This is a genomic window from Kitasatospora indigofera (assembly GCF_014655955.1).
GTDB lineage: Bacteria > Actinomycetota > Actinomycetes > Streptomycetales > Streptomycetaceae > Kitasatospora > Kitasatospora indigofera.
Map to the genome: position 1 here is coordinate 1 of NZ_BNBO01000058.1, position 56,732 is coordinate 56,732.

Below are 56,732 nucleotides of genomic sequence, written 5' to 3' on the forward strand. Positions count from 1 at the left end.
CAAGAGCGCCCTCATCACCCTCGTCGAACACGCCCTCCTCGCCCGCCTCCGCTGAGCGGCGAGCAGGGCCCGGACGCGACGCGGCCCACGGACCTGTCCGGTCCGTGGGCCACTTTCCGATCGTCCGCCGGGCGCGGGCCGCGGCCCGGCCCCGCGGGCACGGCTCACTCCTGCGGGTCGAGCCCCGCGCGGATCAGGCCGTAGGTGTAGGCGTCCTCAAGTGCCCGCCAGGAGGCGGCGATCACGTTGTCCGCGACCCCCACCGTGGACCAGGTCGTGGTGCCGTCGGTCGACTCGATCAGCACCCGGGTCTTGGAGCCGGTGCCGTGCTGGCCCTCCAGGATCCGCACCTTGTAGTCCACCAGCTCCATCTTGGCGAGCTGCGGGTAGATCCCTTCGAGCGCCGCGCGCAGGGCCCGGTCCAGCGCGTCGACCGGGCCGTTGCCCTCGCCGGTCGCGATCCGGCGCTCGCCCTTGGCCCAGAGCTTCACGGTGGCCTCGTTGCCGGCGCTCTCGCCCCCGCCGTTGCCGTTGCCGGCCTGCTGCTCGCTGATCGTCCGCCAGGACTCCAGGGTGAAGAAGCGCTCCCGGCCGCCGCGCACCTCGTCGCGCAGCAGCAGCTCGAAGGAGGCGTCCGCGGCCTCGTAGGTGTAGCCGAGGTTCTCCTGCTCCTTGACCTTGGCCACCACCCGGCCGACCAGGTCACGGTCGGCGGAGAGGTCGTAGCCCAGCTCCTTGCCCTTCAGCTCGACCGAGGCCCGGCCGGCCATGTCGGAGACCAGCATCCGCATGGTGTTGCCGACCCGCTCGGGGTCGATGTGCTGGTAGAGGTCCGGGTCCACCTTGATCGCGGAGGCGTGCAGACCGGCCTTGTGCGCGAAGGCCGAGACGCCGACGTACGGCTGGTGGGTGGAGGGCGCCAGGTTGACCACCTCGGCGATGGCGTGCGAGATCCGGGTCATCTCGGCGAGCCGGCCCTCCGGCAGCACCTTCATGCCGTACTTGATCTCCAGCGCGCCGACCACCGGGAAGAGGTTGGCGTTGCCGACCCGCTCGCCGTAGCCGTTGGCGGTGCACTGCACGTGGGTGGCGCCGGCGTCCACCGCGGCCAGCGAGTTGGCGACCGCGCAGCCGGTGTCGTCCTGGGCGTGGATGCCGAGCCGCGCCCCGGTTGTGGCCAGCACGTCGGCGACGATCTCGTGCACCCCGGCCGGCAGCATCCCGCCGTTGGTGTCGCAGAGCACCACCACGTCGGCGCCGGCCTCGTGCGCGGCGCGCACCACGGCGAGCGCGTAGTCGCGGTTGGCCTTGTAGCCGTCGAAGAAGTGCTCGCAGTCGATGAACACCCGGCGGCCCTGCGAGCGCAGGTAGGACACGCTGTCCCGGACCATCGCCAGGTTCTCGTCCAGCGTGGTGCGCAGGGCCAGCTCGACGTGCCGGTCGTGCGACTTGGCGACCAGGGTGATGACCGGCGCGCCCGAGTTGACCAGGGCGGCCAGCTGCGGGTCGTCGGCGGCGCTGCCGCCGGCCCGGCGGGTGGCGCCGAAGGCGACCAGCTGCGCGTGCTGGAGGTCCAGCTCGGCGGCGGCGCGGGCGAAGAACTCGGTGTCCCGGGGGTTGGCACCGGGCCAGCCGCCCTCGATGAACCCGACGCCGAACTCGTCCAGGTACCGGGCGATGTTCAGCTTGTCGGCCACCGTGAGGTTGATGCCCTCGCGCTGCGCGCCGTCGCGCAGGGTGGTGTCGAAGACGTGGAAGCTGTCGTTGGAATCGCTGCTGGCCTCGGTCATGGCCCTGGTCTCTCCGTTCGGGCTGGGCCCCTCCCGCCCGGAGCCGGGCGGGAGGGGAACTGCTGTTGCCGGATGTCTGGCTCCACTGTCCACCATGCCCGCGCACCACCCGGAGGACCGGACGGCCCCTGGTGGGGGCCCCGGGAGCTCCGGATCCTGTCCCGCGGGCCGGGGGTGGGGCCTGCGGGGCAAAACAAAAGACCCCTCGCGGGTGCGAGAGGTCTGCGCGCGGGTCTGACACCAGGTCGCTCCGCGAAGGGGTACTGCGGAGCGGTCACTGTGGACCGGCGCGCCTGCTGCTAATAATGAGCGCGAGCGAGGACACGTTCGCAGTCTGGCACAGCATCCAGGATGCGGCTGCGGTGTCTCGCCATCCGGGACGGACTCTTCGCCGGCTCAGTGCAGCCGGTCGGTCCGCAGGGCGAGCCCGAAGGGTTCCGGCAGCTCCAGCGGCTCCCCGACCGGGACGGGCGATCTGCCGGACGATCCGGCCGATCGCGGTCTCGTGGTCACCGTCGGGCGGTGGGGTCACGACGATCTCCCCCTCGACGAGCTCGGCCTCGAACCCCTCGGGGGTGTCCAGGCCCGGAAAGGCGTCGAGGAGGTCGTCGTCCAGGCTCTGCCAGGCCTCGGGGAACTCGTGCGACAACGCGGTCGTGACCCCTCCGTCCCGGTCCGCACGGCTCAACGAACGGAACGCTTCGAGGTCACCCGGCCGGGCGCCCCGCCGTGGCGGGGCGCCCGGCACGAGGATCAGACGATCTTGTGCAGCCAGCCGTGGGTGTCCGGCGCCTGGCCGCCCTGGACGGCGAGCAGCGCCTTGCGCAGTTCCAGGGTGATCGGGCCGGGCTCGCCGGCGCCGACCGTCCAGTCGGCGCGGGCCGACTTGACCGAGCCGACCGGGGTGATGACCGCGGCGGTGCCGCAGGCGAAGACCTCGGTCAGGGTGCCGTCGGCGTTGCCCTGCTTCCACTCGTCGGTGGAGATCCGGCGCTCCTCGACGGCGTAGCCGAGGTCGGCGGCCATCGCGAGCAGCGAGTCACGGGTGATGCCGGGGAGCAGCGCGCCGGAGAGCTCGGGGGTGACGATCTTCGCGTCCTCGCCCTCGCCGAAGACGAAGTACAGGTTCATCCCGCCCATCTCCTCGATCCACCGGTGCTCGGCGGCGTCGAGCCAGACGACCTGGTCGCAGCCCTTCTCGGCGGCCTGGGCCTGGGCGATCAGCGAGGCGGCGTAGTTGCCGGCGCACTTGGCGGTGCCGGTGCCGCCGGGGGCCGCCCGGACGTACTCCTCGGAGAGCCAGACGGAGACGGGCTTGACGCCGCCGGGGAAGTAGGCGCCGGCCGGCGAGGCGATGATCATGAAGAGGTACTCGTTCGCGGGCCGGACACCCAGGCCGACCTCGGTGGCGAACATGAACGGCCGCAGGTACAGGCTCTGCTCGGGCTCGTTCGGGACCCACGCCTGGTCCTGCTGGACGAGCAGCTCGACGGCCTCGACGAAGGCCTCGACCGGCAGCTCGGGCATCGCGAGCCGGCGGGCGGAGGCCTGGAAGCGCTCGGCGTTGGCGGTCGGACGGAAGGTGGCGATGGAGCCGTCGGCCTGGCGGTACGCCTTGAGGCCCTCGAAGATCGCCTGCCCGTAGTGCAGCGTCATGTTCGCCGGGTCGATCTCCAGCGGCGCGTAAGGCGTCAGCTGGGCGTCGTGCCAGCCCCGGCCCTCGGTCCAGCGGATGGTGACCATGTGGTCGGTGAAGACCCGGCCGAAACCGGGACTGGCCAGCCGGGCCGCCCGCTCCGCGTCGGCCAGCGGGTGGGCGGAGGGCTTGAGGTCGAACGTGATGGGCGCCTGGGTGGGCGTACTCATGGCTGTCTGTCCTTCACCGTGGGGTTGGTCCGGGCCCTGCCCGTCGGTGATTCGGACTGATCGAACACACGACGGCACGGCCCACTGTTGATGGTCGCATCTAGAGGGCCGTGCCGAACAGCTGGCATGCAGCTGGCGAGGTGCTCCGGCCCGTCAGCCGGATACTCGGGCGACGAGCGCGTCGCCGACCTGCGAGGTGGAGCGGACGCCGGCGCGCTCGGCCAGGTCGGCGGCCACGGCGGCCTCGACCTTGGCCGCCTCGGCGGTGAAGCCGAGGTGCTCCAGCAGCATGGCGACGGACAGCACGGTGGCGGTCGGGTCGGCCTTGCCCTGGCCGGCGATGTCCGGCGCCGAGCCGTGCACGGGCTCGAACATCGACGGGAAGTCGCCGGACGGGTTGATGTTGCCGCTCGCCGCCAGGCCGATGCCGCCGGTGACGGCGGCGGCCAGGTCGGTGAGGATGTCGCCGAACAGGTTGTCGGTGACGATCACGTCGAAGCGCTCGGGCTGGGTGACGAAGAAGATCGTCGCCGCGTCGACGTGCAGGTAGTCGGTGGTGACCTCGGGGAACTCCTGGCCGACCTGCTGGAAGATCCGGGTCCACAGGTGGCCGGCGTGCACCAGCACGTTGTTCTTGTGGACCAGGGTCAGCTTCTTGCGCGGGCGGGCGTCGGCACGGCGGTAGGCGTCGCGCACCACGCGCTCGATGCCGTACGCGGTGTTGAGGCTGACCTCGGTGGCCACCTCGTGCTCGGTGCCGGTGCGCAGCGTGCCGCCGTTGCCGACGTACGGGCCCTCGGTGCCCTCACGGACGACGACGAAGTCGATCTCCGGCTCGCCGGCCAGCGGCGACTTCACACCGGGGAAGAGCTTGCCCGGGCGGAGGTTGATGTGGTGGTCGAAGGCGAAGCGCAGCTTCAGCAGCAGCCCGCGCTCCAGGACGCCGGACGGGACGCTCGGGTCGCCGATGGCGCCGAGCAGGATCGCGTCGTGGCCCTTGAGCTCCTCCAGCACGCTGTCCGGGAGGGTCTCCCCGGTGCGGTGGTAGCGGCGGGCGCCGAGGTCGTACTCGGTCGCCTCCACCTTGACGTCCGCGGGGAGGGCGGCACCCAGGACCTTGAGGCCTTCGGCCACCACTTCCTGGCCGATGCCGTCACCGGGGATCACTGCGAGACGAAGGCTGCGAGACATGTAGGGGACCCTACTCCGGCGTCCACGGGCTGACACCTGATGTCCACTATCCGGACGCGCCGTGTCGCCCGCACAGGTGGGCGGCCCGTCAGCCGAGTTCGACGTCCACCGGGAACGGCCGGTCCAGCTTCAGCACCTTGTGGTGGATCCCCGCCACGCCGTACCCGCCGGTGGCCGGGTCGAGCTCGTACACATAGACCACGGGGCGGCCCTCGTCGCTCTCCACCCGCCAGAAGTGCGGGATGCCGGCGGCGGCGTACTTGCGGGGCTTGGTGTCGCGGTCCCGCTCCATGGACTCCTCCGAGACCACCTCGACGGCCAGCAGGACATCGGCGGCGAGACAGAAGGTCTGCCTCGGCCCGGTGTCCGATCGCGCGTCCACCACGAGGAGATCGGGCTCGGGCCGGTTCCGCGCATTCAGTTTCACCGTCATCTCCCGCCACACCTCCCACTCCTCGGGGGCCGCCGCCACCAGTGCGCGCTCCAGGGCGCGGATCGTCCTCATGTGGAACTTCGTCTGAGGACTCACGAACACCAGGCTCCCGTCGATCAGCTGCGTGTGCGGCGGGAGGTCCGGCAGCCGGTCGAGGTCGTCGGCGGTCCAGCCGCCGGCCGGCGGGCGGATCCAGTCGGGGTACGGTTCGGCGCTCATGATTGCTCCCACACGGCGAGTCTGGCGGGTGTTCTCAGGCTACTGGGCAGGTGCCCGGAAGAAGCCACTCCGACGAGGGAGCGCATGGCCCGGCCGCGCGCGCCCGCCACCTATGCTCGATCCGATCAGGCCTGGACATTCCTCGCAGAACGGACCACGGCGCGTTGAGCGAGACCCTCACCCCTCGCCGCCGGGAGGCCGCCGCGGCCGGGGTCGCCGCCGTGCTGGCGGCGGGCGCGTACTGCCTGGCGACGGCCGCCCGCGGGACCTACCCGCTCGGGCCGCACGCCCCCGCCGGCGCCGCCCTGGCGGACATCGCCGTCCCGTTCCACGCCCACCTGTGGGACCTGCTGCACGGCAACACCACCGGCGACCTGCTGTTCAACTGGGGCAGCGGCTACGGCACGCCGTTCCTGCCCGACCTCGCCGCCTACCTGCTCAACCCCTTCTCCTGGCTGGTCGGGCTCTTCCCCCGCTCGTCCGTCGGCACGGCCGTGTTCCTGGTCACCGTACTGAGCATCGCCGCCGCCGCCGCGCTGATGACCCACGCCCTGGGCCGGCTGCACCACGGGCCGCCCTGGCTGCGGGCGCTGCTCGCGGTCGGGTACGCGCTCTGCGCCTGGGTGCTGGACGACGGCGCGGCGAACCCGGGGTGGATGTGGGGGCCGGTGGCGCTGCCGCTGCTGCTGCTGGCGGCCGACTGGTGCCTGCACGAGCGGCGCTGGGCGGCCGGCGCCCTCTGCGTGGCGGCCGCCTGGACCGGCAGCCTGCACACCGCGGTGGCGGCCACCCTCACCGCCGGACTGGTGCTGCTGGTCCGCCTGGTGGTCACCGCCCCGCTGCTGCCGGGGTCCACGCTGCGGGCCTGGGTCCGGGTGACCGGACGGGCGGTGACCATGACGGCGGCCGGGGCGCTGGTCTCCTCGCCGGTGCTGTTCGTCGCCGTCACCGCCGCGCAGGACGCCCGGCCCGGGCCGCTCAGCGCCACCGACGGCTCCCCCGGCCTGCTCGCCCAGCTCGCCCGGCTGCTGCCCGGCGGGCAGGCCGTACCGCCGCTGCCGGACGTCGCGGTCGGGATGCTCGGGCTGCTGCTAGCGGCGAGCCTGCCGTTCAACCCCCGGGTGCGGGCCAGGGAGCGGATCGCCTGGTGCGTGCTGCCCGCACTGGCGGCGCTGATCCTGCTCCGGCGGCCCGAGGTGCTGCGCTGGCACGGCCTGGCACTGCCGGTGGCGGGCCCGTACCGGGCGGCGTTCGTGGTCAGCGGACTGCTGGTGCTGGCCGCCTGGGTCTCGCTCTCGCACCGGCCCGGGCCGCTCGCGCTGCTCGGCGGGGCCGGGCTGGTGCTGCTGCTCGCGGTGCTCGCCCACGGCCAGGACGCGCTGCGCACCCCGGACTGGCTGCGGGCGGCGGCCGGCGGCGCGGCCGCGCTGGCCGCCCTGTGGGCGCTGGAGCTGCTGCACGACCGGTCCCGGGCGAGCGGGCTGGTCACGCTGGCGCTCGCCGCCGGGGTGCTGGGCGGCGCCGTCTGGTCGGCGTACACGGCGGGCGGCCCGGCCGTGCGCGAGGTGGCCACCGCGCCGGCCGGGGCCGCCCACCGGGCGCTGCGGGCGGCCGAGGACTGGCCGGCCGGCCGCGCCGACCCCGGCCCGCACGCGTTCACCGCCAACGACCCGCTGCTGCTGGGCGGCCAGGGCGGCGGGTACGCCTCCGACCAGCTGCCGGCCGCCCTCGCACAGACCCTGCACGACCTGGGCGCGGGCTGGACCCACTCCGGCCGGCAGACCCTGAGCCCGGACGACCCGGTCGGCCGGGCGCTGTTCGGCGTCCGGACGTACCTGGTGGACGGCCCGGCCCCGGACGGTTTCACGGTGGCCCACGCGCCGGCCCCGCCACTGGTCACGGTGCGCCCGCCCGGCCCGGGCGACACCGGCTCGGTCTGGACCCGGCGGGAGACCGTGCTGGGCGGGCCGCTCTACGAGGTACCGGTGCCGGTGCCGGCCGGCGGGCCGCCCGCCGTACCCCACGGCAGCAGCGGCTGGTCGGTGCCGGCCACCCCGCCGGGCCAGGCCGGCACCGTCCTGGCGGCGAGCTGCCCGCCGGGCAGTACGGCCTACTTCCAGCCGCTCTGGTTCCACGGCACGGTGTCCGGGCTCGGCGCCACCTTCACCAGCGACGGCGAGCAACCGTACACGGCGGAGGGGGTGCGGCTGCTCGGACCGGTGCCGGCCGACGGCCGGGTGGAGGTGCTGCTGCGGACCTCCGCCGCCGGGCAGGTCCCGGCCAGGCCGCTGGGCTGCCTGCGGGCCGGCGCCCTGGAGGCGACGCTGGCGCGGCTGGCGGCGGGCGGCGGCGCGGTGGTGACGGCGGGCGGGCACAGCGTGAGCGCGGTGCTCCCGGCCGGTCCGGCGGGCACCGCCGTGCTGTCGGTGCCGGCCGTCCGGGGCTGGTCCTGCTCGGCGGGCGGCGGCCCGTACACCGCGCCGCAGTCCGTGGTCGGGCTGATCGGCGTACCGCTGAAGCCCGGGGACTCCCGGCTCACCTGCTCGTTCCGGCAGCCGGGGCTGGCGCCCGGGCTGGTGGTGGGGCTGGCCTCGGCCGGGGTGATCGCCCTGGTGGCGGCGACCCACTGGCCGCGCCGCCGGCCGGCCAGGTCGGCCCGGGCGACCCGGCGGGCCGGGGCCGCCGCGGCCGGCGGCAGGGGCGACGGCGGGAGCGACGGCGGGGGCGACGGCGGGAGCAGCGGCGGGAGCGACGGCGCGGCCAGTGGGTCGCCGCCGGCCTGAGGCGCCGCCTTCCGCCGGTGCCGGGCCCGGAGCCAGGAGCACGGGCGGAAGGGGCACCGGCGGAAGGGGCACCGGCGGAAGGGGCACCGGCGGAAGGCAGCGGCTCAGCCGAGGCCGATGATCTGCGCCCGCCGCCCGTCCGTGTTGAGGTGGTGGACCAGCAGCAGCCTGGTCCGGTCACCGGCCGCCCGGCGCACCTCCAGCACCGCGCCGGGCCGCTCGGGCGCCAGCGCGGCGGCCGGGCCGCCGATCCCGCTGCGGACGTCCAGCGCCGGGTGCAGCACGTCGAGGACGGCGGTCGGCCGGACGTCGTCCAGCCCGATCGAGGAGTACGCCTGCGCCGGGTCGGGCAGTCCGGGCGCGGCGAGGCCGGTCCAGAGCCCGTAGTGGATCTGCGAGGCGCCCTCGCGGAGTCCGGGCAGCACCGACAGCCGGACCGGCAGCACGACGGTGTCGCTGTCCAGCAGGTCGGTGTCGGTGTCGCCCCAGCGGGCGTTCAGCGGCTGGACGTCCAGCTCCTTGCCGGTCCGCGCGTCGAGCGCCCGGGCCACCAGGACGTCGCTGCCGCGCAGCCGGTCGGCGGAGACCAGGACGTCGGTGGTGCCGTCCCCGTCGGCGTCGATCGAGGCCCGGACGGCGTGCACGCCGACCGGGGTGACGGCGGGCGCCCAGAAGTTCGCGGCCAGGTAGAGCATGCCCTGGCCGAGCTGCTCGGCCGGGCCGGCCGCCACGGCCGGCGCGTCGGTGGCGGCGCCGGCCGCCCGCAGGTCGGCCGACCGGTCGCCCGGGCGGTCGACGCAGATCCCGTCGGCCGGGCAGTCCGGCCAGCGCTCGCCCTCGCCGGCCAGGGCGAAGGCGCTGACCAGGCCGCCGGTGGCGGCGGGTGCGGCGGTGCCGCCCAGGGTCAGCAGGGTGCCGGTCCGCGGCAGCCGGGCCTGGACCTCGGCGCTGAGGCCGGAGGCGGCCCGGGGCGCGGCGAACAGCGGCACCCGCAGCTCCGGCGGGCCGTCCGGGCCGGCCCCGGGCGCGTCGTCGGGGGTGAGCAGCAGCAGGCCGGAGAGTTCGCCCCGGTAGCTGCGGGCGTGCCCGGCCTGGGCGGTGTCGACGGTCGGGTCCGGGACCCGGCCCAGCTGCCCGGGGACGCGGAGGGTGACGGTGACCCGGGCGGTGCCGCCCGCCGGGACGGTGATCCGCCCGGGCGCCAGGCCGAAGGAGGCACCGGGCAGTTCGGTGGCGGCCCGGTAGCCGGTCCGGTAGGCCAGCGGCGCGGCGGAGACGTTGCGGACCTCGACCTCGCGGGTCAGCTCCAGCGGGCCGCCGACCGGCACCGGGCCGAAGGAGACCCCGACCGCGCCCTCGACGGCGCCCTCCCCCGCCGCGTAGGCGACGGCGGGCGTGCGGACGGCCAGGTCGACCCGGGCCCGCCCGGCGCCGGTGCGCTCCGGCCCGTACACCGGGCCGCTGTGCTCGTCGCCGGACCAGGTGTCGGTCGCGGTGTTCATCAGCGCGGCCTTGACCTGCTCGACGGTCAGGCCGGGGTGCGCCGAGCGGACCAGCGCGGCGAGGCCCGCCACGTGCGGGGCCGCCATCGAGGTGCCGCCCTCGCGCATGCCGCCGGAGCCGCTGCCGGCCTTCGCCGACCAGATGGTCTCGCCGGGCGCCGCCACGTCGGGCTTCACCACCCCGGGGACGCCGATGCCGCGCGAGGTGAAGTCGGTGAGGGTGTCGGTGCGCTGCGGCTGCTCCTGGCCGACCACGCCGTGCAGGGTGTTGCCGGGGGTGGCGAGCTGGACGGTGACGGGGCCCTCGGCGGTGGCGGCGCGCAGCCGCTCGCCGTCGGCGCGGGCGAGCAGCACGGCCGGGATCCGGTCGTTCCCGGCGATCTCGGCGAGGTGGTCGTCGACGGCGGCGAACAGCGTGCCGATGGCGCCCGCGTCGGCCGCGTGGTCGGCCCGCGGGCCGGAGCCGCAGGCCCGCTCGGAGTCCTTGGTCTGCCAGCTGAGCACCGCGATCCGCCCGGCCAGCCGGGCCCGGTCGGTCTCGTCGAAGGCGGTGCAGCCGTCCGACTGGTCGACGGGCAGGGCGAGTTCGCCGCTGACCTCCTTGGCCGCCCAGTCCTGGTAGCGGGAGCTCCAGTGCGCCGGGACGACGCCGGCCAGGCGGTCGGGGGCGAGCACCCGCAGGCCGTCCGCGTCGCTGTGCGGGTCGACCGAGGCGGCCACGGTGAGGGCGCGGGGGGCGGTGCCGGGGCTGCCGCCGATGCCGTAGACGTCGCCCTCGTTGCCGGCCGAGGCGACCACCACGGTGCCGAGCGCGGAGAGGCGGTCGGCGGCGATCGAGTCGGCGTCGTCGGTGTTGCCGAAGCGGCTGCCGAGCGAGAGGTTGACCACGTCCAGGCGGTCGGTGAGGTCGCCGTCGCCGTCCGGGTCGGCGGCCAGGTCGAGGGCCTGGGTGAGCTGGTCGGTGGAGCCGTCGCAGCCGAACACCCGGATCGCGTACAGCTCGGCGCCGGGGGCGGCGCCCGGGCCGACCCGGAAGCCGGCCGGGTCCAGGCCGGGGCGGTAGGGGCCGGTGTAGGTGCGGCCGTCGGCGCTCACGCCGAGGCCGGCCGCGGTGCCGGCCACATGGGTGCCGTGGCCGTTGAGGGCGCAGTCGATCGGGTTGTCGTCCGGGTGCGGCTGCGGCTGGAACGTCGGCGAGGAGGGGTCGGGGTCGTAGTCGTCGCCGACCAGGTCCTTGCCGCCGGTGACCTTGTGGTTGGGGAAGAGTCCGGCGGGGGCCGGCGCGGCGCCGTCCACGGCCCGGAACGCCTCCTCGGTGCCGGGGCCGCCGAAGTCGGCGTGGGTGTAGTCGATGCCGCTGTCGATGATGCCGATCCGCACGCCCTGGCCGGTGTCGGGACGGTCGGCGTCGCCGGAGCCGCCGGGCACGCCGGCCCAGACCGACGGCGCGCCGGTGAGCGGGACGGAGTGGGCGTTGACGCGCTCCTTGCGGGCGACGGGGTGGGCGGCCCGGACACCGGGCAGCGCGCGCAGGGCGGGCAGCCGGCCGGCCGGCGCGGTGACGGCCAGGCCGGTGAGCAGGGCCTCGGTGCGGTAGAGCTCGCGGGCCTCGGGGACGGCGGCGCGGACGTCGGCGGCCAGCCGGTCCAGGGCCCGGACGGCCTCGCGGCGCTGGCCCGCCCCGGCCCGGGCGGCCTCCTGGCGGACCGCCTCCGGGGAGCGCAGGGCGCGCCTGGCCCCGGCGGCGGCGCGCTGCCAGGCGGGGGCGGCGGCTTCGGTGCCGAGTTCCAGCAGGACGGTGACCTGCCCGGCGGACGGCTGCCCGGCGGCCCGGGCCGGCGCGCTGCCGGTGGGTGCGCCGACGGGCGCGCCGCCGGCGGACACGGTGCCGGCCAGGGCCGCCGGGTGGGCGCCGAGGGCGGCCACCGGCCCCGCCATCAGGGCCAGGGCGACGCCCAGTCTGCTGAGCGGGCGGCGGACGGATTGCTTGAGCACTGGGCCCTCTCCCCCGGCGGGGGTCTGATCCGCACGCGTGCCGCTGACGTCCGCCCCGTGCGGACGTCGATCTCCCCTCCGGAGGCCTCAAATTACGATCATCGCGCCGGGGAGTGCGAGCAACCTCCCTCGTACGGGGGTCACTTGCACTCTCCGGAGTGACAAGGCGTCAGGCCATCCGGGTGAGCGGGAGCGGGCCGGGGCTACCCCAGGTGGCCGGTCTCGCCGCCGTTGTCGCGGCGGTCGAGGGCCCGCTGCAGGGCGGCGGCGACCTGGGGGTCGGGCTCGACCCGGCGCCGGCGGCGGGTGGCCGGGCGGGTGGGCGCCTGGGCGGCGCGGTGGTCACGGTGGGTGAGCAGGTCTGCGGTGGGGGGCATACCGGACTCCTCGGTTCAGTGCACGTGGAAGTGCTGAGGGTGGGGAGGGTTGGTACGCCGAGCAGGGGTCGCCTGCCGTAGCGCGTACGGCACACACGGGCCCACGCGCCCTGACCGGAAGGTAGGAGCCAGGGGTGGCTGACCGTATGGCTCTTTCACGGTACGACGCCCCACCCGTCGCTGTCTGCACAACTACTTGGATTTCCTACTATCTGAGACGGCACTCGCCCCGGCCGGGGGTACGGCCCCGGACCGGCCGGGCCGCCCGGCCCGGGCGCGGCCCGGGTACGGGCGGGCGACGGCCCCCGAGCGGGCCCGCGGACGGCCCGCGGACGGCCCGGGAACGGCCGCGGCCCTCCCGTCACGAGGACGGGAGGGCCGCGGCGAGCCGCCGGCCGGAGGGCCGGCGCCGGGGTCAGCGCAGGTCGACCGAGCGGGCGAACTTGGCGCCGATCTCGGCCGCGATCGCCGACAGGACCTCCTGCGGGATCTGGCTGTCGACGGTGATCGAGGCGAGCGCGCCCTCACCGTCACGGGCGACCTGCATGCCCGCGATGTTGATGCCCGCGTCACCGAGGTGGCGGCCGAGGATGCCGACCACGCCGGGGCGGTCCTCGTACTTGAAGAAGGCCATGTGGTCGGTGAGCGCCACGTCCACGTCGAAGGCGTCCACGCCGACGATCTTCTGGATCTGCTTCGGGCCGGACAGCGTGCCCGAGATGGCGATCTCGCCGCCGCCGGAGAGCGTGCCGCGCACGGTGATGACGTTGCGGTGCTCGGGGCTCTCGCTGCTGGTCGTCAGGCGGACCTCGACGCCGCGCTCCTGCGCGAACAGCGGGGCGTTGACGTAGCTGACCGTCTCGGCCACGACGTCCTCGAACACGCCCTTGAGCGCGGAGAGTTCGAGCACCTTGACGTCGTGCTGGGTGATCTCGCCGCGGACCTCGACGTCCAGCCGGACGGCGACCTCGCCGGCCAGCGCGGTGAAGATCCGGCCGAGCTTCTCGGCGAGCGGCAGGCCCGGGCGCACGTCCTCGGCGATCACGCCGCCCTGGACGTTGACCGCGTCCGGCACCAGCTCGCCGGCCAGCGCCAGGCGGACCGACTTGGCCACCGCGATGCCGGCCTTCTCCTGCGCCTCGTCGGTGGAGGCGCCCAGGTGCGGGGTGGCGACCACGTTGTCGAAGGCGAAGAGCGGGGAGTCGGTGCAGGGCTCCTTGGCGTACACGTCCAGGCCGGCGCCGGCCACCCGGCCGTCGCGCAGGGCGCTGGCGAGCGCGGCCTCGTCCACGATGCCGCCGCGGGCCGCGTTGACGATGCGCACGGTCGGCTTGACCTTGTGCAGCGCCTCGTCGCCGATCAGGCCGATGGTCTCGGGGGTCTTCGGGAGGTGGACGGTGATGAAGTCCGACACCTCCAGCAGCTCCTCCAGGGTCAGCAGCTTGACGCCCATCTGGGCCGCGCGGGCGGCCTGGATGTAGGGGTCGTACGCGACGATCTTCATGCCGAAGGCGGACATCCGCTGGGCGACCAGCACGCCGATCCGGCCGAGGCCGACGACGCCGAGCACCTTCTCGGAGAGCTCGACGCCGGTGTACTTGTTGCGCTTCCACTCGCCCTGCTTGAGAGCGGCGTTGGCGGGCGCGATGTGCCGGGCGCTGGCGATCAGCAGGCCGCAGGCCAGCTCGGCCGCGGTCACGATGTTGGAGGTCGGCGCGTTGACGACCATCACGCCGGCCTTGGTGGCGGCGGAGACGTCGACGTTGTCGAGGCCGACGCCGGCCCGGGCGACCACCTTCAGCTTCTTCGCCGCGGCGAGCGCCTCGGCGTCCACCTTGGTGGCGCTGCGGATCAGGATCGCGTCCACGTCGGCGATGGCGGTCAGCAGCTCGGTACGGTCCGCACCGTTGCAGTGGCGGATCTCGAAGTCCGGACCGAGGGCGTCAACGGTGGCGGGCGACAGCTCTTCGGCGATCAGTACGACGGCGTTTTTGGAAGTCACAGTGCTCACGACAGTGTGTCCTTAACTGTCCGGTTCTCCCCGGTCCATGGCACGAAGGTGGCGTGACCAGCGGGGGAAGGTGGCATGCCGCGTAGATAGACGCACGACGCTGTGGGCCTGACGCGCACTCGGAAGTGTATCGACGGGCGGGGGGCCGGGCTGCGCCCGTACGGCGAAATCACCCGCACGGGATCAACCAGATGTACAGACGGGGCAGGCCTGGCCCAGGCCTGCCCCGGCGCAGCTGTGCGTCGCGCCCGGCGCGCGCCCCCGTGGGGTGTGCGCCGGGCGCGACAGGAGGCTTACGCCTCTTCCTTGACCCAGCTCATGAGCTTGCGGAGCTTCTTGCCGGTGGTCTCCAGCAGGTGCTCGGAGTCGGCGTTCTTGTACTCGTTGTACTTCGGCAGGCCGGCCTTGTACTCGGCGATCCAGGTGTTGGCGAAGGTGCCGTCCTGGATCTCGGCGAGGACCTTCTTCATCTCGGCCTTGGTGTCGGCGGTGATGATGCGCGGGCCGGTGACGTAGTCGCCCCACTCGGCGGTCTCCGAGATGGACCAGCGCATCTTCTCCAGGCCGCCCTCGTACATGAGGTCGACGATGAGCTTCAGCTCGTGCAGGCACTCGAAGTAGGCGATCTCCGGCTGGTAGCCGGCCTCGACCAGGGTCTCGAAACCGGCCTTGACCAGGGCGGCGGTGCCACCGCAGAGGACGGCCTGCTCACCGAACAGGTCGGTCTCGGTCTCCTCGGTGAAGGTGGTCTTGATGACGCCGGCCTTGGTGGCGCCGATGCCCTTGGCGTACGAGAGCGCCAGGTCGAAGGCCTTGCCGGTGGCGTCCTGCTCGACGGCGACGATCGCGGGGACGCCGCGGCCCTCGACGTACTGGCGGCGGACCAGGTGGCCCGGGCCCTTCGGGGCGACCATGCAGACGTCGACGTCGGCCGGCGGGGTGATGAAGCCGAAGCGGATGTTGAGGCCGTGGCCGAAGAAGAGGGCGTCGCCCGCCTTCAGGTTCGGCTCGATGGCCTCCTTGTACACGTCGCCCTGGATGGGGTCCGGCACCAGGATCATGATGACGTCGGCCTCGGCCGCCGCCTCGGACGGCGACACGACGCGCAGGCCGGCCTCCTCCGCCTTGGCGCGGGACTTCGAGCCCTCCAGGAGGCCGACACGGACGTCCACGCCCGAGTCGCGCAGCGACAGCGCGTGGGCGTGGCCCTGGCTGCCGTAGCCGATGACCGCGACCTTGCGGCCCTGGATGATGGACAGGTCGGCGTCGTCTTCGTAGAACAGCTCGGCCACGGGGGCACATCTCCTTGCGTGATGGTGATGCCGGGTGGTGCGGTACCCACGGTACGTGGACCCGGCGGGGGTGTGGGGCGTTGCTTCAGGTGGTGAGACGGGTCGCGTCGCCGGGGCGACCGCCCGTCACTACGCGCTGCGGTCGAGGGCGCGCAGCGAGCGGTCGGTGATCGAACGGGCGCCGCGCCCGATGGCCACCAGGCCGGACTGCACGAGCTCCTTGATGCCGAAGGGCTCCAGCATCCGGAGCATCGCCTCCAGCTTGTCGGAGCTGCCGGTGGCCTCGATGGTCACCGCATCGGGTGACACGTCGACCGTCTTGGCGCGGAACAGCTGGACGATCTCGACGATCTGCGACCGGGTGTCGTTGTCGGCGCGGACCTTCACCAGGACCAGTTCCCGCTGGATCGCAGCGGCCTGGTCGAGTTCGACGATCTTTATCACGTTGACCAGCTTGTTGAGCTGCTTGGTGACCTGCTCCAGCGGGAGGTCCTCGACGTTGACCACGATGGTCATCCGGGAGATGTCCGGGTGCTCGGTCGGGCCGACCGCGAGGGAGTCGATGTTGAATCCCCGACGGGAGAACAGGGCGGCGATGCGGGCGAGCACGCCGGGCTTGTTCTCGACCAGGACGGAGAGGGTGTGCTTGGACATTTCGTAGCTCTCTCTGGTTCTGGTGGTCGGGGGTCAGTCGAGGTCGTCGCCGAAGTCCGGGCGCACGTCCCGGGCGGCGAGGATCTCGTCGTTGCTGGTGCCGGCCGCGACCATCGGCCAGACCATGGCGTCCTGGTGCACGATGAAGTCGATCACGACCGGGCGGTCGTTGATCTCCATCGCCTGCTTGATCACCGCGTCCAGGTCCTCCGGGCGCTCGCAGCGCAGGCCGACGCAGCCCATCGCCTCGGAGAGCAGCACGAAGTCCGGGATCCGGGTGCCCTGGGCCGGTGCGGCGATGCCGTCGTGCTCCGGGCCCGCGTGCAGGACGGTGTTGGAGTAGCGCTGGTTGTAGAAGAGGGTCTGCCACTGGCGGACCATGCCCAGCGAGCCGTTGTTGATGACGGCGACCTTGATCGGGATGTTGTTCAGCGCGCAGGTGACCAGCTCCTGGTTGGTCATCTGGAAGCAGCCGTCGCCGTCGATGGCCCAGACCGTGGCCTCGGGCCGGCCGGCCTTGGCGCCCATCGCGGCCGGGACCGCGTACCCCATGGTGCCCGCGCCGCCGGAGTTCAGCCAGGTGGCCGGCTTCTCGTAGCTGATGAACTGCGAGGCCCACATCTGGTGCTGCCCGACGCCCGCCGCGTAGATCGCGTCGGAGCCGACCAGCTGCCCGATCCGCTCGATGACCTGCTGCGGGGCGAGCCCGCCGGCCGGAGCGGGCTCGTAGCCCAGCGGGTAGGTGGTCTTCCACTCGTTGAGCTTGACCCACCAGTCGGTGTAGTCGGCCTTGTGGCCGGCGTCGAACTCGGCCTGGACGGCGACGATGAGGTCGGCCAGCACCTCGCGGGCGTCGCCGACGATCGGCACGTCCGCCGGGCGGTTCTTGCCGATCTCGGCCGGGTCGATGTCGGCGTGGACGACCTTGGCGTACGGCGCGAAGCTGTCCAGCTTGCCGGTGACCCGGTCGTCGAAGCGGGCGCCGAGGGTGAAGAGCAGGTCCGACTTCTGCAGCGCGGTGACGGCCGGGACGCTGCCGTGCATGCCGGGCATGCCCAGGTGCTGCGGGTGGCTGTCGGGGAACGCGCCCAGCGCCATCAGGGTGGTGACGACCGGGGCGCCGGTCAGTTCGGCGAGGATCCGCAGCTCGGCCGTGGCGTTCGCCTTGAGCACGCCGCCGCCGACGTACAGCACCGGCTTCTTCGCGCCCACCAGCATCTTCGCGGCCTCGCGGATCTGCTTGGCGTGCGGCTTGGTCACCGGGCGGTAGCCGGGCAGCGAGGTCTCCACCGGCCAGCGGAAGGTGGTGGTGGCCTGCAGCGCGTCCTTGGCGATGTCGACCAGGACCGGGCCGGGGCGGCCGGTGGCGGCGATGTGGAAGGCCTCGGCGATCACCCGGGGGATCTCGGCCGGGTCGGTCACCAGGAAGTTGTGCTTGGTGATCGGCATCGTGATGCCGCAGATGTCCGCCTCCTGGAAGGCGTCGGTGCCGATCGCCTTGGAGGCGACCTGGCCGGTGATCGCGACCAGCGGGACGGAGTCCATGTAGGCGTCGGCGATCGGGGTGACCAGGTTGGTCGCGCCGGGGCCCGAGGTCGCCATGCAGACGCCGACCCGGCCGGTGGCCTGCGCGTAGCCGGTGGCGGCGTGCCCGGCGCCCTGCTCGTGGCGGACCAGGATGTGACGGACCTTCTGCGAGTCCATCAGCGGGTCGTACGCCGGAAGGATGGCCCCGCCCGGGATCCCGAAGACGGTGTCCGCGCCCACGGCCTCCAGCGAGCGGATGAGCGACTGCGCGCCGGTCATGGTCTCGACGACGTGCTGGGGACCCGGCGCGTGGGCGGCCGGGGTGTCCCCACGGCGGGGGGATGCGGCGTGCTCAGTCATCTGCCTGTCTCTTCTCGGGTTCTGCCGGCCCCGGTGGTGTGCCCTCCCAGAGGAGAGGGATGCCTGGGTGGGCCGGTCGCCGGCTCTGCCTCAATCGTCCGCCTCTTCCCGTCGGAACGGGAGGTGCGGACCTCATGGTCAGTGGTCTTGCGGTGTTCCAACAGCTGTGCTGCACCAGGTGTCCGTGCAACAAAAAACCCCTCGTGCCCAGGGCATGCGAGGGGTGGCGCGTCGGTCTGTCACGAGCGGGGCGTATCAGCCCGCTCAGCCGACGCGCCCGCCAAGTACGAGAATTCGGGTGCGCATGGCAACGACCTTCCTCCCGGGCGGTGTCGAGTGTCAAGCGGGTGGGACGGCGGTCTCACCATGCGGACCATGTCCCGGACCGCCCACCGAGCGGCGTTCCGGCAGGTCGGAGGCCACATGGTGATGTACGACACGCCCCGGCCCGGACTCCGTCCGGCCACCCGAACGGGCCTCTGCGGCGAGGTAGGCCCGGCGGGCCGACAGTGCCCCCATCGGTCTGGGCAGCGGGTAGACCCGCCGCCCCAGCGCCCGGCGCAGCCGCTGCTCGTCCATCGGCTGCGCGAAGGCCGTGCCCTGCCCCTGCCGGCAGCCCAGCTCCTGCAGCACCACCACCTGGCGCGGCAGGTCCACCCCCTCGGCGGCGGTGACCAGGCCGAGGTCCCGGCCGAGCCGCAGGGCGTGGCCGGCCAGCGCCCGGCTGAGCGCCGAGTCGGCGAGGTCCTGGACCAGCGTCCGGTCCAGCTTCAGCGAGTCGAACGGGAGCCGGGCGAAGGCACCCAGCGAGCCGCCGCCGGCGCCGAAGCCCGCGATCGCGGTGGACACGCCGAGCCGGCGCAGCGCGGTCAGCCGCCGGCCCAGCTCGTCCGCCGTCGCGTCCGGGCCGGTCCTGGCCACCTCGATGACCAGCTGCGCGGCCGGCAGGCCGGTGTCCCGCAGCGCCGACGCGATGGTCTCGTACATCCCCGGGGCGCAGATCCGCTCGGCGGAGAGCCGCACCGACACCGGGACGGCCGCCCCCCGGGGGCGCGCCTGGGCGGCCCCGCGCAGGGCGGCGGCCGCCACCACCTCCTGGACCAGCCAGCGGGAGAACCGGGTGGCGCCGTCGCCCTGCTCGGCGCTGCGCAGGAACTCGGCCGGGGTGAGCAGCAGGCCCTGCGCCGAACGCCAGCGGGCCTGCGCCTCGACCGCGGCGACCGCGCCGGTGGTGAGGTCCACCACCGGCTGGTGGAGCAGGGTGAAGCCGCCCTCCCGGACGGCGACCCGCAGCCGCTCCTCCAGCTCGCTGCGGCGCTCCAGGTCGGCCCGCATGCCCGGGGAGTACAGCACCACCCGGCCCTTGCCCTCGGACTTGGCCCGGTACATCGCCAGGTCGGCGTTGCGCATCAGCTCGTCGGTGGCGGCCTTCGGGTCCGCGACGGCGGCCCGGGACGGCGCCGCGAAGGCGATCCCGATGCTGGCCGCGACGCCCAGTTCGGCGCCGCCGATCCAGTAGGGCTCGGAGAGCGCCGAGCGCAGCCGCTCGGCCAGCTCCTGCACCTGGACCCGGCCCAGCCGCCCGCAGACCAGGGCGGCGAACTCGTCCCCGCCGAAGCGGGCCACCGTGTCGCCGGAGCGCACCACGCTCTGCAGCCGCCGGGCGGCCTGCACCAGGAGTTCGTCGCCGACCTGGTGGCCGGCGGTGTCGTTGACCGCCTTGAAGCCGTCCAGGTCGAGGAAGAGCACCGCGACGGCGGCGCCGTCCTGCGGCCGCTCCCCGCGCGGCCGGCCCTCCGCCCGCTCGCCCCCCGCCCGCTCGCCGAGCGCGGCCCGCACCCGCTGGGCGAACAGGGCCCGGTTGGGCAGGTCGGTGAGCGGGTCGTGGAAGGCGTTGTGCTGCAGCTGGGCCTGGAGTATCACCCGCTCGGTGACGTCCCTGCTGTTCAGGATCAGGCCCTCGCGGTAGCGGTTGACGGTGGACTCCACGTGCAGCCACTCGCCGCTGCCCGAGCGGATCCGGCACTCGACCCGGGCCGAGGGCTCGGGGGAGCCGGGGGTGCGGTGGGCCGTGTGCTGGCACTTCACCAGCAGCCGGCGGACCTCCAGCAGGACCCGGTCCACGTCGTCGGGGTGCACCAGGTTGAGCAGGTTCCCGCCGACCAGCTCGGCCGGGTCGCGGTTGTAGACCCGCAGCGCCGCCGGGCTGACGTAGGAGAGCACGCCGTTCGCCCCGGCGATCATGATGACGTCGCTGGAGCCCTGCACCAGGGAGCGGAAGTGCGCCTCCTTCTGGGCGAGTTCCTGCGCCAGCGAGAGGTTGTCCAGCAGCATCACGCCCTGACGCAGGATCAGCGCCAGCCCGACGGTGCAGGCCGCCGAGGCGACCACCCGGTCCAGCGCGTGGCCGCCGAGGGCGTTGTACAGGATGCCCGCCGTGCAGACCGCCGCGGCGACGTACGGGGTGAGCGCGCTGAAGGTGGTCGAGACCCGGCGCAGCGGGGCGCCGGCCGCCGACGGGTGCTCGCGGCTCGGCCGGCGCCGGCGCGGCGACCACGGGGCCCAGGCCAGCAGCAGGCTGCCGGCGAACCAGCCGGCGTCCAGGAGCTCGCCGGAGTGGTAGCTGCTGCGCAGCTCGGGCGAGGTGAACAGGGCGTCGCAGACCACGGTGAGGGCCAGGCCGACCATCGCGGTGTGCACGGCCGCCCGGTTGCCGTCCCGGCTGCGGAACCGCAGCCCGACCACCAGGCTGACCAGCAGGATGTCCAGCACCGGGTAGGCCAGGCCGAGGGCGAGGCGCAGCGGGTCGCCGGTCTCGCCCTCGGCGGTGCGTCCGAGCGCCAGGCTCCAGCTGAGCGTGAACAGCGAGCCGGCCACCAGCCAGCCGTCCAGCACCAGGTAGATCCAGCCGGCGGCGGTGCGGGGGCGCTGGGCGAGCACCAGCAGGCCGGTGATGGCGAGCGGGGCGAAGAGCAGGAAGGCGTACTCGGCGAGCGAGTCCTCGGGGAGGGTGGTGCCCAGCACCACCTCGTACCAGCCCCAGGTGCCGTTCCCGAAGGCCACCATGGCGGAGGAGAGGCCGAACAGCAGCCAGGCCTGCCGCAGGTGGCCGCCGACGGTGCAGCCGTGCACCAGGCAGGAGAGGGTGGCGGCGAGGGCGGCGGCGGCGAGGCCGAAGTCGCCCATGAAGAGGGCGAGTCCGGGCGAGCCCCAGCCGACGGCGGCGCCCAGGGCGTACGCCAGGCAGAGTGCCACCAGCAGGGCACCGGGCAGCCGCGGGTGGCGGAGCAGGCCGGAGAGCAGGCCGCGGAGCAGGGCCCGGTGGGGCTCGGCGGCCGGGCGCGGCCCGGGGATGTGGCCGGCCGGCGGGTACGTGCCGGGCTGCTCGGCCGGACGCTGGGCCGGCTGCGCTGCCGGGTGCTCGCCCGGATGCTCGGCCGGACAGGCGTCAGGACCGGCGGTGGCGGGGGGAGGGCCGTCCTCGGGGGCGTCGGAGCCGGCCGGCCCGGGCAGCACCGCATCGGTGGAGCTCACTGGACATCTCCCCCTCCGGCCCGGGGCCTGGCGGCACCCGGGCGTGGGCCGCGCCGCCGACCGGTGTGGCCATGGACCACCCGCCGCGCACAGTGACCTGGTACCCCGTCAGGGCGGTGGCCCAGGGTGCCGGCGGCCCTGGGACCGCCGCGCCGCACCGATGTTCCCACCCGGGACACTACACCACTTCCGTCACTCAATGACACGCACACTCCACTTAGAGTAATGGTCAAAGCGTGGGGAAACAGGCCTACTCCGGGCGGATCCACCCCATTCGGCGGCGGCGCCCGCCCGGGGGCTCACGCGGCGCGCACGGGAGCACGACGGCGGTGACGCGGCGCTCCCGGCGGCCGTCAGCGCGCCGCCGGGCTGAGCGTGTCGGGGAAGAGCCGCAGCCGGTGGGCCATCGCCGCGGCCTCGCCCCGGCCGGTCACGGCCAGCTTCGCCAGGATGTTGGACACGTGCACGCTCGCGGTCTTGGGGGAGATGAACAGCTCCTCGGCGATCTGCCGGTTGGTCCGGCCGAGTGCGAGCAGCCGGAGCACGTCCCGCTCACGGGGGGTGAGGCCGAGCGCCTCGGCGGTGGCCGACGCGCCCGGCGACGGCGCGCCGCCGGGCGTGTCGTCCGCGGCCGGGGCGGCCGCGCCGCCCGCCGCCCGGTGCGCCGGGCCGTCGATCGCGGCCCGGTCCAGGCCGGCCCGGTCCGCGAGGTGGCCGATCTCGCCGAGCAGGTAGTGGTCCTCCCGTCGGCGGGCCAGCCCGGCGGCCTCCCCGAGCAGGGCGGCGGCCGCGTCCCGGTGCCCGGCCGCGGCCTCCGCCCCGGCCGCCCGGAGCAGGGCCAGCGCCAGCGGGTAGGGCAGGCCCGTCTCCCGCAGCGGACCGAGCGCCGCCGCCCAGTGCGCGGGCGTGTCGGCGCCCAGCGCCCGGGCGAGTTCGGCGTCCAGCAGCCGGGCCCAGCCGGTGTGCAGCGGCACCTTGGGGGTCAGCCCTGCGGCGGCCGCGGCGATCCGGTCCAGGACCGCCGGACGCTCCTGGTCCGCCGCCGGCAGGCCGCGCGAGTCGGCCTCGGCACCGGCCGCCAGCGCCAGCAGCGGGAGCAGCAGCGCCTCTCCCCCGGCCGGGAGTTCACCGTCCAGCACCGAGAGCAGCTCGGCCCTGGCGGTCAGCGGCTGCCCGGTGCGGGTGGCGACCTCGACCGCCAGCACGGCGATCGGCAGGGTGTGCTGGAGCTGGCCGAGCCGGTGCGAGGCACGGGCCTGGGCGAGCAGCCCGGCGGCGGCCCGGACGTCGCCGCGCATCAGGGCCAGCTCGGCGCGCAGCCGGTCGAGGAACTCCGCGTGGGTGCCGCTCGGGCGGCCGGTCTCGGAGGCCTCCAGCAGCTCGGCGGCCTCCCGCGGGCGCCCGACGGCGATCAGCGCCTCGGCCAGGTTGCCGGTGAGGATGGCGCCGGTGTTGCGCAGCAGCCCGGTGCCGCCGGCCGCCTCCAGGCCCTCGCGGGCGTACTCGGCCGCCTCGTGCGAACGGCCCTGCGAGTGCAGCAGGCTGGCCAGGTTGTTGAGCCCGCGCAGCAGCAGGTCGGGGGAGGCACCGGCCGTCCTGGTGGCGGCGACCGCCTCGGTGAGCAGCGCGACGGCCGCCTCCGGGTCCTTGCCGAGCTCGCTGCGCATGGTGCCCAGCGTCATCAGCGCGTGCTGCTCGACGTCGCAGGCCCCGACCTGGCGGGCGATCTCCACCGCCCGCTCGGCCAGCTCGATGTGCGCCTCGGTGGGGTTGCTGAGCATCCCGGCGGCCGCGTCCAGGGCCAGGACCTCGGCCTGGACGGCGGACGGCGGCAGGCCCTCGACCAGCCGGCGGGCGTACGCGAGCTCCTCCTCGTGGCCGGGCCGGTTGAGGTGGCCGAGCATCCGGGAGCGGTACATCCGGAACCAGGCGGCGCGGGCCGGGCCGGCCTTCTCGTCCACCAGGTGCAACGCCCGCTTGGCCAGGCTGAGGCCGCGGTCGCGGTCCCCGCTGCGGCGGGCCGCGACCACCGCCTCGGCCAGCACGTCGACCAGTTGGAGCTGCTCGCAGGTGTCGTCGTGGGTGCCGGGGGCGCAGCCGCACGGGGGGTAGCTCTCGGCCCAGTCGTAGGGGCGCAGGGTGTTCTGCAGCACCTCGGCGGAGACCTGGTCCCAGAGTTCCAGGGCGCGCTCCAGCATGCGCAGCTGCTCGGCGAAGGCGTTGCGGCGGCGGGCCGCCCGGGCGGCGTCCAGGGCGCTCGGCAGGGCCCGGGCACTGTCGTGCGCGTGGTACCAGTAGTTGGCGAGCCGGGCCGGCCGGACGTCGGGGCCGACCAGCGCGGGCTGCTCCTCCAGCGCGGCGGCGTAGCGGCGGTTGATCCGGTGGCGCTCGCCGGGCAGCAGGTCGTCGGAGACCGCCTCGCGGACCAGCGCGTGGCGGAACCGGTAGCCGTCGCCGTCGGTGTCCGGGCGCAGGATGTTGGCGCCGACGGCGGTGCGCAGTGCCTCGATCAGCGCCTCCTCGCCGTCGTCCAGCACCGCGGCGAGCAGTGCGTGCTCGACGTAGGAGCCGCCCTCGGCGGCGATCCTGACCACCCGTTGGGCGTCCTCCGGCAGGGCCTCCACCCGGACCAGCAGGATGTCCCGCAGGGAGTCGGTGAGCCCGGCCGAACAGCCGCTCTGGAAGGAGGTGGCGAGTTCCTCGACGAAGAAGGGGTTGCCCTCGGAGCGGCGGTGGATGCGGTCGACCAGTTCGCGGTCGGGGGCGGCGGTGCCGAGGATGCCGGCCAGCTGCTCGGCCACCTCGCCGCGGACGAACCGCTCCAGCTCCAGGCGCTGGACGGTGCGCAGCCGTTCGAGTTCGACCAGGAAGGGCCGCAGCGGGTGGCGGCGGTGCAGGTCGTCGGTGCGGTAGGTGGCGACGATCAGGACCCGGCTGCGGTGCAGGGTGCGCAGCAGGTAGGCGAGCAGTTCCCGGGTCGAGCGGTCGGACCAGTGCAGGTCCTCCACGGCGAGGACTAGGGTGCGGTCGGCGCCGAGCCGTTCGAAGAGGCGCGCGGTGTGCTCGAAGAGGTGGGCCCGGCCGTGCTCGTCGTTGGGTCCGCCGTCGGGTTCGCCGAAGTCGGGGAAGAGCCGGGCGAGATGGCCCTCCATCCCGGCGGCGGCGGCCTCCAGTTCGGGGCCGAGCGAGCGGTGCAGCCGGCGCAGCGCGGTGACCAGCGGGGCGTACGGCAGGCCCTCGGCGCCGATCTCGGGGCAGCTGCCGAGGGTGGTGACCACGGTGCCGGGGCGGCCCGGGCCGGCGTCGCAGGCCTGGTCGAGGAACTCCTCCAGCAGCCGGGTCTTGCCGACGCCGGCCTCGCCGCCGATCAGCACGGCCTGCGGGCGGCCCTCGCCGGCCCGGCGCAGCGCGTCCGTCAGGGTGGTGATCTCGGGGTCACGGCCGACGAAGACGGGACTCACCGATATCTGCTGCATGGGCCAGAGCATGCCATAGGGCCCGGGGCCCGGCCGAGTCGTTATTGCGGTCGCCGGACGGCCCGAGGGGGAGGCGCCGGCGGCGTCCTCCCCCTCGTCCTGCGCGGTGGCACCCGTGGTGTGCCGGTCCGTCAGCATCCTTCGGCGCGGGCCGGGCGGGCCGGGCGGACGACCCGGGGCTCGGTCTGCGGCCGGGCGGCGGCGGTGCGGCGGACCGCGCCGGCCAGCCGGCCGAGCAGGCCGTCGGGCCGGCCCGCCCCGCCGGTCCGGGCGGCCCGTACCAGGCGCTCGTGCTCGGCCCTGGCCTGGAGTTCCTGGGTCCGCTGCTGGATGAGCTCGTACTCGATCATGGTGTTCCCCTCGGCTTCGGACGCTTCTTCGTCCTGGGAAGAGCCTCCTCCCCCAGGGGGGTGCACCACATCGGCAGCCTGCCGCATCTTCCGGCCCCGCGGGGCCTTAGCCGGCCGCGCCCGGACACGGCGGGAGCCCGTACGCACCCGTGGGGACGGGGTACGTACGGGCTCCGGGGCCTTACCTGGGGCCGCCCGGGGCCGCACCGGCGACGGCGCGGCCTAAGGGGTCCTTAGGGAGGGTGCCTACTGCGCCTCCACGCCGAGGCGCTCCAGGATGAGGTCCTTCACGCGGGCCGCGTCGGCCTGGCCGCGGGTGGCCTTCATGACCGCGCCGACCAGCGCGCCGACCGCGGCGACCTTGCCGTCGCGGATCTTGTCGGCGATGGCGGCGTTGCCGGCGATGGCCTGGTCGACGGCCGCGCCGAGCGCGGAGTCGTCCGAGACGACGGCCAGGCCGCGGGCGGCGACGACCTCGTCCGGCTCGCCCTCGCCGGCCAGCACGGCCTCGATGACCTGGCGGGCCAGCTTGTCGTTGAGCTTGCCCTCGGCGACCAGCGCGGTGACCCGGGCCACCTGCGCCGGGGTGATCGGCTGCTCGGCGAGGTCGGTGCCGGTCTCGTTGGCGCGGCGGGCCAGCTCGCCCATCCACCACTTGCGGGCCTGGTCGGCGGGGGCGCCGGCGGCGATGGTGTCCAGGATCGGCTGGACGGCGCCGGCGTTCAGCACCGACTGCATGTCCTTGTCCGACAGGCCCCACTCGCCCTGCAGGCGGGCCCGGCGGACCCGGGGCAGCTCGGGCAGTCCGGCGCGCAGCTCCTCGACCCACGCGCGGGCCGGCGCGATCGGCACCAGGTCCGGCTCGGGGAAGTACCGGTAGTCCTCGGCGTTGTCCTTGATCCGGCCGGCCGTGGTGGAGCCGTCCTCCTCGTGGAAGTGCCGGGTCTCCTGGACGATGGTGCCGCCGTCGGTGAGGACGGTGGCGTGCCGCATGATCTCGAAGCGGGCGGCCCGCTCGACGCTGCGCAGAGAGTTGACGTTCTTGGTCTCCGAGCGGGTGCCGAACTTCTCGGTGCCGTTCGGGCGCAGCGACAGGTTCACGTCGCAGCGCATCTGGCCCTTGTCCATCCGGGCCTCGGAGACGCCGAGCGCCTTGATCAGCTCGCGCAGCTCGGCGACGTACGCCTTGGCGACCTCGGGGGCGCGGGCGCCGGCGCCCTCGATCGGCTTGGTGACGATCTCGATCAGCGGGATGCCGGCCCGGTTGTAGTCGAGCAGCGAGTGCGAGGCGCCGTGGATGCGGCCGGTCGCGCCGCCGATGTGCGAGGACTTGCCGGTGTCCTCCTCCATGTGGGCGCGCTCGATCTCGACCCGGAAGATCTCGCCGTCCTCCAGCTGCACGTCGAGGTAGCCGTTGAAGGCGATCGGCTCGTCGTACTGCGAGGTCTGGAAGTTCTTCGGCATGTCCGGGTAGAAGTAGTTCTTCCGGGCGAACCGGCACCACTCGGCGATCTCGCAGTTCAGGGCGAGGCCGATCTTGACGGCGGACTCCACGCCGACCGCGTTGACCACCGGCAGCGAACCGGGCAGGCCGAGGCAGGTCGGGCAGACCTGGCTGTTCGGCTCGGCGCCCAGCTCGGTCGAGCACCCGCAGAACATCTTCGTCTTGGTGCCCAGCTCGACGTGGACCTCAAGGCCCATCACCGGGTCGTAGGAGGCGAGTGCGTCGTCGTAGGAGACCAGGTTACTGACGCTCACAGCGTCCCCTTCACTAAAAAAGTCTTCGGAGGTACGGGTCCGGCCCCCGGTGTCGGGGGCCGGACCCGGGCGGGCCTCTCAGCCCAGCAGTACGTCGTCGTCGCCGAGCTGCTTCAGCTCGCGGATCAGCAGCGCGGCGCCGGTGACCAGGGCCAGGGCGCCGACCACGGCGTTGATCAGCTTCAGGTTGTCGTGCTCGTCCTGGGCCTTCCGGACGTCCTTCGCGATCGAGATCGCCCCGAACGCGGTCGTCCCGAGGGAGAGCCAGAGACCGGGCTTCGAGTGCTTGAACCCCTTGGCCTTCGCGATGCTGCTCACAGTGCCGGTGCCTCCTCCAGCAGGGTGTGCCCCCACTTGTCGTTGAGTGCGGCCTCGACGGCGCCGCCCACGCGGTACAGGCGGTCGTCCGCCATCGCGGGTGCGATGATCTGCAGGCCGACCGGGAGATTGTCCTCCGGCGCGAGCCCGCAGGGCAGCGACATGGCCGCGTTGCCCGCCAGGTTGGACGGAATCGTGCACAGGTCGGCCAGGTACATCGCCAGCGGGTCGTCGGCGCGCTCGCCGATCGGGAAGGCCGTGGTCGGGGTGGTCGGGGAGACCAGCACGTCCACGCCGGCGAAGGCGGCGTCGAAGTCCCGCGAGATGAGCGTGCGGACCTTCTGGGCCGAGCCGTAGTAGGCGTCGTAGTAGCCCGAGGAGAGCGCGTAGGTGCCGAGGATGATGCGGCGCTTCACCTCGGGGCCGAAGCCGGCCTCGCGGGTGAGGGCGGTGACGTCCTCGGCCGAGCGGGTGCCGTCGTCGCCGACCCGCAGGCCGTAGCGCATGGCGTCGAAGCGGGCCAGGTTGGAGGAGGCCTCGCTCGGCGCGATCAGGTAGTACGCCGGCATCGCCAGGGTGAAGGACGGGCAGGAGACCTCGACGACCTCGGCGCCCAGCTCGCGCAGCAGCTCCACCGACTCGTTGAAGCGCTGCATCACGCCGGCCTGGTAGCCCTCGCCGGCGAACTCCTTGACCACGCCGATCCGCATGCCGCGCACGTCGCGCAGCTTCGCGGCCTCGACCACGGCCGGCACCGGCGCGTTGATCGAGGTGGAGTCCAGCGGGTCGTACCCGGCGATGGCCTCGTGCAGCAGCGCGGTGTCGAGCACCGTGCGGGCGCAGGGGCCGCCCTGGTCCAGCGAGGAGGAGAAGGCGATCAGGCCGTAGCGGGAGACCGAGCCGTAGGTCGGCTTGACGCCGACGGTGCCGGTGACGGCGCCGGGCTGGCGGATCGAGCCGCCGGTGTCGGTGCCGATCGCCAGCGGCGCCTCGAAGGCGGCCAGCGCCGCGGCCGAGCCGCCGCCGGAGCCGCCGGGGATGCGGGAGAGGTCCCACGGGTTGCCGGTCGGGCCGTAGGCGCTGTTCTCGGTGGAGGACCCCATGGCGAACTCGTCCATGTTGGTCTTGCCGAGGATGACGATGCCGGCGTCCTTCAGACGGCCGGTCAGCGTCGCGTCGTACGGCGGCACCCAGCCTTCGAGGATCTTGGAGCCGGCCGTGGTCGGGACGCCCTTGGTGGTGAAGACGTCCTTGAGCGCGAGCGGGACGCCGGCCAGCGGGCCGAGCTCCTCGCCCTTGGCGCGCTTCGCGTCGACCGCGCGGGCCGCGCTCAGCGCGCCCTCGCTGTCGACGTGCAGGAAGGCGTTGACCCGCTTGTCGACGGCGTCGATCCGGTCCAGGTGCGCCTGGGCCACCTCGACGGCGCTGACGTCGCCCTGGGCGATCGCCGTGGCGGTCTCGGCGGCGGTGTAACGGATGAGGTCGGTCATGGGTGTTAGTCCTCCCCCAGGATCTGCGGCACGCGGAATCGCTGCTCCTCGGCGGCCGGCGCGCCGGCCAGGGCCTCGTCCGGGGTGAGCGACGGCCGCACCTCGTCCGCGCGCATGACGTTGGTCAGCGGCAGCGGGTGGGAGGTCGGCGGGACGTCCTGTCCGGCGACCTCGGAAACGCGGGCGACCGCGCCGATGATCACGTCGAGCTGCTCGGCGAAGTGGTCCAGCTCTTCGGCCTGCAACTCAAGACGCGACAGCCGGGCGAGGTGGGCGACCTCCTCGCGCGTGATGCCAGGCATGCAGCGATCCTCAAGGTGAGTTCTGGTGGAGCCGGAGCCGTGTCGACACGGCACCCGGCCGGACGGGGCCCGGCGGCACCGCCGCCCGACCTGACCGTCCTGGTGGTCTGTGGGCCCCATCCTATGGGGCGCCGCCCGGCCACCGCCCACGCCGCAGGCGTCAGGCCCGTTTCGCCGGGGGCGGGACGGCCGCGGCGATCTCCGCCTGCACCGCCGGGACGGGCTGGCCGACCTGCTGCCAGCTCCTCGGCGGCAGCGCCGAGGACAGGCCCGCGGCGAGCCCGGAGGCGAGGCCGGCGCCCAGTTGCGGGGGCAGCGCCGGCAGCGGCGCGGGCAGCGCGGCGGGCGGCGCCATCCGTTCGACCGGCGGCGCGCCGGTGCGGTGCACCCGCAGCCAGGCGGTGGCCTGCTCGGCCGGCAGCGCCGCCGACACCAGCCAGCCCTGGACGGCGTCCACCCCCATCGAGTGCAGCCGCTCCCAGGTCTCGTCGTCCTCGACGCCCTCGGCGACGACGGTCAGCCCCAGCGAGTGGGCCAGTTCGACGGAGCAGCGCACCACCGCCGCGTCGTGGTCGTCGGCGACCATCCGGGAGACGAAGGAGCGGTCTATCTTCAGCTCGCCGACCGGCAGGCTGCGCAGCCTGACCAGCGAGGAGTACCCGGTGCCGAAGTCGTCCAACGACATCCCGACGCCGTACTCGCGCAGTTCGGCGAGGGTCTCGGCGGCCAGCCGGGAGTCGTCCAGCAGCAGCCGCTCGGTGATCTCCAGCTGCAGGGCGTGGGCGGGCACGCCGTGCCGGACCAGGTGCCCGGCGACCCGCTGGGCGAAGCCCGGGTTGAGCACGTCGCGCGGCGAGACGTTGACGGCGACCTGGACCTGGAGCCCCTGCCCGCGCCAGAGGGCCAGCTGGCCGACCGCCGACTCCAGCACGTAGTCGGTCAGGCGGGGCATCAGCCCGCTGGACTCGGCCAGCCCGACGAACTCGTCCGGCGAGACCCGGCCCTGGCCCGGCCGCTCCCAGCGCAGCAGCGCCTCCAGGCCGACCACCCGGCCGTCGAAGGCCACCTTCGGCTGGTAGTGCAGCTGCACCTCCCGGGTCTCCAGGGCGCGGCGCAGATCGCCCAGGAGTCCGATCCGGTACGGCGTGTCGGCGTCCTGGGTCTCGTCGTAGCACTCCACGCCGCTGCGGCCGCGCTGGGCGTGGCCCATCGCCACGTCGGCCCGGCGCAGCAGCGACTCGGCGTCCTGCGCGTGCTCGGGGTAGACGCAGACGCCGGCGCTGGCCTCCAGCACCAGCAGCAGGCCGTCCAGGCGGATCGGCGCGGCCAGCTCGGCGATCAGCGTCTTGGCGACCCGCTCCAGGGTGTCCGGGCAGCCGATGCCGGGCATCAGGACGGCGAACTCGTCGCCGCCCATCCGGGCCACCACCGGCCTGCTGCTGCCGCGCTCGGGCGGCGAGAGGGCGGCGAAGGCGTCGTCCACGGACTCGCCGCCCAGGCCGCTCGGGGCGCCGGGGCGCAGCGCCCGGTGCAGCCGGCGGGCGATGTGCACCAGCAGCCGGTCCCCGGCGGTGTGCCCGAGGGTGTCGTTGAGCGAGCGGAACCGGTCGAGGTCCAGCAGGATCAGCCCGACGCTGTAGTCGTCGCCGTGGTCGGCGATCGCCTCCTGGGTGGCGAGCAGTAACGCCTGGCGGTTGGGCAGGTCCGTCAGCGGGTCGGTGAGCTGGTCCCGCGCGCGGTCCCGGGCGATCCGCCAGGCCGCCACCAGCACGGCCAGCGGCACCGCGAAGAGCGGCAGCAGCTCGGGCTCGTAGCGGTAGACCAGGACGGCCAGCGGGATCAGCGGCGCCGCCCCGGCCAGCAGCACGCCGAGCAGCAGGACCGCACCCGCCACCCCCTGCGGCGGGCGTGTGGGCGCACCGCCGGTCGTACGATCCATAAGCCCTGTCCTCCGTCGGGCCCGCCCCGTTTCAGGCCGCCTTACGGTGAGGCACCTTGCCGGTGCCGGCAGCTGCCGGGCATGGAGCGACCCCGCGGAGACCGGCTCAGCCGGTGCCCCCACCCCTGCTGACACTCTGTCGGGCACCAGGGTAAGCCGGGGCCCACCGGAAGGGCAGACTTTCGGGCAACCGGGAATGCCGCACAGATGTGCGCAAGCGCACAGTGACAGAATGCCCGCCGCCACCGCTGCCGGGCGAATGTGACGCCCTTTCAGGTGGGCGGCGGGCGCCGGCGGTCACTCCGCGGCGGGCTGCCCGGTCCCTTCGCCGGCCGCCCCGGCCGGCTCCCCCGCCGGATCCGTGGCTTCCTCCGTGCCCGCCTCCCCCTCGGGGGCGGCCGCCTCGGCCCTGCGCCGGGCAGCCGGCTTGGCCGCGGGCTCGGGGGCCTCCACCTGCTCCGGCAGGCCCAGGTGGGCGCGGGCCGCCTGCGGGCCGCTCTCCAGCAGGACGGCGAACCCGGCGTCGTCGAGCACCGGCAGGCCCAGCTGGACGGCCTTGTCGTACTTGGAGCCCGGGTTGTCGCCGGCCACCACGAAGTCGGTCTTCTTCGACACCGAGCCGGTGACCTTGGCACCGCGCGAGGTCAGCGCCTCCTTGGCGCCGTCGCGCGTGTGGCCGGCCAGCGTGCCGGTGACCACCAGCGTCAGGCCCTCCAGCGGGCGCGGGCCCTGCTCCTCGGCGGCGGCCTCGGTGAAGACCACCCCGGCGGCCCGCCACTTCTCCAGGATCTCCCGGTGCCAGTCCTCCTCGTACCACTCGCGGATGGCGCGGGCGATGGTCGGGCCGACGCCCTCGGCGGCGGCCAGCTCCTCCTCGGTGGCGGCGAAGATCCGGTCCAGGTCGCGGAACTCGGCGGCCAGCGCCTGGGCGGCGACCGGGCCGACGTGCCGGATCGACAGGCCGTTGACGTACCGCCAGAGCGGGCGGTCCTTGGCCTTGTCGAGGTTCTCCAGCAGCAGGGCGGCCGACTTCTTCGGCTCGCCCTTCAGGTTGGCGAAGAAGGTCATGACCTTCTCCTCGCCCGTCCTGTCGTCCAGCTTGGGCATGCCGGACTTCTGGTCGCGGACCTTCACCTTGATCGGCAGGAGCTGCTCCAGGGTCAGGCCGAAGATGTCGCCCTCGTTGCCGACCGGCGCCTCGGCGGGCTCCAGCGGCTGGGTGAGCGCCGTCGCGGCGACGTACCCGAGGCCGTCGATGTCCAGCGACTCGCGGCCGCCCAGGTAGGCGATCCGCTCCCGGACCTGGGCCGGGCAGAACCGGGCGTTGGGGCAGCGCAGGTCGATGTCGCCCTCGGACATCGGGCGCAGTTCGGTGCCGCACTCGTGGCAGTGCGAGGGCATCACGAACTCCTGCTCGGTGCCGTCGCGGAGGTCCTCGACCGGGCCGAGGATCTCGGGGATGACGTCCCCCGCCTTGCGCAGCACCACGGTGTCGCCGAGCAGCACGCCCTTGGCCTTCACCACCTGCTGGTTGTGCAGCGTCGCGTACTGCACCATCGAGCCGGCCACCTCCACCGGCTCGGCGAGCACCGCGAACGGGGTGGCCCGGCCGGTGCGGCCGATGCCGACCTGGATCCGGGCCAGCTTGGCGGTGACCTCCTCCGGCGGGTACTTCCAGGCGATCGCCCAGCGCGGCGACTTGGAGGTGGAGCCGAGCCGGCCCTGCAGGGCGATCTCGTCCACCTTGACGACCACGCCGTCGATCTCGTGCTCGACCGAGTGCCGCTGCTCGCCGTACTGGCCGATGAACGCCCGGACCTCCTCCAGCGTCCCGACCACCCGGTTGTGCCGGGCGGTGGGCAGGCCCCAGCCCTCCAGCAGCCGGTAGGCGTGCGACTGGCAGTCGATGTCGAAGCCCACCCGGGCGCCGATGCCGTGCACCACCATGTGCAGCGGCCGCGAGGCGGTGACCAGCGGGTCCTTCTGGCGCAGCGATCCGGCGGCGGCGTTGCGCGGGTTGGCGAACAGCTTCACCAGGGCGTGCGGGCGCCGGCCCTCCTTGGCGCGCTCCTCGTTCTCCAGCCGGCGGCGCTCGTTCTCCGCCGCGAAGGAGGCGTTGAGCTCGGCGAAGGCCTCGGTCGGCAGGTACACCTCGCCGCGGATCTCGACCAGCTCGGGGATGTCCTCGCCGGCGAGCTGGTGCGGGATCTCCTTGATGGTGCGGACGTTGGCGGTGATGTCCTCGCCGACCCGGCCGGTGCCGCGGGTGGCGGCCAGCACCAGCCGGCCGTGCTCGTAGGTGAGGTTGACGGCCAGGCCGTCGACCTTGAGCTCGCACAGGTAGTGGTAGTCGAGGCCGTCCAGCTCGCGGGCCACCCGCTCGGCCCAGCCGGACAGTTCCTCGTCGTCCATCGCGTTGTCCAGGCTGAGCAGCCGCTCCCGGTGCTCGACCTTGGTGAAGCCCTCGGCGGCGCCGCCGCCGACCTTCTGCGAGGGCGAGTCCGGGGTGACCAGCGCGGGGTGCTCCCGCTCCAGTCCCTCCAGCTCGCGCATCAGGGCGTCGAACTCGGCGTCGCTGACGACGGGTGCGTCCTGCTCGTAGTACCGGGTGCGGTGGTCCTCGATCTCGGCCGCCAGTCCGGCGTGCCGCCTGCGCACCTCCGGCGGGATCTCCTCCCAGCCCTCGACAGCCACCACTGCAAGCCTCCTACCGTCTCACTCCGGATTGTCCACCAGGCTCTGCGCCGCCCTCACGCTGTGTGACAGCGCGGTGCGCGCGTACGCGGGGCTCGCCCCCGCCAGCCCGCAGGACGGTGTCACCAGCACCCGGCGGCCCAGGAGTTCCGGGGCCAGCCCGAGCCTGCGCCACAACGTCCTGACACCCTGGACACTACCGGCAGGGTCCGACACTCCCGCTGATTGAGCGGTTGCCCGGGGCCGGGCGCCGGGCGGCGGGGGGACGGCGGCCGGCTCGGTGGACGGCACCACCCCGGCCAGGATCCGGGTGCCGGCCTCGATCGCCTCGCCGAGGTCCTCGTCCTCACGCTCCGTCAGGAACGAGAAGTCCAGCGAGACCCCGGCCGCGCCCGCCCGGCGCAGCAGCGGAATCGGCACCTGCGGGGCGCAGCAGTGCACCACCACCGGGACGTCCAGCCGGGAGATCACCCCGCGCAGCAGCTCCTCGGCGACCTGCCGGTCGACCGAGCGCAGCCGCTGGAAGCCGCTCGCCGTCTTCACGCCGCCCGCCAGCACGGCGGGCAGCGAGGGCTCGTCGAGCTGCAGGACGACCTGCGCACCGGGCACCCGGCGGCGGACGTCCTCCAGGTGGCGGCGCAGGCCCTCGGTGAGGGACTCGGCGATGCCGCGGCAGGCACCGCGGTCGCGGAGCGCCTTCTCGCCGTTGCGGAGCTCGATCGAGGCGGCCAGCGTCCAGGGGCCGACGGCCTGCACCTTGAGCGCGCCCCGGTGCCCCTGGGTGAACTCCTCCAGGGCGTCCAGGTCCTCGCCCAGCCAGGAGCGGGCCCGCCGGGTGTCGCGGCCGGGGCGGTCGGCGAAGCGCCAGCCGCTGGGCTCGGTCTGCGCGAACAGCTCGACCAGCAGGCCCGCCCCGCGCCCGATCATGTCGGCGCCGGGCCCGCGGGCGGGCAGCTCCGGCAGGAAGGGGAGGTGCTCCAGGGCGCCGACGGCGGTCCTGGCGGCCTCCCGGGCGTCGGTGCCGGGCATCGAGCCGACGCCGGTGGCGGCGCCGTACAGCTCCGGGAAGGCCTGCGGGTCGAGGGGTGCGTCTTCGCTGCTCACCCCGCGAAGCCTACGGCGTCCGGGCCCCGGCGGGGGCCCGGACCCGGCGGCCCCGGGCGGGCCCCCGGCGCGGCTCCGGCGGCGGTCAGCGGCCGGGGCGGACGGTGATCTCGGTGATCTCGGCGTCGCGCGGCAGGTCGAGCGCGGTCAGCACGGCCTTGGCCACCGACCCCGGGTCGATCCAGCGCTCGGGCTCGTACTCCTTGCCCTCCTGCTGGTGCACCTTGACCTGCATCATGGTGGCGGTGCGGCCGGGGTACACCGAGGTGACCCGGACGCCGTTGGCGTGCTCCTCGGCGCGCAGCGCGTCGGCGAGCGCCCGCAGGCCGAACTTGCTGGCCGCGTAGCCGCCCCAGTTGGCGTGCGCGGTCAGGCCGGCGCCGGAGTTGACGAAGACCACGTGGCCGCGGACCAGCCGGACGGACGGGAGCACCAGCCGGGTCAGCTCGGCCGGCGCGACCAGGTTGACGTTCAGCTGCTCCTGCCAGGCCTTGACCGGGAGGTCCCCGATCTCGCCGAGCTGGACGACGCCGGCGATGTGCAGCAGGGAGTCGATCTCGACCGGGAGTTCCTGCTGGCCGAGGGTCCAGGAGAGCTTGGCCGGGTCGGCGAGGTCGGCGACCAGGGTCCGGGCGGTGGGGAAGCGCTCGCGCAGTTCGGCGGCGCGGCGGGCGTTGCGGGCGAACAGCCAGAGGTTCTCGCCGCGCTCGGCGAGCCGCTCGGCGACGACGGCGCCGATGCCGGACCCGGCGCCGGTGATCAGATGATTTCCCATGATCGACAGCCTCTCAGGCGCGGGCTTCGAGGTGGGTGAACACCTCGGCCGGATCGGCGGTGAAGGTGATCAGCTCGGCCAGCGGGCGGGGCAGGAAGCCCTCCTGGTCCATCCGCCGCAGCTGCAGGCGCAGGCCCTCGTAGAAGCCGTCGGTGTCGAGCACCACGACCGGCTTGTCGTGCAGGGCGTGCTTCTTCAGCTCCAGCACCTCGGTGACCTCGTCCAGCGTGCCGAGGCCGCCGACCAGCACCACCACGGCGTCCGCCCGGGCCAGCAGCTGGGCCTTGCGCTCGGCCAGGTCACGGGTGGTGACCAGCTCGTCCGCACCCTCGTAGGCCTTGTGCGCGAGCATCTCGACGGAGATGCCGACCAGCCGGCCGCCGGCCTCCTTCACGCCGTCGGCGAGCAGGCCCATCAGTCCGGCGTGCGAGCCGCCCCAGACCAGGGTGTGGCCGCGCCCGCCGAGCAGCCGGGCGAACTCGGCGGCGGGCTCGGTGTAGCGCTCGTCGAGCGAGAACGCGGAGCAGAAGACGGTGATGTTCATGGTTCCCCAGGTCTGCCGCGGCCGGGACCGCGATCATGGTGGTTCAGGACCGTACCGGGCGTGCTGCGGGCCCGCGCCGGCGGTGGTCGGGGCCGCGCCGGAGCGGGCTCAGGCGTTGACGGACCGCCGCTCGGTGGCCGCGATGGTGGCCGAGCCGACCACCCGGGTGCCGTCGTACAGCACCACGGCCTGGCCGGGGGCGATGCCCCGGGCGGGGGTGTCCAGCTCGACCCGCAGCTCGCCGTCGACGACGGCCGCGCTCACCGGCACCTCCTCGCCGTGCGCGCGCAGCTGGGCGGTGTAGCGGCCGTCGGCGGCGGGCACCGCGCCGCACCAGCGCGGGCGGATCGCGGTGAGCGACAGCACGTCCAGGCCCTCGGCCGGGCCGACCGTGACGGTGTTGTCCACCGGCGAGATGTCCAGCACGTAGCGCGGCTTGCCGTCGGCGGCGGGCCGCCCGATCCGCAGGCCCTTGCGCTGGCCGATGGTGAAGCCGTACGCGCCGTCGTGCTCGCCGAGCTTGGTGCCGTCCGCGTCGACGATGTCGCCGGTGGCGGTGCCGAGGTGCTTGGCCAGGAAGCCCTGGGTGTCGCCGTCGGCGATGAAGCAGATGTCGTGGCTGTCGGGCTTCTTGGCGACGGCCAGGCCGCGGCGCTCGGCCTCCTCGCGGATGACGTCCTTGGTGGTGTCGCCGAGCGGGAAGAGCGAGTGCGCGAGCTGGTCGGCGTCGAGCACGCCGAGGACGTAGCTCTGGTCCTTGGCCGCGTCGACGGCGCGGTGCAACTCCCGCTCGCCGGTGGGCAGGTCGACGATCCGGGCGTAGTGGCCGGTGCAGACGGCGTCGAAGCCGAGCGCGATCGCCTTGTCCAGCAGCGCCGCGAACTTGATCTTCTCGTTGCAGCGCAGGCAGGGGTTGGGGGTGCGGCCGGCCGCGTACTCGGCGACGAAGTCGTCGATCACGTCCTCGCGGAAGCGCTCGGCGAGGTCCCAGACGTAGAACGGGATGCCGATCACGTCGGCGGCCCGGCGGGCGTCCCGGGAGTCCTCGATGGTGCAGCAGCCGCGCGCGCCCGTCCGGAAGGACTGCGGGTTGGCGGAGAGCGCGAGGTGCACGCCGGTCACCTCGTGGCCGGCTTCGGCGGCGCGGGCGGCGGCAACGGCGGAGTCGACGCCGCCGGACATCGCGGCCAGCACGCGCAGGCGGCGGCCGCCCGCCGCGTCGATCGGGCTCGGACCAGTGGGGGCACCCGGGAATTCAGTCATGATGCCTCCAAGAGTACGGGGTGCCCCCCGCTGTCCGGTCGGCAATTACCCCCGGCCGGGCCAGGGCCCGGGCGGCGGGCGGCCGCCGTGTGCCCGGCGTCACGCCGGGCACCGCGGGGGCAGGGCCGCGGCGGGCTCAGCGACGGGGCCGGTGGAGGGCTCAGCGGCGGGCGGCCGCCGCGACCCCGGCGTTCCGGGCCCGCAGGACGGCCGGGCCGATCGCCGCGGCGAGCGCATCGACGTCCGCCCGGGTGGAGGTGTGGCCGAGCGAGAACCGCAGCGAGGCCCTGGCCAGCAGCGGGTCCGCACCCAGCGCCAGCAGCACGTGACTGGGCTGCGGGACGCCGGCCGAGCAGGCCGAGCCGGTGGAGCACTCGATGCCCTGGGCGTCCAGCAGCATCAGCAGGGCGTCGCCCTCGCAGCCGGGGAAGGAGAAGTGCGCGTTGGCGGGCAGCCGGCCGGCCGGGGCCGGGTCGCCGTTCAGCACGGCGTCGGGCACCGCGGCGAGCACCGCGTCGACCAGTTCGTCGCGCAGCGCGGCGACGGTGGCGGCGTGCTCGGCCCGGCGCCCGACCGCGACCCGGGCGGCGGCGGCGAAGCCGGCCGCGGCGGGGGCGTCCAGGGTGCCGGAGCGGACGTCCCGCTCCTGGCCGCCGCCGTGCAGCAGCGGGACGGGCGTCGCCCCGCGGGAGAGCAGCAGCGCGCCGATCCCGTACGGGCCGCCGATCTTGTGGCCGGTGACGGTCAGCGCGGTCAGGCCGGACTCGGCGAAGGAGACCGGCACCTGGCCGAGCGCCTGCACCGCGTCGGCGTGCATCGGGATGCCGTACTCCCGTGCGACGGCCGCCAGTTCGGCGACCGGCTGGACGGTGCCGACCTCGTTGTTGGCCCACATCACGGTGACCAGCGCCACCGAGCCCGGGTCCGCCTCGATCGCCTCGCGCAGCGCCGCCGGGTGCACCCGCCCGTAGGTGTCCACCGGCAGGTACTCGACCCGGGCGCCCTCGTGCTCGGCGAGCCAGTGGACGGCGTCCAGCACCGCGTGGTGCTCGACCGGGCTGCTCAGCACCCGGGTGCGGGCCGGGTCGGCGTCGCGGCGGGCCCAGTAGAGGCCCTTCACGGCGAGGTTGTCGGATTCGGTGCCGCCACCGGTGAGGACGATCTCGCTCGGCCGGGCGCCCAGCGACTCGGCCAGCGACTCCCGGGACTCCTCGACCACGCGGCGGGCGCGCCGGCCGGCCGCGTGCAGGGAGGAGGCGTTGCCGACGACACCGAGGTGCGCCGTCATCGCGGCGATCGCCTCGGGCAGCATCGGCGTGGTCGCCGCATGGTCCAGGTATGGCATAACCCGTCGATTGTAGAGGCCCGCCGGGTCACGATTCGGCCATTGCACCCTCTGCAACGCGTCGTTAGCCTGGCGCAACAAACCGGACCGTCCGAGAATCGGGACGGGCCGGGCCACGGCCACCGGCCGGACCACGCGCCCAACTCCCGGCGGGGGACCGCCAGGACGGCCGGCCGGGCCCGCCGGCCGCACACCCGCGGCCCCGCACCCGGCCAGGACCTCCGGCCGGCCCGCCCGGCCCGCAGAACCCTCAGCAGGACACAGCCCAGCACGACGCTCCGGGGGGCGCCATGTCACAGTCGGTCGACCGCGCACTGACCATCCTGGCCTCGCTCGGCGACGGCCCGGCCTCGCTGGAACAGGCCGCGAGCTCCATCGACGTGCACAAGTCGACCGCCCTGCGGCTGCTGCGCACCCTGGAGTCGCACGGCTTCGTGCACCGGCAGTCCGACCACCGCTACCGCCTGGGCGGCCGGCTGATCTCGCTCGCCCAGCAGGCCCTGGAGGAGGTCGACGTCCGCCAGGTCGCGGCGCCCTACCTGGCCTCCCTGAACGAGCGGTACGGCCATACCGTGCACCTCGCGGTGCTGGAGGGCGGCGAGGTGGTCTACCTGGACAAGGTGGAGAGCCGATACCCCGTCAGTCCCGGCTCCTGGCTGGGCCCGGCGTCGCGGATCGGGCGGCGGGTGCCGGCCAGCTCCACCGCACTGGGCCGGGTGCTGCTGGCCGACCTGCCCGAGGACCAGCTGACGGCGCTGCCGGTGACCAGGGAGTTCGAGGCCCGGCCCGCGCGCCGGCCGGCCGCCGGGGCCCCGCGCGGCGACCAGCAGCACTCGGAGGAGCTCCTCGCCGACCTGGCGGCCGTCCGGCGGCTCGGCTGGGCGATGGACCGCGGCGAGAACAAGCAGGCGGTCACCAGCGTGGCCGCGCCGATCTCCGGCAGCGGCGGGCGGGCCGTCGCGGCCTGCGCCATCTCCGCCCCGGCCGACGTCGCCCCGGCCACCGTGCTCACCCGGCTGCTGCCCGAACTGCTCTGCACGGTCGAGGCGATCTCGCTGGCCTACGGCGGCTCGCCTACTCCTCGCTGGTGCGAGAACCGTTGCGGTGCCAAGCACGAGGTGCCCGCCAGCCGAACTTGAGCGCGAACATCCGCAGCAGGAAGGCGGTCAGCGCGGCGGTCGTCCCGGTGGCCGCCGTCAGGTGGTCGACCGCGATCAGGACGGCGGTCCCCGCCGAGCCGATCAGCGCGGGCACCGCGTAGATCTCGCGGTCCCAGCGCAGCAGTGACGGGATGTCCTGCGCGAGCACGTCGCGCATCACGCCGCCGCCGGCCGCGGTGACCATCCCGAGCGCCACCGAGGCGACCGAGCCGAGGCCGTAGTCGTGCGCCTTCGCGGTGCCGGTGACGCAGAACAGGCCGAGCCCCAGCGCGTCGAGGGTCTGCACGCTGCGGTTGATCCGCTCGACCTGCGGGTGCAGGAAGAACACCACCAGCCCGGCGGCCAGCGGGGTGGAGAAGTACCCGAGGTTGCTGAAGGCGGCCACCGGCGTCGCGCCGATCACCAGGTCGCGCATCACCCCGCCGCCGAGCGCGGTGACCTCCGCCAGGACGCAGATGCCGAAGATGTCCATGTTCTTGCGCACGGCCAGCAGGCCGCCGGACAGGGCGAAGACGAAGATGCCGACCAGGTCCAGGGTCTGCTGCACGTCGGAGGGGAAGATCTGCGAGGTCACCGCACCAGTCTCCCCCGCGCCGGGCACCATCCGGACCTCGGTCCTCCGGATCGGCCGCCCCGTCGCCCGCCGGGCCGCCCGGGAGTCCGCCCGCACCGGGCCCGGACCACCCGGCCGGACGCCGCCGCCCCGCCCCCGGCGCCGGGCGGCGGACCACGCCGGACAGGCCCTAGCGTGGTGCCATGACACTGAACTGGGAACAGGTGGTCGTCGACGCGAAGGACCCGGTGGCGCTGGGGCGCTGGTGGGCCGGGGCGCTCGGCTGGGTCACCGTCGACGACGACCCCGACGAGTACGAGATCCGCGCCGCGCCGGACCGGCTGCCGAGCCTGCTCTTCATCCGGGTGGACGACGACCGGGTGGTGAAGAACCGGCTCCACCTGGACTTCCGGCCGGACACCGGGCAGGCCGCCGAGGTGGAGCGGCTGCTGGCGCTGGGGGCCCGGCGCGCCGACGTGGGCCAGGGCGAGCAGACCTGGACGGTGCTGGCCGACCCCGAGGGCAACGAGTTCTGCGTGCTGAGCGCCCGCCACTGAACCCGCCCGTCGCAGAGCCCGCGCGGCGCCGGCCCCCGCCCGGCCGCGCCCGCGTACGCGAAGGCGGTGCGGCCCCGACCGAGTGGCCGGGGCCGCACCGCCTTCCCACGCCCGGAGACCGCCGGGCGGGTCCGTTCAGCCGGCCTGCAGGGTCTTCGTCTGCTCCGGGGTGTTCTCCGGGAAGTGGCAGGCGACCTGGTGGCCCGTCTTCAGCGCGACCAGCGGCGGCTCCTGGGAGGCGCAGACGTCCTGGGCCTTCCAGCAGCGGGTCCGGAAGCGGCAGCCGCTCGGCGGGTTGATCGGGGAGGGGACGTCGCCGGTGAGGCGGATCCGCTCGCGGTTCTCCTTGCGCCGGGGGTCGGGCACCGGCACGGCCGACATCAGGGCCGTGGTGTAGGGGTGCATCGGCGTCTTGTAGAGCGAGTCCCGCTCGGCGATCTCGACGATCTTGCCGAGGTACATCACCGCGACCCGGTCCGAGACGTGCCGGACCACCGAGAGGTCGTGCGCGATGATCAGGTAGGTGAGGCCGAGCTCCTTCTGGAGGTCGTCCAGCAGGTTCACCACCTGGGCCTGGATGGAGACGTCCAGGGCCGAGACCGGCTCGTCCGCGACGATCATCTTGGGCCGCAGGGCGAGCGCGCGGGCGATGCCGATGCGCTGGCGCTGGCCGCCGGAGAACTCGTGCGGGTAGCGGTTGTAGTGCTCGGGGCTGAGGCCGCAGAGCTCCAGCAGCTCCTGGACGGCCTTCTTGGTGCCGCCCTCGCTCTTCACCTTCTGCAACCGGAACGGCGCGCCGACGATCGTGCCGACGGTGTGCCGCGGGTTGAGCGAGGAGTACGGGTCCTGGAAGATCATCTGGATGTCGCGGCGCAGCGGCCGCATCGCCCCGGTGCCCAGGTGGGTGATGTCGGTGCCCTCGAACTCGACGGTGCCGGAGGTCGGCTCGTCGAGCCGGGTGACCAGCCGGCCCATCGTGGACTTGCCGCAGCCGGACTCGCCGACCACGCCGAGGGTCTCCCCCGCGTTGACGGTGAAGTCGATGCCGTCGACCGCGCGCACGGCGCCGGACTGGCGCCGCAGCAGGCCCTTCGTGATCGGGAAGTGCCTGGTGAGCCCGGTGACCCTGAGCAGCGGTTCGCGGTCGGAGGCGGGCGCCGGTGACGGGATCGCCGCTACCTGAGTGTCCGTCATGAGGTCTCTCCTGAGGGGTGGTACGTGCTCACAGCCGGGGCGCGATCTCGTCGGTGAAGATCCGGTGCCGCTCGGCGGCCGGGATGTGGCAGGCCGCGTGGTGGCCGGGGGCCGCCTCCGCGAGCGAGGGCACCTCGGTCGTCGAGCGTCCGCCGGTGAGGCCGGCGTACGGGCAGCGCGGGTGGAAGGCGCAGCCGCTGGGCACGTTGATCAGGCTGGGCGGGGTGCCCTTGACCGGGACCAGCCGCTCCTGGAGCTCGCGGTCCAGTCGCGGCATCGAGCCCAGCAGGCCCCAGGTGTAGGGGTGTTCGGGGCTCTCGAAGAGGGTGTCGGCGGGGCCGCGCTCGATGCACTTGCCGCCGTACATGACCAGGATGTCGTCGGCGAGCTCGGCGACCACCCCGAGGTCGTGGGTGATGATGATGACGGCCGAGCCGAACTCCTGCTGGAGGTCGCGGATGAGGTCCAGGATCTGCGCCTGGACGGTGACGTCCAGCGCGGTGGTGGGCTCGTCGGCGATCAGCAGGGAGGGGTCGTTGACCAGGGCCATCGCGATCATGGCGCGCTGGCGCATGCCGCCGGAGAACTCGTGCGGGTAGGCGTCGACCCGCTTGTCGGGCTGCGGGATGCCGACCCGGTCGAGCATCTCGACCGCCCGCCTGCGGGCTTCCTTCTTGCTCGCGCCGGGGTGGTGCGCCCGGTAGCCCTCGACGATCTGCGCGCCCACCGTGTAGTAGGGGTGCATCGCGGTGAGCGGGTCCTGGAAGATCATGGCCATCTTCTGGCCGCGCAGCTGCCGGACCCGGTCGGGGTCGGCGCCGATCAGCTCCTCGCCGTCCAGCCAGACCTCGCCGGAGATCTGCGGGGCGCCGCGCTTGGTGCCGGTGCGGTGCAGGCCCATGATCGAGAGCGAGGTGACGGACTTGCCGGAGCCGGACTCGCCGACGATGCCGAGGGTCTTGCCCTTCTCCAGCGTGAAGTTGAGGCCGTCGACGGACTTCACCAGGCCGTCGTCGGTGGGGAAGTGCACCCGCAGGTCGCGGACGGTGAGGAAGCCCTCGGGGGCGCCGGCCGCCTTCCGGAGCCGGCTCTGGGCCTGGGTCTGGGTCTTGCTCATGTCAGCCTCACCCGAGGATCGACAACGGCGTACAGCAGGTCAACCAGCAGGTTGGCCAGGATGATGAAGAAGCCCGCGAAGAGGGTCACGCCCATGATCACCGGGAGGTCGCTGGCGCTGATGGCGGCGACCGCCTCGTAGCCGAGCCCGCGGAAGTTGAAGGTGGTCTCGGTGAGCACCGCGCCGCCGATCAGGCCGCCGAGGTCCATGCCGAAGACGGTCAGGATCGGGGTGAGGGTGGAGCGCATCGCGTGCTTGCCGATGACCGTCCGCTCGCCGAGGCCCTTGGCCCGGGCGGTGCGGATGTAGTCCTCGCCGAGGACGTCCAGCAGGGTGGCGCGGGTGAGCCGGGCGTAGGTCGCGGCGTAGAGGAACGCCAGGGTGATCCACGGCAGCAGCAGGTTCTGGAACCAGGCCACCGGGTCGTCGGTGAACGCCACGTAGTCGTGCGGGAACCAGCCGAGCTGGTAGACGAAGATCGCGCTGGCGAGCATGCCGGTGAAGTAGATCGGCAGCGAGACGCCGGCCAGGGCGGTGGTCATCGTGAAGCGGTCGAGCAGGGTGCGGCGGCGCAGCGCGGAGACCACGCCGGTCGCGGTGCCGAAGACCAGCCACAGCACTGCCGCGCCGAACGCGAGCGAGGTGGTGACGCCGAGGCGGTCGAGCAGCACCGGCCAGACCGCGCGCTCGGTCTTGAACGAGTAACCGAGGCAGGGGGCCGAGCAGTGGGTGACGTCGACCCCGGTGCTGTAGTCCCGGCCGGCGAAGATGCCCTTCAGGAACAGGAGGTACTGCTCGATGATCGACTTGTCCAGGCCCATCTTGTGCCTGATGCCCTCGATCGCCGCCTTGTCCGCGATCTTGCCCACGTAGAGCAGTGCGGGGTCGCTGCCGGTGATTTTCGGCACCATGAAGAAGATGCCAAAGGTGACCGCGGAGACCACCAACAGCATGGCGACGACGTTGACGAGCCGTCGGATGAGATACACGAGCACTGCGGCCGGCGCCGCCGGTGACCGGCCGAGCCCCCTTGTGGGGGGCCCGGCCGGCCCGGCGAAGCCTTCACCTGCCCTTCGGACTAGCGATACGAACTACGGGAGCGGGTAGAGCAGGTCACTTGCCGTCGGAGACACCGAGCGCCTGGAAGTCGATCTCGCCGCCCAGGGCGTCCTGGGTGTAGACGTTGGTCAGGCGCGGGTTGCGGTAGTTGAGCGCCTTGTCCGCGACGATCGGCAGGTAGTAGCCGCTGTCGATCACCTTGTGGTTGATCTTCTTGTAGAAGTCGGCGGCCTTGGCCGGGTCGGTCTCGGCGGTCGCCGCGTCGAACCAGCCGTTGATCTCCGGGTCGTTGATCTCGGAGTAGTTGCTGTTGCCGTTCTGGGTGATGAACCGGCCGTCGGTGAGCGGCTGGAGGTAGCCGCTGCCGTTCGGGTAGTCGGCCGCCCAGCCCATCACGATGAGGCCGTAGCCCTTGGTCGCGACGACGCTCGGCGAGCCGATCTCGGAGGCGATCAGCTTGCCGTCGTACTGGTCGACGGTGACGTCGACGTTGATGGCCTTCAGCGCGCTCTGCAGGGCGACGGCGGAGTTGACTTCCTTCTCCTTGTTGCCGCGGACCGCGATGTTGGTCTTGAAGCCTTCCGGCTTGCCGCAGAGCTTCAGCTCCTCCTTGGCCTTCTCCAGGTTGGGCTTGCCCTTGGTGAAGCCGAACGGGTCGTAGTCGTCCGAGCCGAGGATGTTCGGGGGCAGCATCGAGCCGTAGGTGGAGCCGGCCGTCGAGCCGCCGCGGGCGGTCTGCAGGGCGGTGGTGTCGGCCGCGTAGAGGACGGCCTTGCGGCAGTGCTCGTTGTCGAACGGCGCGACCTTCGGCACCACCGAGATGTAGCGGATGAAGCCGTTGTAGGCGTCGTCGGTGTTGGCCTTGAGCTTCGGGTCGGTGAGGACCTTGGCGCCGGCGGCCTGGGAGAGGCCGGTCTGGCTGAAGTCGATGTCGGCCGAGCCGTCGAGCAGACGGGCGTCCATGTCGTCGGCGTTGGTGGTGATGGTCAGCTTGACGGTGTCCGGCAGGGCCTTGCGGACGGTGTCGGTGGCCGCGTCCCAGTTCTCGTTGCGGACCAGCTCGACGGACTTGCCGGGCTCGATCGACTTGAACTTGTACGGGCCCGAGGAGACCGGCTTGTCACCGTACTTGGAGCCGGTGTCGAGCTTCTGCGGCACCGGGGAGGCGCTGCCCATGGCGAGCAGGTAGAGGAAGGACGAGTCCGGCTTGGCCAGCTTGAAGACGATGGTGGTGTCGTCCGGGGTCTCGACCGTCTTCAGGCCCAGCTTGTTCGGGTCCGCGTCGGTGTACGGGCCCTTGTAGTCCTGGCCCTGGTCCAGGGACTGGATCAGGTAGGTCGGGCCGCCGCTGATGACGTCCTGGGCGAAGATGCGCTCGATGCCGTACTTGATGTCCTTCGAGGTGATCGGCGAGCCGTCCTCGAACTTCAGGCCGGCCTTCAGCTTGAAGGTGTAGGTCTTGCCGTCGGCGGCGATCTCCGGCTGGGCGGCCGCGAGGTCGGGGACGAGCTTGAGGCCGTCCTTGCCGGGCTTGGAGTCGTACGTCAGCAGGGTGCGGGCGTAGTAGCGCTGGAAGTTCCACACCGAGGCGTAGTAGGCGCGGCCCGGGTCCCAGGAGTCGGCGTCCGTGCTGGTCCACAGGTTGATGGTGCCGCCCTTCTTGTCCGAAGGGTTGAGCACCTTGCCGACCGCGGCGTTGAAGCCGCCCTCTGCACCCTTGCTGGCGTCGCTGCTGCCGCCGCCCTTCGAGCCGCCGCAGGCGGTCGCGGTGAGCGCCAGGGTGGCCACCAGGGCAGCGGCGGCGAGCGTCCGGTTACGCGTCATGAGTACGGTTCCTCCTGAAGATGTGCGGGCCCGATCGGTCCGCCGAGGGGGGTGCTGTCCCCTGGTGTGGGGGGTGGGTCTGAAGGGGCTCAGTTGCCCTTGGGGTCGAGCGCGTCACGCAGCCCGTCACCGAAGAGGTTGAAGGCGAGCACGGTGATGAAGATCGCGAGACCGGGGACGACCATGTAGGTCGGGTCCACCTGGTAGATCTTGGTGGCCTGGGAGAGCATCTGCCCCCAGGAGGGCGTGGGCGGCTTGACGCCCGCGCCGAGGAAGCTGAGCGCCGCCTCGCTGAGGATGTTGGTCGGGATGATCAGCGTCGTGTAGACGAGGATCGGGGCGACCAGGTTGGGCAGCAGCTCGCGCAGCAGGATGTGCACCGGGCCGGCGCCGAGGCTCCGGGCCGCGTCGACGAACTCGCGTTCGCGCAGCGACAGGGCCTGGCCTCGGACGATGCGTCCGATGTAGGGCCAGCCGAAGAAGCCGATGACCAGGATCAGGATCGCCATCCGGACGCCGCTGCCGCTCAGTCCGAGCAGGTCGTTGGGCATCACCGAGACCAGCGCGATCGAGAACAGCAGCTGGGGGAAGGCGAGCAGGACGTCCATGACCCGGCTGATCGCGGAGTCGATCCAGCCGCCGAAGTAGCCGGCCGCGACGCCCATCAGGACGCCGATGACGACCGAGACCCCGGCCGCGAGGAAGGCCACCAGCAGCGAGATCTGGGCGCCGTAGAGGATCCGGCTGAAGACGTCCCGGCCGAAGGTGGGGTCGACACCCAGCAGGAAGTCACCGCTGATGCCGCCGAACGCGCCCTTGGGCAGCCCCAGTTCGGGGTTGATCTGGTCCGGGTGCGGTTCGTCGACGGGGTGCCCGAAGAGCGAGGTGAGCACCGGCGCGAACAACGCGGCGAGGATCAGCAGCATCACCACGACGCCGCCCGCGAGGGCGACCTTGTCGCGTTTGAGGCGGTCCCAGGCGATTCTGCCCGGGGAACGGCCTTCGATCTTCTTGACCGGCGCCGCTGCGGGTGCCGGTCCGGTCTCGGCCGGGCCGGCGGATCCGGTGGTGTCGATGGGTGTGGTCATGAGTCAGTTCGGTCCCCTCGCCGACGGTGGCCGGCCCACGGTGCCCGGTCGCGCGAGGTGTTCCGACCCGGTCCGGGTCGGGACTGCGTGAGCGGGTTGCGCTACTGGTGCGTTGTGCATCGGTGCGGTGGTGCTGGTCGCCGGATCGGCGGTACGGCGGTGCGGAAGACAGCGGAACGGGGGTGCTGCGGTACTCCGTGCGGGATGGGCGTCGCGCGGATCATTCGGTCTGCGTGCGCGTTCGCCCTTGTGGGGCCCGGTGCGAGCACTGCATTGCGCAGAACTCTCTGCCATCCCCCCTGGCTTGCGCCAGCCCTGACAACCGAAGGATGCCCAACTGTGATCTGTGGGCATGCACAGCCTCAGGAGCCGCATACGCTTCTTCACATATCTGTTACATGCATGTCAAGATCAATGACGAAAATGGCTGGCGAACGCCCCTGGGAATGCGACGACCGGCCTGACATGACATCAGGCCGGTCGGGTACGAAATGAATGTTCCGTGGCCGTACAGGACGGGAATTGCGGTGCCCGGGCCTCAGCGGCCCGGATAGCCCGGCCAAGGCTGCTGCGGCCACCCCGGGCCCGCCGGCGGCGGCTGGGTGCCGTACGGGTACGAGGCCTGCGGCGGGTACGCCTGGGCCGGGTACGGGGCCACCGGCGGCCGGCCGGCCGCCTCCCGGTCGAAGAACGGGCGCGCGTTGGCCCGCATCCACATCGCCACCGGGTCGTACTCGTCGCCCATCGCCACCGTGGAGACCGCGAGCCCCTCCGGGGCCACCGCGATCGCCCGCTGCATCAGCGCCCGGACCGCCTCCACCGCGGGCGGCGAGGTGTCGTACAGTTCCAGTCCGATCGCCAGGTACGGCTCCCCCACGGCGGGGCGCACCCACGCCCGGCGCAGCGCCCGGACGGCCCGCACCTCCAGCGCCTGGTGCTCCAGCAGCCCGTAGAACTGCGGCGCCTGGACCTGGGGTTCGCTCAGGTGCAGCGGCCCGGCCGGCAGCCGGTCCAGGCCGGCCGCGATCCGCCGCAGGTCCGCCCACGGGATGCCGACGCCGCCGCCGGGGGCGTGCGGGTTCAGCCACAGGCCCCAGCGGGTCCGGTACAGCGAGGCGGCGATCTCCTGCCCGGAGATCACCTCGTGCCCGCGGGCCCAGCCGCTGGACGCGAGCTGCTCGGGCGAGGTGACCGCGGGCGCGTACCCGTGCCCGGAGACGTCCATGTTCCCGTACTGCGCGTCGGGGCTGCCCGCGGAGCCGTGCCAGAGCAGCATCCAGACCTGGCCCTCGGCCAGCGCCCGCAGCATGCCCTCGTACGCCTCGTACCGCTCCGGCGCGACCTCGCGCAGGGCGCGCTCCAGCGCCCCCGGGTCACCGCCGGGGCGCGCCGCGGGGGGCGGGCCCCACGGCCCCGGTGCTCCGCCGCCGGCCGCTGCCGCGTTCATACGCCCACCTCGATGGCCGCCACGCGAAACGCGCACCTTCTGCCGGCGCGCTCGCCCCGCTCGCCCACTTCGAGCCCTCTTCCTGGTCTGCCGCCGCCGGTGTGGCAGGGGTGTCCGTCCCGGGGTGTCCGGACGCAGCCTATGGGGCGCTGCGGACAGTCGCCATGCCGACGTGCCCCAACTCCACCGGTCACATCCTTGTGTAGAAGGGCTGTACCCGGCCGAGCAGCCACTCGACCACCGGGTCGTCCACCAGGTCGAGCAGCACGAGGTGGACGCCGCCGGGGAGCGGCGCGGTTCCCAGCGCCCGCCCGAGCGCCTCGTTCACCGCGCCCGGGTCGGCCGGCCAGGCCGGATCGAGCTGGACCCCGACGAACATCACGGTCGGCTCGCCCTCCACACTGGCCAGCGCCCGACGCGCCGTCAGCACTCCGGGCAGTGCGGCGAGTTCGGCGGCCGCCGCGGACAGGAAGCCGAACGGCTCCTCCTCCGGCGCGGGCTCCCGCAGGGCCACCCGGCCGCCGGTCCCGGCGTCCGCCTGGGTGTCCCAGCGGTCCTCGCGGGGCCCGCGGCGCAGTTCGGCCACCCCCGCCGGCGGCACCGGGATGCCCACCGGCGCGTCCGGGTTGACCGCGATCCCCAGCCCCAGCGGCAGCCCCCGCGCGAACTCCCACACCGGGGCGACCGCGAAGGCCAGCCCCGGGGCGTGCTGCAGGAACTGCTCCTGGGAGGAGAACACCGGCACGTACGGCGCACCGGCCAGTTCGATGGTCGGCAGGTCCAGCGACTGCCCCTGCGGGTCGGCCCCGGCCGGCAGCGGGATCCAGACCTGGCTGCGCGCCAGCACCTCGATCACCCGGGGCGTGGCGCCCGGGTCGCCCAGCGCGGCGGTGAGCACCTGCTCCAGCTCGTTCGCGGGCCAGCTCCCCCCGGGCGGCGCCGCCCCCGGCCCGCCCCACGCCTGCGTGTCCTCCGCCGGGTAACCCATACGCCCCTGTACCGCCCCATCTCTAGCCGCCGGCCTCCCAGCCTATCGGCCCCGGCCCCCGCCCGGCCGGGCGCACGGGACCGGGCGGGAGCCTCCCCGCCCCGCCCGCGAGCCCCGCGTACGAACAGCCCCCGCGCCCCTTCGCAGCACCGCCGGACGGCCGCCCCGCGCCCCGGGAACCGGACCGCGCCCGGGGCGGCCGACGGGCGGGCGGATTCCCCGGGCCCCCGGCCGGCGGAGGCCACCACCACGAGCGAGCCTTTAAGACCCACCGCCCGGCATGCCATGATGTGCCCGTCCCGTGCGTCGCTTCGGCGGGGCGCCCAACTCCATACAGGCCGCTCGAACCCGCGCGGGAGAGTCCGGAGTGCCCCCTGGGTACGGCCGGCGCCGAAGGAGCAAGTCCTCCCCGGAATCTCTCAGGCACCCCTACCGCACGGGCGAGGCACATCTGGAAAGCGGACACGGCCCTGCCGTGCGCCCACCCACGGTGCAAGCCGCCATGCTGTCCCCAGGGCAGCGCGCGGTGAAGCTCTCAGGTTGTGACGACAGATGGGGAGACCCAGCCGCCGCATGCCCGCGCGCAGGTCAGGTCCCCGTCGGGGCCGGTCCGGCGTGCGCTCACCTGAGTGCCCAGCCCAAGGAGTACAGGCCATGTCGTCCCCCCGTCTCACCGCGCTCGACGCGCTGCACCGCGCCCTCGGCGCCACCATGACCGACTTCGCCGGCTGGGACATGCCGCTGCGCTACGGCAGCGAGCGCGAGGAGCACCTCGCCGTCCGGACGAAGGCCGGCCTGTTCGACCTCTCGCACATGGGCGAGATCACCGTCTCGGGCCCGCAGGCGGGCGAGCTGCTGGACCACGCGCTGGTCGGCTTCATCTCGGCGCTGGGCGTGCTCCGCGCCCGCTACACCATGATCTGCGCCGAGGACGGCGGCATCCTGGACGACCTGATCGTCTACCGGACCGCCGAGGACGAGTACATGGTGGTCGCGAACGCCTCCAACGCCCAGGTGGTGCTGGACGCGCTGACCGCCCGCGCCGAGGGCTTCGACGCGGTGGTGCGCGACGACCGCGACGCGTACGCGCTGATCGCCGTGCAGGGCCCGGAGGCGAACGGCATCCTGGCCTCCGTCACCGACGCCGACCTGCCGGGCCTCAAGTACTACGCGCTGCTGCCCGCGACGGTGGCCGGCAAGCAGGTCTGGCTGGCCCGGACGGGCTACACCGGCGAGGACGGCTTCGAGATCTTCTCGGCCCCCGCCGACGCCGAGCACCTGTGGAACGCGCTGACCGAGGCGGGGCAGGGCGCCGGCCTGGTCCCGTGCGGCCTGTCCTGCCGGGACACGCTGCGCCTGGAGGCGGGCATGCCGCTGTACGGGCACGAGCTGAACACCGAGCTGACCCCGTTCGACGCGGGCCTGGGCCGGGTGGTGCGTTTCGACAAGACCACCAACGGCGGCGCCTTCGTCGGGCGCAAGGCGCTGGAGCAGGCGGCCGCCGAGGCGGAGACGAACCCGCCGCGGGTGCTGGTCGGCCTGGTCTCCGAGGGCCGGCGGGTGCCGCGGGCCGAGTACGCGGTGGTGGACGCCGAGGGCGCCCCGATCGGCCGGATCACCTCGGGTGCGCCGTCCCCGACGCTGGGCAAGCCGATCGCGATCGCGTACGTGGACGCGGCGCACGCGACCCCGGGCGGCACCGTCGCGGTGGACGTGCGCGGCAAGCACGAGCCCGTCCAGGTGGTCGCGCTGCCGTTCTACAAGCGCGCCCGCTGAGGCCCGTCACCGGGCCCCATCCCTGAAGGCCTCGCGGTCGGACCCGCCCGCCGTACGCCGGTGCGGGCGCCTGCCCGCGTGAGCGCGGTCACCCACCGTCACCGCTGTCCGGGCCGCCGGGCCGGTCCGGCGACCCCGCATTTCCACCGACTGCTTCCCATCCTGGAGAATGACGCCATGAGCAACCCCCAGCACCTGCAGTTCAGCAAGGAGCACGAGTGGCTGACGGCCGCCGAGGGCGGTGTCTCGACCATCGGCATCACCGCCCACGCGGCGGACGCCCTCGGTGACATCGTCTACGTGCAGCTGCCCGAGGTCGGCGACACCGTCACCGCAGGTGAGACCTGTGGCGAGCTTGAGTCCACCAAGTCGGTCAGCGACCTGTACTCCCCCGCCACCGGCGAGGTCGTCGAGGTCAACCAGGCCGTCATCGACGAGCCGGCCCTGGTGAACTCCGCCCCCTTCGAGGGTGGCTGGCTGTTCAAGGTCCGGCTCGACGGCGAGCCCGCGGACCTGCTGAGCGCCGACGAGTACACCGCCCTCACCGGCGGCTGAGTCCCCCGACGGGGCGGCCGCAGCGCGGCGGCCGCCCCCGCCCGGCCCCTTGCCCGCTCCCGCCCGCCGCCCGGCCGTCCCCGCGGCCGACGAGCTGCGCGCGGCTGCCCCATGACGGGAAGACCACACCATGACTGTCCTCAACCAGTCCCTGCACGCTCTCGACCCGGAGATCGCCGCCGCGGTCGACGCCGAGCTGCACCGTCAGCAGACCACCCTGGAAATGATCGCCTCCGAGAACTTCGCCCCGGTGGCGGTCATGGAGGCCCAGGGCTCGGTGCTGACCAACAAGTACGCCGAGGGCTACCCCGGCCGTCGCTACTACGGCGGCTGCGAGCACGTCGACGTGGCCGAGCAGATCGCCATCGACCGGGTGAAGGCGCTGTTCGGCGCCGAGCACGCGAACGTCCAGCCGCACTCGGGCGCGCAGGCGAACGCCGCGGCGATGTTCGCGCTGATCCAGCCGGGCGACACCATCCTGGGCCTGAGCCTGGCGCACGGCGGCCACCTGACCCACGGCATGAAGATCAACTTCTCCGGCAAGCTCTACAACGTGGCCGCGTACCACGTGGACGAGAAGACCAACACGGTCGACATGGCCGAGGTCGAGCGCCTCGCCAAGGAGCACCAGCCCAAGCTGATCATCGCGGGCTGGTCCGCCTACCCGCGCCAGCTGGACTTCGCCGAGTTCCGCCGCATCGCGGACGAGGTCGGCGCGCTGCTCATGGTCGACATGGCGCACTTCGCCGGCCTGGTGGCCGCGGGCCTGCACCCCAACCCGGTGCCGTACGCGGACGTGGTGACCACCACGACCCACAAGACCCTCGGCGGCCCCCGCGGCGGCGTGATCCTCTCCAAGGCCGAGTACGCCAAGAAGATCAACTCCGCGGTCTTCCCCGGCCAGCAGGGCGGTCCGCTGGAGCACGTGATCGCCGGCAAGGCCGTCGCGTTCAAGGTCGCCGCCTCCGAGGAGTTCAAGGAGCGCCAGGAGCGCACCCTGGCCGGCGCCAAGATCCTCGCCGAGCGCCTGCTGAAGTCGGACGCCACCGAGGCCGGCGTGTCCGTCCTGTCCGGCGGCACCGACGTCCACCTCGTCCTGGTCGACCTGCGCAACAGCGAGCTGGACGGCCAGCAGGCCGAGGACCGCCTGCACGAGGTCGGCATCACGGTCAACCGCAACGCGATCCCGAACGACCCGCGTCCCCCGATGGTCACCTCCGGCCTGCGGATCGGCACGCCGGCGCTCGCCACCCGCGGCTTCCAGGCCGAGGACTTCCGCGAGGTCGCCGACATCATCGCCGAGGCGCTGCTGCCGACCTTCGACGAGGCCAAGGCCACCGCCCTGAAGGCCCGGGTCAGCGCGCTGGCCGCGAAGTACCCGCTGTACCCGAACCTGTAGGACCCGAAGCTGCAGGGCCCGAAGCTGCAGGGCCCGAATCTCTGAGGCCCGATCCTGTAAGGCCCGCTTCACCTCTCGTGAGTCCCGGCACACACCCGCCGGGCCTCCCGAAACCCCGGGGCACCGCGCACACTGGAACGTGGCGCGCGGTGCCCCGACCCGTGTACCCGCTTGTCCTTCCACGAGACCAGACAAGGACGTCCCCCGTGGCCATCAGCGTCTTCGACCTCTTCTCCATCGGCATCGGCCCTTCGAGTTCCCACACCGTCGGCCCGATGCGGGCGGCCCGGATGTTCGCCCGCCGCCTGAAGTCCGAAGGGCTGCTGGCCCAGACCGCCGCCGTCCGGGCCGAACTGTTCGGCTCCCTCGGCGCCACCGGCCACGGCCACGGCACCCCCAAGGCCGTCCTGCTCGGCCTGGAGGGCAACTCGCCCCGGACCGTCGACGTCGACCAGGCCGAACTGGACGTCGAACGGATCAAGGCGACCAAGCAGCTGCGGCTGCTCGGCCACGACCTGGCCGACGCCCACCAGATCGCCTTCGACACCGACACCCAGCTGATCCTGCACCGCCGCCGCTCGCTGCCGTACCACGCCAACGGGATGACCCTGGCCGCGTACGACGCCGACGGCGTCCCCGTGCTGGAGAAGACCTACTACTCGGTCGGCGGCGGCTTCGTGGTCGACGAGGACGCCATCGGCGCCGACCGCGTCAAGCCGGACGACACCGTGCTGCGCTACCCCTTCCGCACCGGCGAGGAGCTGCTGCGCCTCACCCGGGAGACCGGGCTGTCGATCTCCGGCCTGATGCTGGAGAACGAGAAGGCCTGGCGCAGCGAGGCCGAGATCCGCACCGGGCTGCTGGAGATCTGGCGGGTGATGCAGGAGTGCGTCGCCGCCGGCATGTCCCGCGAGGGCATCCTGCCGGGCGGCCTGAAGGTCCGCCGTCGCGCCGCCTCCGGAGCCCGGGCCATGCGGGCCGAGGGCATAGGGCCGGCCAACGCGATGGAGTGGGTGACCCTCTACGCGATGGCGGTGAACGAGGAGAACGCCTCCGGGCAGCGCGTCGTCACCGCCCCGACCAACGGCGCGGCGGGCATCATCCCCGCCGTCCTGCACTACTTCCTCAACTTCATCCCCGGTGCGGACGAGGACGGCATCGTCCGCTTCCTGCTCGCGGCCGGCGCGATCGGCATGCTCTTCAAGGAGAACGCCTCGATCTCCGGCGCCGAGGTCGGCTGCCAGGGCGAGGTCGGCTCGGCCTGCTCGATGGCGGCCGGCGGCCTCGCCGAGGTGCTGGGCGGCTCCCCCGAGCAGGTCGAGAACGCCGCCGAGATCGGCATCGAGCACAACCTCGGCCTCACCTGCGACCCGGTCGGCGGCCTGGTCCAGATCCCCTGCATCGAGCGCAACGGCATGGCCTCGGTCAAGGCGATCACGGCGGCCCGGATGGCGCTCCGGGGCGACGGCCGCCACCACGTCTCCCTCGACAAGGCGATCAAAACCATGAAGGAGACCGGCGCCGACATGAAGGTCAAGTACAAGGAGACCTCGCGCGGCGGCCTCGCGGTCAACGTCATCGAGTGCTGACCGGCTGCGGCTCGGGCCGGCCTTAGCCGCACCTCGTGGCGGAGTCGGCCGAAGACACCGGTCAGTCCGTGTCGTTCTCGCTGGACCCCGGTTGCCGGTCGGCAGCCGGGGTCCAGCGCTGCGAAGCCGTCGATCACGTACTCGGGGTGTCAGGGGCTGGGCCTACCCTGCGAGCCATGACCGAGGACGAACTGATGACAGCGCTTCGCGCTTCCGTCGGGCAGCGCGACTTCGCGCCTCCCGCGACACACGAAGCCGTCGCCGAGGCCGAAGAGGCCTGCGGCTACTCCCTGCCGCCCTTGCTCGCACGCCTCCTGACTCAGGTTGCGAACGGCGATTTCGGTCCTCGCAGCGGCGTGGCCGGGGTGCGCGGGCACGAGTGGCGGAGCACCGGCTTTTTCGAGGACATGACCGAGTGGGCCCAGGCGGCGGCCGACGATCCGGAGTGGGGCCGACGACGATGGTGCCTTCCCCTGGTCCAATGGGGATGTGCGATCGCGACCATGATCGACTGCCGCGACCCCGCCGGACCGCTGTGGGGCTGGGACCCCAATCTGTGTTGCCTGGACCACGCGCTCTTCCCTCTCGACCAGTGCTTGGCCCAGATGCTGGAGGAGTCGCTCGACGCGGACTACCCCGAGCCTTTCTATGCGGGCTACTTCGCTGATCTGAGGAACACCGGCGGCTGCGAGCCCCTTGTGTGGAAGAACGGCCGCATCGCCGCAGGACGGGAGTAGGCGAGGGCAACCCGCCTGCACCGTCGCATGCTCCCGGCAGGGCTCCACGACGGGGACTGCCGGATCCCCTGCCCGTGGACAGGCGGGCCCGTGTCCTGGACGGGCCGTCAGCCGGCGGGAATCTCGCCCGCCTTGATCCCGGCGACGAAGGCCGACCAGGCCGCGGCGGGGAACAGCAGGGCGGGCCCCTCGGGGTCCTTGGAGTCGCGGACCGGAACGATCTCGGGGAAGCCGTCAGCGACCTCGACGCAGTTCCCCTGATCGCCGCTGAACCTGCTCTTTCGCCAGGCAACACGACTCGGGCCCGAATCCTCCGGGTTCGCACGAATCACTCAAGGTCCTTTGCAATCTGCGCAATCAACCGCCGAGACGGGGCGACGTCAAGTGCTGCCGCCCTGAGCCGGTCGAATGCCTGGTTGTAGGTGCTGACGTCCTCGTCTCGTTCGAGGTAGAGGCTACTCGTCAGAGTCTCCGTGTACACCACGTCGAGATCATTCCGAACAGGGAACTCCAGGACGACGAACGAGCCGAGCACGCCGGGATGAGCACCTGCTTCGAACGGAACCACCTGCAAAGTGACATGCGGGTCCTTGGACCTGGTCACGAGTTGATGAAGCTGCTTCGCCATGACCGCTCGACTCCCGACCACGCGACGCAGAACAGCCTCGTCAACGATGGCCCAGAGTTTCAGTGGGTCCTCGCGTTGAAGCGTGGCGTTCTGTCGCGCCAGTCGCACATCTACTAGGGCTTGGTCAGGTCCGTATCGGTGTGGGTATGTCGCGGTGGCAGGTGGGGCA

41 protein-coding genes, 2 pseudogenes and 1 riboswitch are annotated in these 56,732 nt (G+C 73.4%); of the genes and pseudogenes, 8 read left to right on the forward strand and 35 right to left on the reverse strand.

What is annotated here, in order from left to right; genetic code table 11:
* Positions 1-164: 164 nt before the first annotated feature.
* The 5 genes and pseudogenes from cimA to IE329_RS32865 all read right to left on the reverse strand — a co-directional run bounded on the left by cimA (position 165) and on the right by IE329_RS32865 (position 5,499).
* A complete protein-coding gene (gene cimA / locus IE329_RS32845; protein ID WP_190214688.1) occupies positions 165-1,790 on the reverse strand; it encodes a citramalate synthase in 1,626 nt (541 codons plus the stop codon).
* Positions 1,791-2,247: 457 nt separating this feature from the next.
* Positions 2,248-2,406: pseudogene (locus tag IE329_RS41910) on the reverse strand (Uma2 family endonuclease); the annotation flags it as partial.
* 137 nt (positions 2,407-2,543) lie between these two features.
* On the reverse strand, positions 2,544-3,656 hold the full coding sequence (locus IE329_RS32855; RefSeq protein WP_190214690.1) for a branched-chain amino acid aminotransferase: 1,113 nt from the start codon (positions 3,654-3,656) through the stop codon (positions 2,544-2,546).
* Between the two features lie 153 nt (positions 3,657-3,809).
* Positions 3,810-4,847, reverse strand: coding sequence for a 3-isopropylmalate dehydrogenase (locus IE329_RS32860; protein WP_190214691.1), 1,038 nt, complete (start codon positions 4,845-4,847; stop codon positions 3,810-3,812).
* An 88-nt stretch (positions 4,848-4,935) separates the two neighbouring features.
* Positions 4,936-5,499 (reverse strand): Uma2 family endonuclease, encoded by a 564-nt coding sequence (locus IE329_RS32865; protein WP_190214692.1) that lies wholly within the window; start codon positions 5,497-5,499, stop codon positions 4,936-4,938.
* Between the two features lie 164 nt (positions 5,500-5,663).
* On the opposite strand from IE329_RS32865, the gene IE329_RS32870 reads away from it, so the two are divergent.
* On the forward strand, positions 5,664-8,282 hold the full coding sequence (locus IE329_RS32870) for a YfhO family protein (RefSeq protein WP_190214693.1): 2,619 nt from the start codon (positions 5,664-5,666) through the stop codon (positions 8,280-8,282).
* Between the two features lie 104 nt (positions 8,283-8,386).
* Here the strand turns inward: IE329_RS32870 and IE329_RS32875 are convergent, their stop codons facing one another.
* From IE329_RS32875 to IE329_RS32970, 20 genes and pseudogenes are all read right to left on the reverse strand, one after another.
* On the reverse strand, positions 8,387-11,779 hold the full coding sequence (locus IE329_RS32875; RefSeq protein WP_190214694.1) for a S8 family peptidase: 3,393 nt from the start codon (positions 11,777-11,779) through the stop codon (positions 8,387-8,389).
* A 203-nt stretch (positions 11,780-11,982) separates the two neighbouring features.
* Positions 11,983-12,156 carry a hypothetical protein gene (locus tag IE329_RS32880; protein WP_190214695.1) on the reverse strand — a complete coding sequence of 58 codons (174 nt, stop codon included), beginning with the start codon at positions 12,154-12,156 and terminating at the stop codon, positions 11,983-11,985.
* Positions 12,157-12,571: 415 nt separating this feature from the next.
* Complete coding sequence (serA, locus tag IE329_RS32885; protein ID WP_190214719.1) at positions 12,572-14,158, reverse strand: phosphoglycerate dehydrogenase; 1,587 nt, start codon at positions 14,156-14,158, stop codon at positions 12,572-12,574.
* Between the two features lie 302 nt (positions 14,159-14,460).
* Positions 14,461-15,459 carry a ketol-acid reductoisomerase gene (ilvC, locus tag IE329_RS32890; RefSeq protein ID WP_190214696.1) on the reverse strand — a complete coding sequence of 333 codons (999 nt, stop codon included), beginning with the start codon at positions 15,457-15,459 and terminating at the stop codon, positions 14,461-14,463.
* A gap of 129 nt (positions 15,460-15,588) precedes the next feature.
* Positions 15,589-16,113: an acetolactate synthase small subunit gene (ilvN, locus tag IE329_RS32895; protein ID WP_073926044.1), complete on the reverse strand. Its 525-nt coding sequence runs from the start codon at positions 16,111-16,113 to the stop codon at positions 15,589-15,591.
* Positions 16,114-16,146: 33 nt separating this feature from the next.
* Complete coding sequence (locus IE329_RS32900; RefSeq protein WP_190214697.1) at positions 16,147-18,000, reverse strand: acetolactate synthase large subunit; 1,854 nt, start codon at positions 17,998-18,000, stop codon at positions 16,147-16,149.
* 339 nt (positions 18,001-18,339) lie between these two features.
* Positions 18,340-21,315, reverse strand: coding sequence for a putative bifunctional diguanylate cyclase/phosphodiesterase (locus tag IE329_RS32905; RefSeq protein WP_373311377.1), 2,976 nt, complete (start codon positions 21,313-21,315; stop codon positions 18,340-18,342).
* A 572-nt stretch (positions 21,316-21,887) separates the two neighbouring features.
* The gene (locus IE329_RS32910) at positions 21,888-25,010 is read right to left on the reverse strand and encodes a helix-turn-helix transcriptional regulator (protein WP_229927953.1); all 3,123 of its coding nucleotides are present in this window, start codon (positions 25,008-25,010) and stop codon (positions 21,888-21,890) included.
* A gap of 131 nt (positions 25,011-25,141) precedes the next feature.
* Positions 25,142-25,360 carry a hypothetical protein gene (locus IE329_RS32915; RefSeq protein ID WP_190214699.1) on the reverse strand — a complete coding sequence of 73 codons (219 nt, stop codon included), beginning with the start codon at positions 25,358-25,360 and terminating at the stop codon, positions 25,142-25,144.
* 246 nt (positions 25,361-25,606) lie between these two features.
* Positions 25,607-27,118 (reverse strand): Asp-tRNA(Asn)/Glu-tRNA(Gln) amidotransferase subunit GatB, encoded by a 1,512-nt coding sequence (gatB, locus tag IE329_RS32920; protein WP_190214700.1) that lies wholly within the window; start codon positions 27,116-27,118, stop codon positions 25,607-25,609.
* Positions 27,119-27,196: 78 nt separating this feature from the next.
* Positions 27,197-27,436 (reverse strand): hypothetical protein, encoded by a 240-nt coding sequence (locus tag IE329_RS32925; RefSeq protein WP_079198072.1) that lies wholly within the window; start codon positions 27,434-27,436, stop codon positions 27,197-27,199.
* The gene (gene gatA, locus IE329_RS32930) at positions 27,433-28,926 is read right to left on the reverse strand and encodes an Asp-tRNA(Asn)/Glu-tRNA(Gln) amidotransferase subunit GatA (RefSeq protein ID WP_190214701.1); all 1,494 of its coding nucleotides are present in this window, start codon (positions 28,924-28,926) and stop codon (positions 27,433-27,435) included. The genes IE329_RS32925 and gatA overlap by 4 nt, the downstream gene beginning before the upstream one ends.
* Before the next feature lie 5 nt (positions 28,927-28,931).
* Entirely contained in the window at positions 28,932-29,228 is a 297-nt protein-coding gene (gene gatC / locus IE329_RS32935) for an Asp-tRNA(Asn)/Glu-tRNA(Gln) amidotransferase subunit GatC (RefSeq protein ID WP_073926050.1), read from the reverse strand.
* Between the two features lie 160 nt (positions 29,229-29,388).
* Positions 29,389-31,107: pseudogene (locus IE329_RS32940) on the reverse strand (putative bifunctional diguanylate cyclase/phosphodiesterase); the annotation flags it as partial.
* Positions 31,108-31,464: 357 nt separating this feature from the next.
* Positions 31,465-33,864: an NAD-dependent DNA ligase LigA gene (ligA, locus tag IE329_RS32945; protein WP_229927954.1), complete on the reverse strand. Its 2,400-nt coding sequence runs from the start codon at positions 33,862-33,864 to the stop codon at positions 31,465-31,467.
* Between the two features lie 18 nt (positions 33,865-33,882).
* Complete coding sequence (locus IE329_RS32950; protein ID WP_190214722.1) at positions 33,883-34,890, reverse strand: methionine synthase; 1,008 nt, start codon at positions 34,888-34,890, stop codon at positions 33,883-33,885.
* A gap of 160 nt (positions 34,891-35,050) precedes the next feature.
* The gene (locus IE329_RS32955) at positions 35,051-35,740 is read right to left on the reverse strand and encodes an SDR family oxidoreductase (RefSeq protein WP_190214703.1); all 690 of its coding nucleotides are present in this window, start codon (positions 35,738-35,740) and stop codon (positions 35,051-35,053) included.
* A 13-nt stretch (positions 35,741-35,753) separates the two neighbouring features.
* Positions 35,754-36,284: an LOG family protein gene (locus IE329_RS32960; RefSeq protein WP_073926333.1), complete on the reverse strand. Its 531-nt coding sequence runs from the start codon at positions 36,282-36,284 to the stop codon at positions 35,754-35,756.
* Positions 36,285-36,392: 108 nt separating this feature from the next.
* Complete coding sequence (mnmA, locus tag IE329_RS32965) at positions 36,393-37,547, reverse strand: tRNA 2-thiouridine(34) synthase MnmA (protein WP_229927955.1); 1,155 nt, start codon at positions 37,545-37,547, stop codon at positions 36,393-36,395.
* A gap of 160 nt (positions 37,548-37,707) precedes the next feature.
* The gene (locus tag IE329_RS32970) at positions 37,708-38,892 is read right to left on the reverse strand and encodes a cysteine desulfurase family protein (protein WP_190214704.1); all 1,185 of its coding nucleotides are present in this window, start codon (positions 38,890-38,892) and stop codon (positions 37,708-37,710) included.
* Between the two features lie 290 nt (positions 38,893-39,182).
* On the opposite strand from IE329_RS32970, the gene IE329_RS32975 reads away from it, so the two are divergent.
* A complete protein-coding gene (locus IE329_RS32975; protein WP_190214705.1) occupies positions 39,183-40,031 on the forward strand; it encodes an IclR family transcriptional regulator in 849 nt (282 codons plus the stop codon).
* Here IE329_RS32975 and IE329_RS32980 read toward each other — a convergent pair.
* Positions 39,967-40,656, reverse strand: coding sequence for a trimeric intracellular cation channel family protein (locus IE329_RS32980; protein ID WP_190214706.1), 690 nt, complete (start codon positions 40,654-40,656; stop codon positions 39,967-39,969). The two genes, IE329_RS32975 and IE329_RS32980, sit on opposite strands and share 65 nt — an antisense overlap.
* Before the next feature lie 152 nt (positions 40,657-40,808).
* Between IE329_RS32980 and IE329_RS32985 the strand changes: the two genes are divergently transcribed.
* Positions 40,809-41,162: a VOC family protein gene (locus tag IE329_RS32985; RefSeq protein WP_190214707.1), complete on the forward strand. Its 354-nt coding sequence runs from the start codon at positions 40,809-40,811 to the stop codon at positions 41,160-41,162.
* A 135-nt stretch (positions 41,163-41,297) separates the two neighbouring features.
* Here IE329_RS32985 and IE329_RS32990 read toward each other — a convergent pair whose 3' ends face one another.
* From IE329_RS32990 to IE329_RS33020, 7 genes are all read right to left on the reverse strand, one after another.
* Positions 41,298-42,356 (reverse strand): ABC transporter ATP-binding protein, encoded by a 1,059-nt coding sequence (locus IE329_RS32990; protein ID WP_190214708.1) that lies wholly within the window; start codon positions 42,354-42,356, stop codon positions 41,298-41,300.
* A 28-nt stretch (positions 42,357-42,384) separates the two neighbouring features.
* The gene (locus IE329_RS32995) at positions 42,385-43,473 is read right to left on the reverse strand and encodes an ABC transporter ATP-binding protein (RefSeq protein ID WP_190214709.1); all 1,089 of its coding nucleotides are present in this window, start codon (positions 43,471-43,473) and stop codon (positions 42,385-42,387) included.
* On the reverse strand, positions 43,470-44,468 hold the full coding sequence (locus IE329_RS33000; protein ID WP_190214710.1) for an ABC transporter permease: 999 nt from the start codon (positions 44,466-44,468) through the stop codon (positions 43,470-43,472). Before IE329_RS33000 ends, IE329_RS32995 begins: the two co-directional genes overlap by 4 nt.
* A gap of 118 nt (positions 44,469-44,586) precedes the next feature.
* Positions 44,587-46,356, reverse strand: a complete 1,770-nt coding sequence (locus IE329_RS33005; RefSeq protein WP_190214711.1) for an ABC transporter substrate-binding protein — start codon at positions 46,354-46,356, stop codon at positions 44,587-44,589.
* 89 nt (positions 46,357-46,445) lie between these two features.
* Complete coding sequence (locus IE329_RS33010; RefSeq protein WP_190214712.1) at positions 46,446-47,444, reverse strand: ABC transporter permease; 999 nt, start codon at positions 47,442-47,444, stop codon at positions 46,446-46,448.
* A gap of 538 nt (positions 47,445-47,982) precedes the next feature.
* A complete protein-coding gene (locus IE329_RS33015) occupies positions 47,983-48,891 on the reverse strand; it encodes an enhanced serine sensitivity protein SseB C-terminal domain-containing protein (RefSeq protein WP_079198073.1) in 909 nt (302 codons plus the stop codon).
* A 190-nt stretch (positions 48,892-49,081) separates the two neighbouring features.
* A complete protein-coding gene (locus IE329_RS33020; RefSeq protein ID WP_190214713.1) occupies positions 49,082-49,879 on the reverse strand; it encodes an enhanced serine sensitivity protein SseB C-terminal domain-containing protein in 798 nt (265 codons plus the stop codon).
* A 343-nt stretch (positions 49,880-50,222) separates the two neighbouring features.
* Positions 50,223-50,324, forward strand: a riboswitch (glycine riboswitch).
* Positions 50,325-50,533: 209 nt separating this feature from the next.
* Here IE329_RS33020 and gcvT point away from each other — a divergent pair.
* The 5 genes from gcvT (at position 50,534) to IE329_RS33045 (ending at position 55,935) form a co-directional block, all read left to right on the forward strand.
* The gene (gcvT, locus tag IE329_RS33025) at positions 50,534-51,655 is read left to right on the forward strand and encodes a glycine cleavage system aminomethyltransferase GcvT (protein ID WP_190214714.1); all 1,122 of its coding nucleotides are present in this window, start codon (positions 50,534-50,536) and stop codon (positions 51,653-51,655) included.
* 177 nt (positions 51,656-51,832) lie between these two features.
* The gene (gene gcvH / locus IE329_RS33030) at positions 51,833-52,210 is read left to right on the forward strand and encodes a glycine cleavage system protein GcvH (protein ID WP_073926067.1); all 378 of its coding nucleotides are present in this window, start codon (positions 51,833-51,835) and stop codon (positions 52,208-52,210) included.
* Between the two features lie 130 nt (positions 52,211-52,340).
* On the forward strand, positions 52,341-53,609 hold the full coding sequence (gene glyA / locus IE329_RS33035) for a serine hydroxymethyltransferase (RefSeq protein ID WP_190214715.1): 1,269 nt from the start codon (positions 52,341-52,343) through the stop codon (positions 53,607-53,609).
* Positions 53,610-53,815: 206 nt separating this feature from the next.
* Positions 53,816-55,198, forward strand: a complete 1,383-nt coding sequence (locus IE329_RS33040; protein ID WP_190214716.1) for an L-serine ammonia-lyase — start codon at positions 53,816-53,818, stop codon at positions 55,196-55,198.
* A 176-nt stretch (positions 55,199-55,374) separates the two neighbouring features.
* Positions 55,375-55,935 carry an SMI1/KNR4 family protein gene (locus IE329_RS33045; RefSeq protein ID WP_190214717.1) on the forward strand — a complete coding sequence of 187 codons (561 nt, stop codon included), beginning with the start codon at positions 55,375-55,377 and terminating at the stop codon, positions 55,933-55,935.
* Between the two features lie 107 nt (positions 55,936-56,042).
* On the opposite strand, the gene IE329_RS33050 is transcribed toward IE329_RS33045, so the two are convergent.
* Together IE329_RS33050 and IE329_RS33055 are read right to left on the reverse strand one after the other, a co-directional pair.
* Entirely contained in the window at positions 56,043-56,267 is a 225-nt protein-coding gene (locus IE329_RS33050; protein ID WP_229927956.1) for a DUF397 domain-containing protein, read from the reverse strand.
* The gene (locus IE329_RS33055; RefSeq protein ID WP_229927958.1) at positions 56,264-56,671 is read right to left on the reverse strand and encodes a DUF5753 domain-containing protein; all 408 of its coding nucleotides are present in this window, start codon (positions 56,669-56,671) and stop codon (positions 56,264-56,266) included. Before IE329_RS33055 ends, IE329_RS33050 begins: the two co-directional genes overlap by 4 nt.
* Positions 56,672-56,732 lie beyond the last annotated feature (61 nt).

What these genes read in the sequence shown, in the direction of transcription:
- IE329_RS32955 (WP_190214703.1), bottom strand. Translation starts at nt 35,740, where the DNA reads ATGGGAAATCATCTGATCACCGGCGCCGGGTCCGGCATCGGCGCCGTC.
- IE329_RS32900 (WP_190214697.1), bottom strand. Translation starts at nt 18,000, where the DNA reads ATGACTGAGCACGCCGCATCCCCCCGCCGTGGGGACACCCCGGCCGCC.
- IE329_RS32860 (WP_190214691.1), bottom strand. Translation starts at nt 4,847, where the DNA reads ATGTCTCGCAGCCTTCGTCTCGCAGTGATCCCCGGTGACGGCATCGGC.
- IE329_RS32990 (WP_190214708.1), bottom strand. Translation starts at nt 42,356, where the DNA reads ATGACGGACACTCAGGTAGCGGCGATCCCGTCACCGGCGCCCGCCTCC.
- gatA (WP_190214701.1), bottom strand. Translation starts at nt 28,926, where the DNA reads ATGACCGACCTCATCCGTTACACCGCCGCCGAGACCGCCACGGCGATC.
- IE329_RS32975 (WP_190214705.1), top strand. Translation starts at nt 39,183, where the DNA reads ATGTCACAGTCGGTCGACCGCGCACTGACCATCCTGGCCTCGCTCGGC.
- IE329_RS32855 (WP_190214690.1), bottom strand. Translation starts at nt 3,656, where the DNA reads ATGAGTACGCCCACCCAGGCGCCCATCACGTTCGACCTCAAGCCCTCC.
- ilvN (WP_073926044.1), bottom strand. Translation starts at nt 16,113, where the DNA reads ATGTCCAAGCACACCCTCTCCGTCCTGGTCGAGAACAAGCCCGGCGTG.
- gatC (WP_073926050.1), bottom strand. Translation starts at nt 29,228, where the DNA reads ATGCCTGGCATCACGCGCGAGGAGGTCGCCCACCTCGCCCGGCTGTCG.
- IE329_RS33015 (WP_079198073.1), bottom strand. Translation starts at nt 48,891, where the DNA reads ATGAACGCGGCAGCGGCCGGCGGCGGAGCACCGGGGCCGTGGGGCCCG.
- IE329_RS32880 (WP_190214695.1), bottom strand. Translation starts at nt 12,156, where the DNA reads ATGCCCCCCACCGCAGACCTGCTCACCCACCGTGACCACCGCGCCGCC.
- IE329_RS33010 (WP_190214712.1), bottom strand. Translation starts at nt 47,444, where the DNA reads ATGACCACACCCATCGACACCACCGGATCCGCCGGCCCGGCCGAGACC.
- mnmA (WP_229927955.1), bottom strand. Translation starts at nt 37,547, where the DNA reads ATGACTGAATTCCCGGGTGCCCCCACTGGTCCGAGCCCGATCGACGCG.
- glyA (WP_190214715.1), top strand. Translation starts at nt 52,341, where the DNA reads ATGACTGTCCTCAACCAGTCCCTGCACGCTCTCGACCCGGAGATCGCC.
- IE329_RS32970 (WP_190214704.1), bottom strand. Translation starts at nt 38,892, where the DNA reads ATGCCATACCTGGACCATGCGGCGACCACGCCGATGCTGCCCGAGGCG.
- IE329_RS33005 (WP_190214711.1), bottom strand. Translation starts at nt 46,356, where the DNA reads ATGACGCGTAACCGGACGCTCGCCGCCGCTGCCCTGGTGGCCACCCTG.
- IE329_RS32865 (WP_190214692.1), bottom strand. Translation starts at nt 5,499, where the DNA reads ATGAGCGCCGAACCGTACCCCGACTGGATCCGCCCGCCGGCCGGCGGC.
- IE329_RS32910 (WP_229927953.1), bottom strand. Translation starts at nt 25,010, where the DNA reads ATGCAGCAGATATCGGTGAGTCCCGTCTTCGTCGGCCGTGACCCCGAG.
- IE329_RS32960 (WP_073926333.1), bottom strand. Translation starts at nt 36,284, where the DNA reads ATGAACATCACCGTCTTCTGCTCCGCGTTCTCGCTCGACGAGCGCTAC.
- IE329_RS32950 (WP_190214722.1), bottom strand. Translation starts at nt 34,890, where the DNA reads ATGCCCGGCACCGACGCCCGGGAGGCCGCCAGGACCGCCGTCGGCGCC.
- IE329_RS32980 (WP_190214706.1), bottom strand. Translation starts at nt 40,656, where the DNA reads ATGGTGCCCGGCGCGGGGGAGACTGGTGCGGTGACCTCGCAGATCTTC.
- IE329_RS33045 (WP_190214717.1), top strand. Translation starts at nt 55,375, where the DNA reads ATGACCGAGGACGAACTGATGACAGCGCTTCGCGCTTCCGTCGGGCAG.
- IE329_RS32985 (WP_190214707.1), top strand. Translation starts at nt 40,809, where the DNA reads ATGACACTGAACTGGGAACAGGTGGTCGTCGACGCGAAGGACCCGGTG.
- cimA (WP_190214688.1), bottom strand. Translation starts at nt 1,790, where the DNA reads ATGACCGAGGCCAGCAGCGATTCCAACGACAGCTTCCACGTCTTCGAC.
- gcvT (WP_190214714.1), top strand. Translation starts at nt 50,534, where the DNA reads ATGTCGTCCCCCCGTCTCACCGCGCTCGACGCGCTGCACCGCGCCCTC.
- gcvH (WP_073926067.1), top strand. Translation starts at nt 51,833, where the DNA reads ATGAGCAACCCCCAGCACCTGCAGTTCAGCAAGGAGCACGAGTGGCTG.
- IE329_RS32915 (WP_190214699.1), bottom strand. Translation starts at nt 25,360, where the DNA reads ATGATCGAGTACGAGCTCATCCAGCAGCGGACCCAGGAACTCCAGGCC.
- IE329_RS33020 (WP_190214713.1), bottom strand. Translation starts at nt 49,879, where the DNA reads ATGGGTTACCCGGCGGAGGACACGCAGGCGTGGGGCGGGCCGGGGGCG.
- IE329_RS32995 (WP_190214709.1), bottom strand. Translation starts at nt 43,473, where the DNA reads ATGAGCAAGACCCAGACCCAGGCCCAGAGCCGGCTCCGGAAGGCGGCC.